Here is a 46,248-nt window from a genome sequence, read left to right as displayed (position 1 = left end):
AAAAGCGGAATGTACACACGGTACATGAACATTCTGAAGCTGTTCTCAACGCCGTATCGCCAACGCGCAGCAGATCGTAAACAGGTTCTTAGAACATAAACCCACTTGCCGGCGTCTTAATTTGAAGCGAAGCGGACGCCGCGCTGAATCATTTTCCGCGCCGCCACTCATAGCCAAGGCGCGCGGTGCAAAGGTGAGCCATGAATTGGTTGGATGAAGTCAAATGGGACGACAAGGGCCTGGTGGCCGCCATCGCCCAGGACGCCGCCAGCGGCCGGGTGCTGATGGTGGCATGGATGAACCGCGACAGCCTGGCCTTGACCGCGGAAACCGGCGTCGCTCATTACTGGAGCCGCTCGCGCGGCAAGCTGTGGAAGAAGGGCGAGGACTCCGGCCATCTGCAAACCGTCAAGGAGCTGAGGCTGGATTGCGACGGCGACGTGGTGGTGATGCAGATCGAGCAGGCTGGCGGCATTGCCTGCCACACTGGCCGTGAAAGCTGTTTCTACCGACGTTTCGACTCTGCGCGGCAGGATTGGGTAGTTGTCGACGCGGTGTTGAAGGACCCGGATGCGATCTATCGCAAGGATTGACTTGCGCGCGGTCAACGCCGCGCGGCGGCCGGCCGTTAGAATGGCAGCCGGCAAGCCGATTGTTATCGTTTTGCCATCGGAACGACATATACTTGCCGGGGTTGCGGCGTAAAGGAATAGCGACATGAGCCAGGATGTGCTGAAAACCATCGCGGACACGCTGGAAGCGCGGCGCGAAGCCAGTTCCCAGTCTTCCTATGTGGCGTCCCTGTTTCACAAGGGCGAGGACGCCATTTTGAAGAAAGTGGCGGAGGAGGCGGCAGAGACGCTGATGGCCTCCAAGGACAAGGACAAGCTGCACTTGGTGCGCGAGGTGGCCGATCTGTGGTTCCACAGCATGGTGTTGCTGACCTATCATGGCCTGCGGCCCGAGGACGTGCTGATGGAGTTGAAGCGGCGCGAGGGTATTTCCGGCCTGGATGAAAAGGCCTCCCGCGCCCCCACCCCTTAAGATTTAGCGAGAGCCGACAACAATGACAGATTGCATCTTCTGCAAAATCGTGGCCGGGCAGATTCCGGCCAATAAAATCTACGAAGACGACGATGTGCTGGCCTTCCACGACATTCGTCCGATCGCTCCCGTGCATTTCATGCTGATTCCCAAGCAACACGTGGACTCGCTGGCCCATTGCGGTCCCGAGCACGAGGCGGTGCTGGGCAAGATGCTGACGCTGGCGCCCAAATTGGCGCGCGAACAGGGTCTGGAGGCTGGTTTCAAGACCGGCATCAACACCGGCCGCGGCGGCGGGCAGGAAGTGTTTCACCTGCACGTGCATGTATTCGGCCACAAAAACTGATTGGCCGATCAGGCCGGAGCGGACGGCCGGGCGGCCTCCGCGCATTCATTCGATTTGATAAGGAAGTGAATCATGGGTTCTTTCAGCATCTGGCACTGGCTGGTGGTATTGCTGATCGTGGTGCTGGTGTTCGGCACCAAGAAACTGCGTAATATCGGCGAAGATCTGGGCGGCGCCGTTAAAGGCTTCAAGGAAGGCATGAACGGCGAGAACGACAAGGCCGCCAAGGATAAGCCGGCCGAAACCGGCCGTATCATTGACGGCGACGCCGACAAGAAATAAGGCGCGGTTCAAGCGTGTTTGAAATCAGCTTTGGCGAAATCCTGTTGATAGGCGTGGTGGCCCTGGTGGTGCTGGGGCCGGAGCGCCTGCCCACGGTGGCGCGCACTCTGGGCGCGTTGGTGGGCCGCGCCCAGCGCTTTGTGGCCACGGTGAAGGCCGATATCCAGCAGCAGGCCAACTTGACCGGTCTGAACGAATTGCGGCAGGACATCGAGGACGCCGCGCAGTCGTTCAAAGGCCAGCTCGATTCCGAAGTTCGGGGCGTGCGCGAGGCGATGGAGCAGAACGGCGCCGAACTGCGCGCGCTGGCGGACGAGGCGCGCGCGCCGGTGGAAGAGGCGGCCAACGTCATCCACGGCGGCCTGCAGCCGGATCTGCTGGAGCCTCTTCCGGTCGAGCCAGCGGCGCAGGCCGAGACGGCGCCGGTCAAGGACGAGAACCAACTGGATCTGTTCGACGACTTGCCGCCGTCGCCGCCCCAGCCGGTGGAGCCGCCATCGCTACGCTGAGGCCGGCCGCACCCGGCCGGGCGGAGCTGGTTCCCGCTTCGGCCGTTCCTGAATCCATTGGAAATCCCGCGCATGAATGAACAACCCTTGCTCGCGCATCTGCTTGAGTTGCGCACCCGTCTGGTGCGGGCGCTGCTCGGTATCGCGTTGGTGTTTCTCGGCCTGTTCCATTGGTCCGGGGATATCTACCACCTGTTGGCCAAACCATTGCTGGACGCGCTGCCTGCGGGGGCGAACATGATCGCCACCGATGTCACCGCGCCGTTCTTCGTACCGGTCAAGGTGACCATGCTGGTGGCTTTCCTGATCTCGCTGCCCAATACCCTGTATCAGATCTGGGCCTTTGTCGCGCCCGGGCTCTACCACCATGAGAAACGGTTGGTGCTGCCCTTGGTAGTGGCCAGCCTGCTGCTCTTCCTTATCGGCATGGCTTTCGCCTATTTCCTGGTGTTCCCCGTGGTGTTCGGCTTCATGTCGGCGGTAACGCCGGTCGGGGTCAGCATGATGACCGACATCGATAAATACCTGTCCTTCGTGCTGGGCATGTTCATGGCCTTCGGCGTCACCTTCGAGGTGCCGGTGGTGGTGATCCTGCTGGTGCGCATGGGCGTGGTGTCGGTGGAAAAACTGCGTCAGGGCCGGCCTTATGTCATCGTCGGCGCCTTCGTGGTGGCCGCCGTTGTCACGCCGCCGGACGTGCTGTCGCAAACCCTGCTAGCGGTGCCGCTGTGGTTGCTGTACGAAGCGGGCATTCTGATGGCGGTATTCCTGGGCCGCAAGAAGGAGCGTCCATTGCTGGAGGATGGTTCATGAATCGAAACGCCTGGCATTACGGCGCGTCGGCGTCGCTGATCGCGCTGATTCTGCTGTGCCTGGCCTGGGAGCTGTGGCTGGCGCCGCTGCGTCCAGGCGGCTCGCTGCTGGCGCTTAAGGCGGCGGTGCTGCTGCTGCCGCTGCGCGGCATCCTGGGGCGGCGCTTGTATACCTATCAATGGGCCAGCATGTTCATCCTGGCCTATTTCACCGAGGGCGTGATGCGCGGTTGGGCGGATCGCGGCCTGTCGCAGCAACTTGCATGGGGCGAAATCTTCTTGAGCGGACTATTCTTCGTCTGTGTATTGGGCTTTGCCAGAACTTTCAAGTTGTCGCGTCAACCGCAGTAGACTCCGCGCGCAGCGAAAAGGAAGCCGTCAGCTCATGCTGGCGGCTTTTTTTGTGCCCGCGGCTCATGCGGGACGCAGACTGTGAAACTTGCCGGAGTCATGCGAGTAAAACCGCAAACGGCTTGGTTTACAATCGCGGCGAAACCGCGGGCTTGATCGGCGGAAATCCAAAAAATACAGTTTGGTTGGGGAGTGTGTAAATGCGGAATATGACGATTGCGGCCCGGATTACCCTGGGTTTCGCCTTGTTGTTGGTGGCGCTGGCGGTGACCAGCTTGCTGGCTTTCATCGGCTTGGGGAGTATTTCCAGCCGGGTGGAGGATGTCAGCACCCATGAGTTGGCCTTTTACCGCGACGTGGTGGGTTTGCAGCAGCACATGGGCAATCTGCGGCGCTTCGAGAAAGACTATTTCATCAATATGGGTGACGCGGCCAAGCGCGCCGAGTACAGCGAGAAATGGAATAAAACAATAGAGAGCGCGCATGCGGCGATCAAGAACGCCGGCACGCACCCGCTGAACGGCGACGCCACTCAGCAACTGACGGCGCTGGACGGGCTGCTCAACAGCTATGCGGACGGTTTCAAGGCAGTGGCGGCGAAGGTGGACAAGCAGGAGCTTGCCGGCACCAGCGACGCCAACAAGGCGTTTGGCCAGTACAAGAGCAGTATTCACCAGATGGAAGAGGTCTCGGCCAAGCTGGCCAAGGGCGGTTCCGACGCAGTGGCGCAGCTGCGCAGCCAGATCGACGCCTCCGCGGACGCGGTGCGCAGCCAGTTGCTGGCCACGGTGGTGATCGGCCTGCTGGCTAGCCTGGTGGTGTCTTGGTACATCATCCGCTCCATCCGCGTGCCCTTGCTGCAGATGCGGGACTCCGCGCAGCAGTTGGCGCAAACCTGCGATCTGAACTTGAAGCTGCCGGACTTTGGCCGTAACGAGCTGGGCAGTGTCGGGGAGTCGCTGGCTTCCTTGGTCGGCACCGTGCGCCGCTTGGTGCAGGAAGCGCAGGGGCACGCCACCCAATTGGCCAACGCTTCCGGACAAATGGCCGACGTCAGTTCCCAGGTGTCCGGGGCCGCGGCCAATCAGGCGGAGTCCGCCGCCAGCGGCGCGGCGGCGATTGAGCAGATGTCGGTCAGTATCAATCTGGTGGCGGACAACACCCGTGATGTGGAAGATCAGGCGCGCCAGACCATGGCGCAGGCGGATAGAGGCAACGGCCTGGCGGAGAAAGCCGCCAGCGAGATTCAGCGGATCGCCAGCGGCATTACGGAAACTTCCACCGTGATGGACCAATTGAATCAGCGCTCCAGCGATATTGGCGACATTGTGCGGGTGATCCGCGACATCGCCGATCAAACCAATCTCTTGGCCTTGAACGCGGCGATCGAGGCCGCGCGCGCCGGCGAGATGGGCCGCGGCTTCGCCGTGGTGGCCGATGAAGTGCGCAAGCTGGCCGAACGCACCAGCCAGGCCACGACGGAAATATCCACCCATATCGAGGGCGTGCAGACCGATACTCAGCGTGCTTATCAGAGCATGCAGCAGGCGAATGCCCGCATCGAGAGCGGCGTCAGCAGCACCTCCAGCGTGGCCGAATCGTTGCGTGAAATTCATCAGCTGTCGCAGCATTCGGTTGAGCGCATCTCCGACATCGCCAACGCGATCAAGGAGCAGAGCCACGCCAGTCAACTGGTGGCGGGCAATGTAGAGCAGATGGCGCAGATGAACGAAAGCACCGCCAAAGCCTCCGGTCAGGCCAGCCGGCTATCGCAGGAGTTGCAGCAGTTGTCGGTGGATTTGGACTCCAATCTCAGGCGTTTTCGCACCTGAGAGCCTGTTCAACGTCTCGCGAGCAAGAGGGAGACAAGGCGAAAACCAGTGAATAAAGCGGAATGTGCACGTGGTACATGAGCATTTTGGGCTGGTTTTCAACGCCTATCGCCGAAGCGCAGCAGACTTTGAACAAGTGCTGAGGGAAGAGGCTTCATCTCAGCCGGCGATGCCCAAAGCGTCCAGGCTGTTGCGGCGCAGGGCCTGGCGCAGTTGCGGTTCCGGCAGCCCGCGCAGTTCGGCCAGCAAGGCGCTGAAGGCGGCCAGATGGGCCGGCTCGTTGGGCCGGCCCTGGGCGAACTCGGGGCGGATGTCCGGCGCATCGGTCTCCAGCACCAGGCCCGACAGCGGCAAGGTGGCCGCCAGCCGGCGGATGCGCTGCGAGCCGGAGTAGGTCATCGCGCCGCCGAAGCCCAGCTTCATGCCCTGGCGCAGCATCGCTTCCGCCTGTTGCGGGCTGCCGTTGAAAGCGTGGGCGATGCCTAGCTCGACGCGCTGCTCGCGCAGATGTTTGAGCACGCGGTCCACCGAGCGGCGCACATGCAGCACCACGGGCAGCGCGTATTTGCGCGCCAGTTTCAGCTGTTCGACGAACAAGGCTTCCTGCCGCGCCGGGTCCAGTTCCGGCAGATAGAAATCCAGACCGATTTCCCCCACCGCTTCCGGTCGCTGTTCGCGCAGCGCGCGCTCCAGCTCTCCCAGATGCTCGTCCAGATGCCGTTCCAGGTAGATGGGATGCAGGCCGAAGCCTATCCAGCAACCGTGGTCGCGGCGCAGGGCGGCGGCGGCGGCGAAGGTGTCGGCGCGCACCGCGGGCACCAGGATCTGGCCCACGCCGGCGGCGCGCGCGCGTTCCAGCACGGCGGACAGCATCGGGGCCAGCTCCGGCGCGTCCAGATGGCAGTGGGTGTCGATCAGCGCGTCGGACGCGGGCGGGGAGAGAAAACGGTGCATGGCGGAGTCGTCGCTGGTTCAGCCGGCTTCCGGCTGCAATTGCTGCAGCAAGTATAGCCGTTGGTAGATGCCGCCCATGGTCATCAATTCCTCGTGGCTTCCGGTTTCGGCGATCTGGCCGTGGTTGAGCACGATGATGCGGTCGGCGTCGCGTATGGTGGAAAGCCGGTGGGCGATGGAGATCAGCGTGATCTGGCCGCGAAGCCGTTCCAGCGCTCTTTGCACCAGCTGCTCGGTTTCGCTGTCGATATGCGAGGTGGCCTCGTCCAGCAGCAGGATGCGCGGCCGGCCCGCCAGCGCGCGGGCGATGGCGATCAACTGCTTCTGTCCGCTGGACAGCCGCGAGCCGCTCTCGCCCATATCGGTGTCGTAGCCCTGTTCCAAGGCCAGGATCAAGTCATGCACCCCGGCGGCGCGTGCGGCGTCCTCGATTTGCTGCTGGGACAGCGGCCGGCCCATGGCGATGTTGTCGCGCGCGCTGGCGGCCAGCAGGAAGGGCTCCTGAGGCACCAGGCCGACGCCGTCGCGGAAGGCCGCGTCGTCGAAAGTGGCCAGCGCTTGGTCGTCTATCAGGATCTCGCCGCTTTGCGGCGCGTAGAAGCGCAGCAGCAGCGACAAGAGCGTGGACTTGCCGCTGCCGGTGTGGCCGACGATGCCGATGAAGCCGCCGGCCGGAATCTCCAGCGAAAGATCAAGCAGCACCGGCCGTTCGGGCTGGTAGCCGAAACTCACCTGGCGGAAGCTGACGGCGCCCCGGCCAATGCGGCCCCCGCCTTGGCCGGCCGTTGCGGCCGGCTCCTGCAGCAGCGCGTCCACCCGCGCCGCCGCCACCACCGCTTGCTGCAGCTGGCTGAACTGCATGGTGATCTGGATCAGCGGGTCCACCATGCGGCCGATATAGCTGATGAAGGCGTAGAGCACGCCTATCTGCAGCGCACCCAGCGGCCGTTGGCTGAAGCTGTAGATCACCCCGGCCAGCAGCAGCACTTTCAGCAAGTCCAGCGCCGGCCGCAGCAGCCAGGCGTTGGCGCTCAGTTCCGCGATCCGCGCCCGGTAGTAATTGTGGTTGGCCTGATCGAAACGCTCGGCGAAGCGGCCGGTGGCGTTGGAGGCTTGCAGCACGCTCATGCCGGAGATGGATTCCGCCATCTGAGCGTTGATGTCGCTGCGCAGCGCGCGGGCTCGCGTCACCGACGGCGCGCTCCAGCGCTGATACAGCCAGACGATGGCCAGCATCGCCGGCAGCAGCATCGCCGCCAGCAGCATCAGCTGCCAATCCAGCCAGGCCATCGCCGCCATCACGCCGATCACCACGATGCTGCTGTCCAGCATCACGAACAGCACCTGCACGTACAACGCCTTTACCGACTCGGTGTCGTTGGTGACGCGGCTGACCAGTTGGCCGGTGATCGCTTTGTCGAAAAAAGCCATCGGCAGCCGGATCACATGGCGGTAAACCTGCTCGCGCAGTCTTTGCACCGAGCGCATCGCCACGCCGGACAGGCGCACCAGTTGCAGATAACGCAGGCTGGAGGCGACGTAGCCGGCCATCAGACAGGCGAGCAGCAGCAGGCCCATTTCCAGCCACTGCGGCGTGCGCGGCAGAAGGTAGCGGTCGATGAATACCTTGCCCAGCAGCGGCGACAGCGCTTCCATCAGCGCGGCGGCGATCAGCCACAGCGTGCCCCACAGCACATGGCGGTTTTCCGGAGCGGCGGATTGGCGCAGCAGGGCCACCGCCCGGCGCCGATTGATCGCGGATTGATCAGATTTCATCCAGGCTGGCCTCCAGTTGTTGGTAGCGCCACTGGCTGGCGTACCAGCCGTTCAGTTGCAGCAGCGCCTCGTGGCTGCCGGCTTCGGCGATGCCGCCGTGCTGCAGCACGATGATGTGGTCGGCGTCGGCCACCGCCGATAGCCGGTGGCTGGCGATGATCACGCTGCGGCCGCGGCGCGCTTCGCGCAGATGGTGCAGGATCTGGGTTTCGGTCTGGGTGTCCACCGCGGACAAGGCGTCGTCCAGCAGCAGCAGCGGCGCGTCGGCCAGCAGCGCGCGGGCGATGGCCAGGCGCTGGCGCTGGCCGCCGGACAAGGCCACGCCTTTTTCGCCCACCGGGGTGGCGTAGCCCTGAGCCAGACGCAGGATATCGTCGTGAACCGCCGCCAGCCGCGCTACGCGTTCGATGTCGCGCTCGGAGGCGTCCGGGCGCGTCAGCGCGATATTGTCGGCCACCGAGGCGGAGAACAGGAAGGACTCCTGCGGCACCCAGCTAATCGTCGCGCGCAAGGCGTCCATCTTGTATTCCTCCAGCGGCACGCCGTTCCAACTGATGCTGCCGGTCGGCAGCGGATATTGGCGCAGCAGCAGGCGCAACAGCGTGGATTTTCCGCTGCCGGTAGGGCCGACGATGCCCAGGGTCTGGCCACGGCTCAGGCGCAGTTCGATCGCGCGCAGCGCCGGCGTCGCCTGTCCCGGGTAAGTGAAGTCCAGATTGTGCCAGCGCAGTTCGCCAGCCGGCTCCGTCGTGTTGGAGCCGCTGTCGTCCACGGACTCGGGCGCGCTCAGCACGGGCTCCAGCCGGTTCCAGCCGGCGCGGCCGCGCTCCAGCAGGGACAACACCCAGCCGGCGGCGAACATCGGCCAGATCAACTGGCCCAGATACATGCTGAAGCTGGTCAGCGCGCCTATGGTCAGTTGTTGTTGCCAGACCAGATAGCCGCCCACGCCTAGCGTGGCCGCCGCCGCGGTGCTCAGGGTCAGCCCCACCACCGGTTCGAACGCTGCCTCCCAACGTTGCGCCTCCAGGCTGTTGTCGGCCGCGGAAGCGGCCAGGCCGGCCAGTTCGCCGCTGTTGCGTTCCTCCAAGCCCAGGGTGCGCAGCGTGCGCACTCCGCTCAGCGTCTCTTGAACGTGGTCGTTGAGCCTGCTGAAGCTTTGCAGCGAGCCGGCCCAAGCCTGGTGCACGCGGCGGGTGATGCGCCAGAAGGCGAAGGCCATTAGCGGGAAGGGCAGCAGCGCGGCGGCGGCCAGCCGCCAGTCTATGCCCAAGGTCATCATCGCCAGCACCATTACCAAGGTCAGGCTGCCGTCGAAGCCCGCCAGCATGGCTTCCCCGGCAGCCATTTCCACCGCGTCGATGTCGTTGGTGGCGCGCGCCATCAGGTCGCCGGTGCGTTGGTGATGGTAGAAGCCCGGTCCCTGACGGCTTAGCCGCTGATACAGCCGGGTGCGCAACTCCACGCCCAACTGGTAGGCGGCGGCGAACAATTGCAGCCGCCAGCCGGCGCGCAGCAAATAGATCACCACGCCGAACAGCAGCAGCCAGCCCAGCTCGCGCAGCAGCTGCGAGCCGCCAAGCTCGCCCTTGGCCAGCAGGTCGACGATTTGGCCGATCTGGCGCGGAATCAGCACGGTGAGCACCGCCACGGCGGCCAGCATCAACGCCGCGCGCAGGTAGTAGGGCCAATGGCGGAGGACGAAGCCGCGCAGCAGCGCGGGCAGGCTGGCGCCGGGGGCGAGATCGGACGGGCGTGACATGGCGGAGGCGGGCTATCCGGATTGGGTATCGAGTCGAACATTCTATGCCGAATCCGATAGCGGTGTCAGAACCTGTTCAAAGTCTGACGCGCTGCGGCGGTACGGTATTGCAAAGGATTTCGAAATGCTCATATACCACGGGTACATTCCGCTTTTCCGGCTGTTTTCGTCTTGTTCCGCTCATAAGCGGAATCCTTTGAACAGGCTCAGGCCGGGCGGACCCGGCCTGGCGATTGCACAACTGGGCTTAATTCGTTTGCGCCGCGGGCGTCAGCCGCGGCCTGCGCACTTTGTGATAGAGGACGACCAGCAACAGCAGGAAGGGCAGGCCGAAGACCAGGGTCAGCCGGAAGACCTCGGTAAAGACGGTGGTGACCATGATCGCCAGCATCAGCACCAGCCCGGTCAGCGTGCTGTAGGGAAACAGGCGCATCTTGAATGGCAGATCCAGCCCGCCGGCCTGATCGTGATGACGGCGGAAGCGAAGATGCGTGTAGAAGATCATCAGCCAGGTGAACATGGCGCCGAACATCGACAAGGAAATCATCAGCGTGAACGCCTGTTGCGGAAACAGCACGTACAGCACCGCCGCCAGCGCGATGCCGCTGGTGGACAGCAGAAGCGCGTTGACCGGAATGCCGCGCGGGTTCAGTTTGCCCAGCCCTACAGGCGCGTCGCCGGCGCGCGACAGGCTGAACATCATGCGGGTGGTGATGTAGAGCTGGCTGTTCATCGCCGACAGAGCGGCCACCACCACCACGAAGTTGAGGATGCCGGCTGCGTAGGGGATATTAAGCACCTGCATCACGGTGACGAAGGGGCTGTTGCCGGAGCCGATGCGGCCCCAGGGCACGATGGCGATGATCAGGCTCAGCGACAGCAGGTAGAACACCACGAGCCGCGCGATCGTGGCGCGGAAAGCCTGGCGCACCGCCTGCTCCGGATTTTCGGCCTCGCCAGCGGCCACCGCGATCATTTCCACGCTCAGATAGCTGAAGATGGAAATGACCACCGCCACCCACATCCCCCAGACACCGTTGGGGAAAAAGCCGCCGTCGGCGCTGAAGTTGTGCGCGCCGTAAGCAGGGTTGCCGCTGCCCCACACTACGTAGCAGCCCATCAGGATGAAGGCGAGGATGGCGAAGATCTTGATGGAGGAGAACCAGTACTCCACGGTGCCGAAGGCCTTGACGCTGGCGGCGTTGACGCCGATCAGCGCGCTGGAGAACAGCAGAATCCAGATCCAGGGCGGGGTGTCTGGAAACCAGTAGCGCATGTATTCGGCCACGGCGGTGATTTCGGTTCCCACCGCCAGCACCACGCAGGCCCAGTAGCTGTAGCGCACCAGGAAACCAGCCAAGGGGCTGACGTAGTGCTCGGCGTAGGCGCCGAAGGAGCCGGAGGTGGCGTGCGCCACCGTCATCTCCGCCAGACAGCCCATCAGCAACAAGGTAATCAGGCCTCCGATGGCGTAGCTGAGCACCACGCTGGGTCCGGCGAAGCCGATGGCGAACTTGCTGCCGAGGAACAGGCCGGTGCCGATGGCGCCGCCGATGGCGATCATGCTCATCTGTCCGGCGGTGAGCCGGCGTTGCAAGCCTTGTTCTCTGTCTTTGATGTCCTGGAAGCTGCTCATGATGTTTCTCCTCTGTAGATGGCGCTATTTGCGGGATCTAACGTCCCTTGCGCTGTTGAGCCGCCGGCCGCGTGAGATCGCGGGCGGCGGCTCTAGGGAGGCGCGACGGTTTGGGACGTCGCGCCGTGCCGGGTTCAGGTTACCTCGCCGCGGCGATGAAACTCCGGGCGGTCCCAACTGCCGCTGTCCAGTATCTCGCGCAGAATTTCCACCGCGTCCCAGATGTCGGCATGGCTCAGGTAAAGCGGGGTGACGCCGAAGCGCAGCACTTCCGGCTCACGGTAGTCGCCAATGACGCCGTTGGCGATCAGCGCCTGCATCACCGCGAAGCCCTGCGGGTGGCGGAAGCTGACGTGGCTGCCGCGGCGCGCGTGCTCGCGAGGGGTGATCAGGGTCAGCGGATGCCCGCCGCAACGTTGTTCCACCAACTCGATGAACAGATCGGTCAGGGCCAGGGACTTGGCGCGCAGCTGCTGGCTGTCCACCTCTCGCGCCACGTCCAGGCCGCACTCCAGCAACGCCAGCGACACGATGGGCTGGGTGCCGCACAGGAAGCGGCGGATGCCCTGGGCCGGCGCGTAGTCGGCGGCCATCTCGAAGGGTTTGGCATGGCCCCACCAGCCGGACAAGGGTTGCCAGAAAGCGTTTTGATGGCGCGGGGCCACCCAGATGAAGGCCGGCGAGCCCGGGCCGCCGTTCAGGTATTTGTAAGTGCAGCCCACGGCGAAGTCGGCGTCCGCGCCCTTCAGGTCAACTTGCAACGCGCCGGCCGCGTGGGCCAGGTCCCAGATCGCCAGCGCGCCGTGTTGATGAGCGCTACGGGTCACCGCGGCCATATCGTAGAGATAGCCGGTGCGGTAATTGACGTGGGACAGCAGCAGCACCGCCACCTTGTCGTCCAGCGCCTGTTCCAGCGGCAGCGCCTCGTCGATCAGGCGCAGTTCATAGCCCTGCTGCAGGAATTCGATCATGCCCTGGATCATGTAGAGATCGGTGGGGAAGTTGTCGCGCTCGGACAGGATCACCTTGCGTTCCGGGTGGGCTTGCCGCTGGATGCGCAAGGCCGCCGCCAGCGCCTTGAACAGGTTGAGCGAGGTGGTGTCGGTGATCACGGTTTCGCCGGGGCCGGCGCCCAGTAGCGGCGCCAGTTTGTCGCCCAAGCGCGTCGGCATTTCGAACCAGCCGGCGGTGTTCCAGCTGCGAATCAGATCATGACCCCATTCGCGGGTGATCACCTGCTGGCTGCGCTCCAGCGCGCCCTTGGGGAGCACGCCCAGCGAGTTGCCGTCCAGGTAGATGGTGTTGGCCGGAAGGTCGAACCGTTGGCGGAAGCCGGCCAGCGGGTCTTGCTGATCGGCGATGAGACAAGCTTCGCGAGTGTGTTTCATGGCGGGTCCTACACGAGAGGGGTGGAAACGGACAAGGGTCGCAGCACGGCGCGCACCGGGCTGGCGTCCAGGTTCATCAACTTCAGCGGCAGCGCGATCAGCTCGTAATCGCCCTCCGGCGCGTGGTCCAACAGCAATTGTTCCAGGATGGCCATGCGTTGACGCGCGGTGGCGTGATGGGCGTCCATGGTTTTGCTGTCCATCGGGTCCAGCGAGGCGGTATCGACGCCGATCAGGCGCACGCCCTGGCCGCCCAGCCAATCTATGGCGGCGGCCTCCACGCCGGGGAAGTCCGCGTCCCAGGACTCCAGCGGGTAGCGCGTATAGCTGCGGATCAACAGGCGCGGCGGCAGCGGCCCGGTTTGGATGGCGAGCCGGGACTGGATCTGCTCCAGCCGGATCAGAGGGCCGGGAGACAGGCAGTGAATCACCCTGCAGGGCCCCAAGTAGGCGTCCAGCGCGACTTGGCCGATGCCTTGGCCGGCGGCCTGGAAGTGGGCCGGCGCATCGGCGTGCGCGCCGCTGTGCGGAGACAGGGTCAGTCGCGCCACGTTGACCGGACAGTGGGCGTCCAGCTGCCAGGCCGGGCTGGCGTCGAAAGCGGTGTCGCCGGGCCAGACCGGCAGGCCGGCGCGCAGCGGGGGGCTGATGTCAAGCAACATGGAGCGGCTCCAGAGAGGCGAAAAGCTTGGAATCATGCTATCACCAAGGCCTCCGCCAGAAATTGCAAGTTGCTCTTGCTGATGGCATGCTTTTCGCAGGAACTGCAGCGAAACGGATAGATAACGATGGGAAATTGCAAATGCAGCTTGATGCGATAGATTGCCGGATTCTTTCCGCATTGCAGCACAACGCCAGGCTCAGCAATCAGGACCTGGCCGATCAGGTGGCCCTGTCTCCGTCCGCCTGCCTGCGGCGAGTGCGCACGCTGGAAAGCCAGGGCCTGATACGCGGTTATCACGCGCAGTTGGACCCGGCCCTGCTCGGCTACGAGCTGGAGGCCATCGTGCACGTGACCTTGGACCGGGCGCGCGAGGATTGGCACGAAGATTTCATGAACCGCATCCAGCAGTTCGAGGAAATTGCCGCCGCTTACATCGTCGCCGGTCCCAGCAACTATGTACTGCACGTCCGTTGTCGCAATCTGGCGGCCTTTAGCGGTTTCATCGTGGAGCGGCTGAACCGCATTCCCGGCATGCGCGACATCTGTTCCTACATCGTGATGCGCACGCTCAAGGATCGGCGCTGGGAGGTGCCGTTGGACGGCAAGTAGCGGCGGAGGTCATTCCGCGGCGAGTATGGGTGTCGCGTGAGGTGGAGTGTGAATAATCACGTTGTTAATGATAATCATTAGCATTAACTTCGGCGCTCCTATCCCAAGTACCCCACCCATATCATGAAATACCGGAGTCTTTCCGCCTGCCTATTGCTGTCGGCGGCTTACCCGCAAACCCTGCTGGCCGCCGAGCCCGCGCCGCAACTGGAAACCGTTCACGTCAGCGCCGAGCGCAAACGCGCGCTTTTGCATGGCGAGGAGCTGGATGCGGCGCAATTGCGCCGCGCGCGCGGCACTGGCAACGCCGACATCTTTTCCGCCCTGCCCAGCGTGCAGGTCAACAATATCCGCAACGAAGCCGGCGCCATCGACCTGGGCATCCGCGGCCTGCAGGGCGAAGGGCGGGTGCCGGTATTGATAGACGGCAGCCTGCAATCCACCCATACCGCCCGCGGCTACCAGGGCACCAGCGACCGTACCTATATCGATTCCGACTTGATCAGCAAGGTCAGCGTGGAGGAGGGGGCCAGCAACGGCGCCTTCTCCAGCGGCGCGATTGGCGGCCTGGTGCAGATGCGTACCTTGGGCGTCGAGGACGTACTGCGTCCGGGCAAGGATTTCGGCGTACTGTTGAAAGGCAGCCTGTACAACAATAACAAGATGCCCGCAGTGCCTGGAGACGAGCGCGACCAAGTGTATTACCAATTGAACAACGGCCTCAGCCCGCGAGTGTTCAACAACGGTTCGGCCACGCTGGCGTTGGCTTATCGGCAGCCTGGCCTCGACGCTCTGCTGGCTTACAGCAAGCGGCGCACCGGCAATTACTTCGCCGGCGTCCATGGCTATGAGGGCTACCCGGAAGCGGTGGTGTCGCGCGGTCAGGAAGTGGTGAACACCAGTTACGAGAGCGACTCTCTGTTGGCCAAGCTGGGCTTCGCGCTGGACGACGCGCAGCGCTTGAAGTTGATCTTCCGCCGCCACCGTCAGCAAGCCGGCGAACTGCTGGCCGCTTACTGGTACAAGAATTCCAACGATAAGAATTTCCAAGAGCTGCCGCCAGGCGTGGAGTCGATGCCGCAATGGGCGCTGGGCAGCGCCGTGGTGCATGCCTATAGCGCCAACTACAGCTATACGCCCAGCGACAACAAGCTGATCGACCTGAACTTGGGCCTGTGGGCCACCGAGGCGGATCTGGATCAGCACAACGGCCTATGGGCCGGCCGCCCCGGCGCCTCCTACGGCGATCAGTACATGCATGCCTACAACAACAAGCGTCACGGTTTCAATGTGCTCAACCGATCAGAACTGGATGTCCTGCCCTTGAGCCTGAGCTACGGCCTGGCCTTCCAGCAGGAGCGCACCCAGCCCACCAGCCGCTACACCGAGCAGCCGAGGACGCTGGAAGCGTCGCGCAACGGGGTGCGCAATGAGCGCAGCCTGTTCGCCAACGCCGTCCTGTCCTATCGCTGGGCCAGCTTCTCTCTGGGCACGAATCTGCATGGTTCGACCACGCGCGACTATTCGACCAATCTGGAAGCGGATTACGCGCCCAAGCTGGACCTGACTGGCCAGGTGGACGTTCATCTGGCCAAGTGGCTGGATGTTTACGCCAAAGGCGGCCGCGCCTACCGCACCCCCAGCCTGTACGAAACAACCACCTCGTCCGAGGTCTTCAGCTACAACCCTTACAACCCCTTGCGGCCGGAGCGTTCGCTGAACCTGGAACTGGGCCTTAAGGCGAGTTTCCAGAACGTGTTCCGCGATCAGGAGCGCATCGGCTTCAAGGCCGCCTATTTCGACAACAAGGTAGCGGACTATATTTCCAGCGCCTGGCTGGACAGGACGCCGGGCATGCCGTCGTGGCAGGGCAATCTGACCTTCCTCAACTACGACAAGGTGGAGCTGCGCGGCTATGAATTCGGCTTGGACTACCATAGCCCGTCCTTCTTCGTGGAAGCCGCCGCCACTCGCTACCTGGACCCGGAAGTGTGTTCGGTGAACCAGGCGACCCGGCGCGACGCCGCGGTGTGCAATCCGAACGGCTTCGCCTGGAGTCTGATCCCGACCCGCATCCCGCCCAAGAGCGTATACGTGATTTCCGCCGGCAAGCATTTGTTGAACGGCGATCTGACCGTGGGCGGACGCTGGCGCTACCATTCGGGCAAGACCAATCCGGCGGACTGGCTCAAGGGCACTGGCGCGCAACCGGTGTTGGAACTGGCGTCCGAACGCTTGGTGGACCTGTTCATCGAGTACCGCCTGAACAAGCAAGTCAACGTGAATTTCAATGTGGATAACCTGACCAACCGCTATGCGGTGGATCCCGGCTCCGTGATCAGCATGCCGATCCCGGGGCGGACCATACGGATGGGGATGGAGGCGCGCTTCTGAGAGCCTGCTCAAAGCCTGCTGCGCTTCGTGGAGGGTTGCACGGTGAGTACAAGCTCAAAATGCTCATGTACCCTTCGTACACTCCGCTTTTTCGCTCGTTTTCGTCTAGTCTCGCTCTTGCTCGCGTGGCTTTGAACAGGCTTAGGGAAACCGGCCGCGCGTTTTTTGCCGTGGCCGGCGGGAATCTGCGCGCCGGCCGGCGGTCTGTAGACTTTATGAGCCGTATGGACGCGGCCGCTCGATTCAGGGGGATAAGCATGAGCATCAAAGTGAAGCTGGCGCTGGGCGCGGCGGTGTTGGCCTTGGGGGCGTGGTTCTACGCGACGCCGTATCTGACGGTGCGCGGGATGCAGCAGGCGCTGGACGCGCGCGACGCGGCCAAGTTGTCCGGTTATGTGGACTACCCCGCCTTGCGCAATAGTCTGAAAGAGGCGGTTGCGCCCAAGTCGGTGCTGGAGTTGAACCAGTCCAAGGATAAGAATCCTTTGGCGGCGATGGGCGCGGCCATTGCCGACGCGGTGATCGCCCCGGTGGTGGACGCCATGGTGACGCCGGAAAGCCTGGCCTTGATGATGCGGGGGATCAAGCCCAAGCCGGGTCTGCCGCAAGGCGGCGCCGATGAGCCGGCGACCGGCGGCGGCGCATCGGAAGATCGGCGCGCCGGCGTGGACACGGCCATGGGCTATGAAGACATTGACCGCTTCGTGGTGACGGTGAAACAGAAGGAGAAACCCGAACAGTCCTTGGGCTTGATTTTCAAGCGCGATGGCTGGTTCGGCTGGAAATTGTCGGCGGTGCGGCTGCCCGAATAAGAAGCTGCTGACGATCCGCCACATGTTGGCTTGTGGTGTTGAAACCCGCATTGGAAATGCTCATGCGCGATCGGCGCATTCCGCTTGCTCAGCGGGTTTCGTCTTGTCTCGTCTCAGTCCGCGCTAAGTAGAGAAGACAACAAAAAACCCGCATAGCTTGCGCTGTGCGGGGTTTTTGGGGTTTCGGCTTGCCAAATCGCTGGTGCCCAGAGTCGGACTCGAACCGACACACCTTGCGGCGGGGGATTTTGAATCCCCTGCGTCTACCAATTTCGCCATCCGGGCGTCTTCGGCATTCCGAGAACACGAATGATAGCGATAGCAAATCGCTTTGTAAATCCTTTTTTCCCAGGCGCTGGGCGACGGCTCAATCCTGCTTCAGTTTGAGCGCAAGGTCATAGAGCTGTTTGCGGTTGCCGTCGCAGATCTGCGCGGCCAGGGAGGCGGCCTGTTTGGTGGGCAATTCCGCCGCCAGCAGCTTGAGCACGCGCACGGTTTCTTCCGGCACGGCGTCATCGGTTTCGTCGCGCGCCGGGGCTGCGTCCAGGATCAATACAATCTCGCCGCGCTGCTGGTTGGAATCGGACTCCACCCACTCCAACATTTCCTGGGCGGGGAGATTGCGGAAGGTCTCGAAGGTTTTGGTCAGCTCGCGCGCCAGCAGTACGCGGCGTTCCGCACCCAGCTCCGCCACGATGTCTCGCAGGGCGTCGACGATGCGGTGAGGCGCTTCATAGCACACGGTCAGATGTTGCGCGGATTGCCATTGGCGCAGCGTTTTGCGGCGCTCGCCGCTCTTGGGCGGCAAGAAACCGTGAAACAGGAAGGACTGCGCGGTCAATCCGCTGGCGGACAAGGCGGCGATCACCGCGCTGGAGCCGGGCACCGGCCGCACCGGCAAGCCGGCGGCGCGAACCGCTTCCGCCAGCCGCGCGCCGGGGTCCGACACCGCCGGCGTGCCGGCATCCGATACCTGCACCACGATTTGGTCTTCGGACAGCCAGCGCACCACTTGTTCGGCCATGCCGCGCTCATTGTGCTCGCGCAGGCTGACCAGGCGTTTAGCGTGGATGCCGTAGGCGGACAGCAGTTGTCCGGTGACGCGCGTGTCCTCGGCGCAGACCACGTCGGCGGCGCTGAAAGCCGCCAAGGCGCGGGCGCTGATGTCCGCCAGATTTCCAATGGGCGTGGCCACCACATATAATGTGCCGCGACAGAAACTTTCCCTGGCTGATTCAAGCAGATGAGCGAACGAAGTATGCAAAGACTGACTCCGCTGTTGGTTGGCGTCTTGATGACTTGGTTGACGCCGACAATGGCGCAAACCCCGGACTATATCATCCAAAGCAACACCGCGCCGCTCAAGTTGCTGGGCCAGCCGGCGCCGAAGCCGCTTGTTCCGAAGGCCGCGCCGCGCGATGCCAGCGCGACGGCGACGAAACCGCAGCCGGTCAACGGCCGCCTGCGCGTCGGCCTGCTGCTGCCCACCGGCTCAGCCACTTTGGGCGAAGCCGCCGCGGTGGTGCGCAGCGGAGTGGAGGCGGCGGCGAGCGTGGATCAGAACGCCGAGCTGGTGCCCATAGACGCGTCCGAGGACACCGCGGTGGCCAGCTACCGTCAGGCGCTGGCTGGCGGGGTCAATGTGGTGATAGGCCCGCTGTCGCGCGGCGCCATCGCCGCGGTGGCGCCGCTGGTGTCGGTGCCCACGCTGGCCTTGAATTCGATAGGCCGTGAAGTGCCGGCCAACCCCAAACTGTTCTCCTTGTCGCTGATCGTCGAAGGCGAGGCGCGCCAAGTAGCGCGTCTGATGTATGCGGACGGCAGGGCCAACCCCTTGCTGTTGTTCGGCGCGGACAACCTGTCCCAGCGGTTGCGCCAGGCTTTCATCGACGAGTGGAGAGCTTTGAGCCGCGGCAAGTCGCCCATGACCTTGGAAGCCAAGCAGGACAGTCTGCCGGCGATACTGCAGGCGGCGGCCGGCGCGGACGCGGTGTTCATGGCGCTGGACGCCCAGGAGGCCGGCATCGTCAAGGCCGCGCTGGCGCCGGAACTGCCGGTGTACGGCACCTCACAGCTCAACGGCCGCGGCAGCGTGGCGGCGTTGGCCGGAGTGAGGGTGATAGACATGCCCTGGTTCCTGATGCCGGAGCACCCGGCGGTGAAACGCTATCCGCGGCCGGCGACGGCGTTGACGATGCAGACTGAGCGTTTGTATGCCCTGGGCGTGGACGCCTGGCGGCTGGCGGTGCTGCTGGCGGGCGCCAGGCAGCCGGCGGGGCTGAGGCTGGACGGCGTCACCGGCGACCTGAGGCTGGGGCGCGACCGTCTGTTCGAGCGTCAGTTGCCGATGGCGGTGCTAAGCGTGGAGCAACCGTAGTGAATCTTCAGGGCCGGCTTGCCGAGGATAGGGCGCTGGCCTGGCTGCTGAAACGGGGCCTGACGCTGGTGGAGCGCAACTGGTCCTGTCGCGGCGGCGAAATCGATCTGATCATGCGCGATGGGCGCTACTGGGTGTTCATCGAAGTGCGTCATCGCGCCAGCGCGGCCTTTGGCGGCGCGGCCGCCAGTATAGGCGCGGTCAAGCAAAGGAAACTCATGCTGGCCGCCGAGGTCTATCTGTCCCAAAAGGGAATAGACGCGCCATGCCGTTTTGACGCGGTGTTGACCGTGGGCGAGGCGGAGCCGCAATGGCTGCAGAATATTTTCATGTAGTGCTATGGGCCGATAGGCCCTAAAAGATAAGGATGTCCCATGGATTTGATTGACCGCGTCAGCGGGCATTTCCTGGAAAGCATCGCCGTCAAGCAAGAGGCGATGGAGCTGTTGTCGCCGGCGATAGCCGCGGCGGCGGAACAGATGGTGGCTTGCCTGATGAACGAAGGCAAGATTCTGGCTTGCGGCAATGGCGGTTCGGCGGCGGACGCGCAAAACTTCGCCGCGGAAATGGTGGGGCGCTTCGAGAAGGAGCGGCCGGGATTGGCGGCGATTTCGCTGGCCACGGACAGTTCCGCCTTGACCGCTATCGGCAACGATTACGATTTCGACATGGTGTTTTCCAAGCAAGTGCGCGCGCTGGGACATACCAATGATTTGCTGCTGGCGATTTCGGCGTCCGGCAATTCCGCCAATGTGATCGAGGCCATCTACGCGGCGCACGAGCGCGGCATGAGCGTGATCGCCTTGACCGGCATGGATGGCGGCAAGGTGGCCGAGATCCTGTCGCCGGAAGACATTCAGTTGATTGTGCCGGCGTTGCGCCGTTGCCGGATTCAGGAAGTGCACACCCTGGTGGTCCACGCCTTGTGCGACACCATTGATTACATGCTGTTGGGAGGTGAATGATGAAGCGTCGCGTATTCGCGGTATTGCTGGCTGCTGGTTTCAGCAGCGCCTTGAGCGGTTGTTTCGGCGTAGTGGCGGCGGGCGCCGCCGGCGGCGCGCTGGTGGCCACCGACCGTCGCACTAGCGGCGCCTATGTGGACGATCAGGGCATCGAACTGAAAGCCGCCGACCAGATCGGCAAACTGTTGCCGTCCGCCCACGTCAACACCACCAGCTTCAACCGCGCGGTGTTGCTGACCGGCGAAGTGCCCAGCGAGCAGGCGCGCCAGCAAGCGGAACTGACAGCGCGCGGCATCCCCAATGTGCGCCGTGTGTTCAATTACACGGTAGTGGCGCCTTCGTCCGGCTTTTCCGAGCGCAGCAGCGATACCTGGGTGACCAGCAAGGCGCGCACCCGGCTGCTGGACGGCAAAGGCTACAACCCCAACAACGTCAAGGTAGTGACCGAGCGCGGCGTGGTCTACATGCTGGGCATGGTGACCCAGGCCGAAGGCGCTGCGGCGGCGAAGGTGGTCAGCGAGACTTCCGGTGTGCAAAAAGTGGTGACCCTGTTCGAATACATCAACGACATCGCGCAGTGACGCGGATGTCCCGCGAGGACCAGCCCGGCTTAGGCCGGGCTTTTTCATTGTCAGGCGGGGCGGGGGCGAGGAATCGCCTATTTTTTTAGGAAAAATCCTATGTCCGCTTGCCGGCGGTTCTGCTGGAATTTGCCTTGCTGCCGAACCCTGTGGGTTTCGGCGTATTTCTGACGCCTGGCATCCGCCAGGCGTACCGGCAACGCAGTTGGAAAGATGGGCGAGGACGCGGCTTTATGAACCAGGCGGGCAAGATATCGGCGGAGACACGGGAGCGCATTATCGCGGCGGCTACGGAACTATACGAGAAGTCCGGTCGCAAGCAGCACCCCGCCGTGGACCAGGTCCGCCAACTGGCGGGCGTGGACATGGACTCGGCCAGCGTGGTGCTCAAAGACTGGCGGCGAGTGCAGCCGGCGACGGCGGCGGCCTTGGACGGGGAGGTGCCGGAAGGCGTCAGCCAGGCGGGGCTGGCCGCGTTGGAAGCGATCTGGACGCAAGCCAAGGCGCTGGCCAACGACAGCTTGAGCGCCGCCCAGGCGGCCTGGGAGCGGGAGCGGGCCGAACTGGACCATCTGCGCGCCGAGCTTGCCGACGCCTTCGAACGTCAGGCAGCCGAGCTGGACGCCACGCGCCGTCAGCTGTCGGCTTCCTTGGCCTTGACCGCGCAGCAGGCGCAAGACCTGGCGGTGGCGCAGCCGCAGGCGGAAGCGTTCCGCGAGCGCATGGACAAGGCCGAGGCCCGCGTCGGCGAACTGGAGCGGGAGTTGTCCGAGGCGAAAAGCCAGTTGTTGAAGGCTCAGAGCGAGTTGCGCCTGAGCGCCGCGGACAGCCAAGCGGCGGAAACCGCGCTGGCCAAGCTACGCGGCGAATTGCTGCAAGCCGGCGCCAGCGCCGCGATGAAGGCGGAAGTGGCTCGGATCAAAACGCCTCCCAAACCGATGGCCGCGCCGGAGCCCGGCGACGAGGAGCCCTCCTTGACGGCCGCCTATACGCCGCAGCCGGCCGCCGAGGACATTCTGAAGTTTCGTTGATGCGTAGCGCGGCCGCGGTCAGTGTTGGGGAATCAGCACGTCGGCGCACAGCACGTGCATGATTTCGTCGATTTCTATCGCCATCGAGATGGTTACGCAGGAACGGGTGTCTGTCATCGACAGATACGGCTCGCTCATATACAGCACGCCGGGTTGGTCCACCGCATGTTGAAAGTAGCTGCGCCGAGACCAGACCGCGCCGGTGGTATCCAGCAGCGGCGCGAACTTGGGGTTGGCGGCGGCTTGCGGCTGGCGGCTGTTGAGGTTGCGGCCGATTTGGCGTCCGGCGCTGTCCAGCAGGAAGCAGCGCACCACGTCCGGCAGCGCCAGCATCGGCTTGGCGGCCAAGTCGAATGGCGTGCCTTGCATGAGCGAGATGGCGCTTTGAACAAAAGATTGTCGCGCCAGCTCGATCTGGCGCCGGGTCAGTTTGCGTTTCAGCAGTTCGCGCGCCATCAGCTCATCCCAGCGCTCATCGATGCGCGGGGTGATGATGTGGTCCTGATCCGGCTGGTCGCTGGGGTGGGCGACGAAATAGCCTTGCACCAAATCGCAGCCCGATTCCAGCGCGATCAGAACATCCTGATCGGTTTCTATCCCTTCTTCCACCACCAAGGCACCAATTTCGTGCATCAGCCGCACCAGCTTGGCCAGCAGATTGCGGGTGCGTGGCTGATGGACGGCGGCGCGCAGCAGGTGTCGGTCGAATTTGACCAGGTCCGGCTCTAGCTGGCAGACCCGGTCCAGATTGGAGTGGCCGACGCCGAAGTCGTCGATGGCGATTAGAAACCCGCTGCTTTTCAGTACATTGACGCCTTCAATCAGCGCCTCGTCCACTTCCAGCACATGTTCCAGCACTTCCAGCACCACCTGGCTGGGGTCCAGCCCGGCGGCCTTGATGCTGTTGGCCAAGGCCATCGCGCGTTCTGGCCGCGACAAGGACGCGGCGTCGATATTGAGAAACAGCCAGCAAGGGTGGTCGCTCTGCATCTGGCTGAAACGGACGGCATGGGCTTCGCTCGCGGCCAGATCCAACTGGTGGCGGCGTTCGGGAGAGACGACGGAGTAAAAGGCCTCCGCCGGCGTCAGCGGCGAGGTGTCCTGTCTGGCGCGCAGCAAGGCTTCCATTCCTATCGTGCGGCGATGGGCCAGGCTGTAGATAGGCTGGAAGTGACTGCCGAGTTTCAAGCCGGCATGCTCGAATTCTTTCATGGAATAGCTGCCCTCCGTGGCGCGGACTCTATGGCCAGTATTGTTTTTTTGCCTGAAGCAATTGGCATTCCAGTTTAGTGCATCGCCATTAAAAATAAAAAACGGGCCAAGAGGCCCGTTTGGATAAAGATGTTAAAAACCTTATTACTGTTGGATGCCCGCCACCAACCACTTGCCGTTGGTGCTGTCGTCCTTGATGTAGTGCCAGTATTCGGTGAACGGCTCGGCCGGCGCGTTTACGGCTTCGCTGACCATGCCGGAGAAGCGCACGCTGGCGATATAGCGGTTGCCTTCGGTGCTGGCTTCGGACAGCTGGCAGTCCAACTGCGGGAAGTCGGCCACGTCGGTATTGCCGGCGATGTCCTCGCGCAAGGCGTTGAACAGGTCCGGCGTCATGTACTTGCGCACTTCTTCCAGGCTTTCCGTGCTGTTCAAGCTTTGCAGGTGCAGGAAGGTGGCCTTGGCCTGACGCAGGAAGTTCGGGGTTTCCGTGCCGTCCGGCAGGCGGGCCGGGGCGTCGTAGGCCGCAGCCGCGCCGAAGGCCGGCTGCGCGCCGCCCAGGCCGGAGCCGATTTTCGGGATGGAGTCGAAACGCGCCGGCTCCTGATAGCCGCCCATGTTCTGCGGCATGCCTGCCGGCTGCGCCGAGCCCATGGCCGGACGCGCCGCTCCGGCCTTGCGGCGGAAGAACATATAGCCGCCTACCAGCACCAGGCCCAGCAGGGCCAGCGTGCCCCAGGGCATGCCGCCGCTCTTCTGCGGCTGCTGGCCTTGGGCTTGCGCCGCGAGGGCCGGATCTGCGTTGCCGTTAGCCGTGGCGGGAGCTTGCTGTTGGCCGCCTTTGTCGCTCATGGCGGAGCCCAGCATATAACCGGCTGCCGCGCCGGCTGCGCCGGCGGCTACGGCGGTGCCGATGCCGGGGCCGGACTTGGGTTGAGCTTGAGCCGGCGCAGGCGCTTGCGCGGGCGGAGCCACCGGGCGTGCCGGCGCTTGTTGTTGGTAAGAACGGGTGGGGGCCGAGCGCTGCATGCCGGCGCTCTTGCCTTTACCTAGGCGGGCCGCTTCCGCGAACGGGGCGGCCAACATGGAAACCATGGTGAAGGCGAGCATGATCGTCTTCGCGCGGGTGGTCATATTTGCTTTTTTCCTGAGTGGTTGGTATCGCCCCGGTATGACTGGGGCGCAAAAAATTAGTTCGGGGTCAATGGCTGAATTTCAATGACTTGCGCATGGTTTTTTTCCACGCGGAAGCGCACGTTCCACTGGTGCAGCGCCACGCCGTAAATCCGTTCCGGGTCGTCCTGGTAGGCCGGGCGCGGATCCTGGGCCAGCACCTGTTCCACCAGCGCGGCGAAATCGTCCGGCAGGCTGGCTTCGGTGGCCAGTTGCGCGTGAGCTGCGGCGTCCCAGCCCACGCTCAATTGCGGCGGCGGGCCATCGACGAAGCCGCCGCGGGCGTCGGCCCTGGCTTCGACGAAGGGTATATAGGGTTTGATGTCCAGCACCGGGGTGCCGTCCAGCAGGTCGGCGCCCTCCAGCGTCAGCACTACCTTGGGCTGGGTGTCCACGCGCAACAGCCGCACCAGTGACAGGCCTAGCGGATTGGGGCGATGGGTGGCGCGGCTGGCGAATACGCCGACCTTGGCGTTGCCGCCCAGCCGCGGCGGCCGCACCAGCGGCTGCCAGCCGCGGTCGGCGGTTTGATGAAACACGAAGCTGATCCAGACGTGGGAAAACGCGTCCAGACCGCGCACCATGTCCGGGTGGTCGTAGGGCGGCAGCAGCTCCAGCGTGATGCGGGCGGCGTTGACCAGCGAGGGCTGGCGCGGGATCCCGAATTTCTCGCGGTAGGGCGAATGGATCACGCCTATCGTTTCAAAGGTGTAACTCATGGCCGGATTGTAGCATCCGACCATGCGCCAAGCGCTTGTCGCTAGCCGACGAAGTGCTTGTTGTAGCGGCTGCTCAGCCGGCCCATGGGCAGCAGCATGAAGAAGTCCGCGCAGTTGAAGTCCGGGTCCCAGGCCGGCTCGCCGCAGATATAGGCGCCGGCGCGCAGATAGCCCTTGATCAGCGCCGGCATCGGCGCGGAGGGGGCGTCGTCGCAGACTCGGTCCAGAGGCAGCGGCAGGTGGGGGAACACCCGCCATTCCGCCGGCGACAGGTGCTTGGCTTCCAGTTGACGGTACAGACTGACCGCCTGGTGGCCGCCGTCGCTCAGCGACACGCTGGCGCAGCCGGCCAGGTATTGACCGCCGTGCAGTTGAACGTAGTCGGCCAGGCCGGACCAGAGCAGGGCGATCACCGCTCCGGAGCGGAAATCGCGGTGCACGCAGGAGCGGCCCACTTCGATCAGGCCGGCGCGCAGGTGGGCCAGCCGGGTCAGATCGAACTCGTGCTCGGAATACAGGCTGGGCGCGCGGCGCGCCATAGCCGGGGACAGCATGCGGTAAGTGCCCACCACCAGGCCGCTGGCGGCGTCTTCCACGATCAGGTGGTCGCACAACTCGTCGTACTCGTCGCAATCGATGCCTAGATCGCGCGAGCCGAGCTCCGCGCCCATTTCTCCGGCAAACACATCGAAGCGCAGCTTCTGCGCGCGGCGGATATCCTGCGCTTCACTGGCCACGCGCACGCTCAGGCGCGGTTTGGCGCTCACGGCAAGCTGTTCATTTAGCAGCATGTTTTGCTCCCTTTTGTGGTGAGCCCCATGCTAGGCAGCTTGTTTGACGCGGCGATGTCTTTAATATGACTATCGGGTGACCGGCGCTTGACGCCGCGGTTACCAGCTGGATTTATTGAAATCAACGACTTACGCTGGTTAAGGATTTGGCGTAGAATAGGCCGTTTTTCCGTTCGATTTGCTCTTTCCGACAAAGCCATGATTTATCCGACAAACTTCGACGTGATAGTGGTGGGCGGCGGCCATGCCGGCACCGAGGCCGCTTTGGCGGCCGCGCGCATGGGCTGCAACACCCTTCTTTTGACGCACAACATCGAGACGCTGGGTCAGATGTCGTGCAATCCGTCGATCGGCGGCATCGGCAAGGGCCATCTGGTCAAGGAAGTGGATGCCCTGGGCGGCGCAATGGCGCTGGCCACCGATATCGGCGGCATCCAGTTCCGCACGCTGAACGCCTCCAAGGGCCCGGCGGTGCGCGCCACCCGCGCGCAGGCCGACCGCATTCTGTACAAGGCTGCGATCCGCGAGATGCTGGAGAACCAGCCCAATCTGACCTTGTTCCAGCAGCCTGTGGACGATCTTCTGGTTGAAGGCGACTGCGTCGCCGGCGCCATCACCGCCATTGGCATCACTTTCCGCGCCAAGACCGTGGTGTTGACCGCCGGCACCTTTCTGTCCGGCAAGATCCATGTGGGCATGGAAAACTATACCGGCGGCCGCGCCGGCGATCAGGCCGCGTCCACGCTGGGCGCGCGCTTGCGCGAACTCAACCTGCCGGTCGGGCGCCTGAAAACCGGCACGCCGCCGCGCATCGACGGCCGCAGTGTCGACTTCTCCGTAATGGAAGAGCAGCCGGGCGACACGCCGGAGCCGGTATTCTCCTACCGCGGCAGCCGCGCGCTGCACCCCAAGCAGCTGCCGTGCTGGATCACCCACACTAATGAACGCACCCACGAGATCATCCGCTCCGGTTTCGACCGCAGCCCGATGTTCACTGGAGTGATAGAAGGCGTGGGCCCGCGTTACTGCCCGTCTATCGAAGACAAGATCAACCGTTTCGCGGACAAGGATAGCCACCAGGTGTTCCTGGAGCCGGAAGGCCTGACCACGCACGAGTTCTACCCCAACGGGATTTCCACCAGCCTGCCCTTCGACATCCAACTGGCGGCGGTGCGTTCGATCCGCGGAATGGAAAACGCCCACATTCTGCGGCCCGGCTATGCGATCGAATACGATTATTTCGATCCGCGCGGTTTGAAGGCCTCTCTGGAAACCAAGGCGATCCAGGGTCTGTTCTTCGCCGGTCAGATCAACGGCACCACCGGCTATGAAGAGGCCGCCGCTCAGGGCCTGCTGGCCGGCATGAACGCCGCCTTGTTCGCCCGGGACCAGGCTAGCTGGTGCCCGCGTCGCGACGAGGCCTATCTGGGCGTGCTGGTGGATGACTTGATCACCAAGGGCGTGGCCGAGCCCTATCGCATGTTCACCAGCCGCGCCGAATTCCGCTTGCAGTTGCGCGAAGACAACGCCGACCTGCGCCTGACCGAGATCGCCCGCCAGCACGGCCTGATCGGCGATGCCCAATGGGACAGCTTCTGCCGCAAGCGCGACGCGGTGGAGGCGGAGAAGGCGCGGTTGAAAGCCACCTGGCTGCACCCGTCTCGGCTGAGCGACGCCGCCGCGCTGCAAGCGCTGCTGGGCAAGGCGATTGAACGCGAGTACAGCCTGTACGATTTGCTGAAACGCCCCAACGTTGCCTATGCCGATTTGATGACCTTGCCGGAGGCCGGCGGCGCGGTGGCTGACGAGGCGGTTGCCGAGCAGGTGGAAATTCAGGTCAAATACCAAGGCTATATCAACCGCCAGAACGAAGAACTGGCGCGCCGCGACAACCTTGAGGACGTGCGCCTGCCGGCCGATATCGACTATGGTCTGGTCAAGGGCCTGTCCAAGGAAGTGCAGCAGAAACTGAACCAGCAACGCCCGGAGACCCTGGGGCAGGCTTCACGCATCCAGGGCATCACCCCGGCGGCGGTTGCTCTTTTGATGGTCCACTTGAAACGCGGCTTTGCCGACGCAACGAAAACCGCATGACACATACCACAGAACTACAACAAGGCCTGTCGCAGCTGAAACTGGAACTGAGCGACGCGCAAATCGATTTGCTGGACCGCTACCTGGCGCTGCTAGCCAAGTGGAACCAGACTTACAACCTGACCGCTGTGCGCGAGGAAAAGCGCATGGTCAGCTACCATCTGCTGGATAGCCTGAGCCTGGTGCCGCATCTGGACGGCGGCAGCCGTTTGCTGGATGTGGGCTCCGGCGGCGGCATGCCCGGCATTCCGGCGGCGATCGCCCGCCCGGACTTGCAGGTGGTGCTGTTGGATTCCAATCATAAGAAAACCACCTTCCTGCGCCAGGTGGTGGTGGAGCTGGGCCTGCCCAATGTACAGGTGATGACCGAGCGGGTAGAGGCTTACCAGCCGGAGCAGAAGTTCGACCGCATCACCAGCCGGGCGTTTTCCGAACTGGCCGAGTTCGTCAAGCTGACCCGCCACCTGTTGGCGGAGCAGGGTCAATATGTCGCAATGAAGGGTGTCTATCCTTACGAGGAAATCGCCTTGTTGCCGCAGGGTACGGCGGTTTCCGAAGTATTGCCGGTGACAGTGCCGGGCCTGGATGCCGAACGGCACCTGGTGAGAATGCGCCTGGAAGGGGTGGGTGCGCAATGAATTCAAGGGTGATCGCGGTCGCCAACCAGAAGGGCGGGGTCGGCAAGACCACGACTGTGGTGAATCTGGCGGCGGGCCTGGCCGACTTGGGCCGGCGCGTGCTGATTGTCGATCTCGACCCGCAGGGCAATGCCACCATGGGTAGCGGCATCGCCAAGCAATCCCTGAAGTTGTCCGGCTACGACGTGCTGCTGGGGGAGGCCTCGGTTGAAGAGGCGCGCCAGCCGGCGAAGGAGGGCGGCTACGACGTGCTGCCCGCCAACCGCGATCTGGGCGGCGCGGAACTGGAGCTGGTCAATGAACTGGCGCGCGAGGCGCGGCTGAAGAACGCGCTGCAGGCGGTGGAGGAACAGTACGACTACGTGCTGATAGACTGCCCGCCGTCGTTGAACCTGCTGACATTGAACGGACTGGTGGCGGCGCACAGCGTGCTGATCCCGATGGTGTGCGAATACTATGCGCTGGAAGGCCTGTCGGACTTGGTGGCGACCTTGCGCAAGGTGCGGGTGGCGGTGAATCCCAAGATCGAGATCATGGGGTTGCTGCGAACCATGTTCGACGCGCGCAATAATTTGTCGCAGCAGGTGTCCGAGCAACTGGCCCGCCATTTCGGCGCCAAGGTGTTCGACACCGTGATCCCGCGCAATGTGCGGCTGGCGGAAGCGCCCAGCCACGGCTTGCCCGGCCTGGTTTACGATCGCGCCTCGCGCGGCGCTCAGGCTTATCTCGCGCTGGCGCAAGAGCTGGCGGACCGGCTCGAGCCCGCAACCACAACTCCCTCCGTCTAAGCAATATGGCCAAATTAAAAGGATTGGGGCGCGGCTTGGACGCGCTCCTGTCCACTGCCGAGACAGTGGACGACAGACTCACCTCCCTGCCCATAGACAGCATCCGTCCCGGCAAATACCAGCCGCGCAGCTTCATGGACGAAGCCGCGCTGGATGAGTTGGCCGCTTCGATTCGCGCTCAGGGCGTGATTCAGCCGCTGGTAGTGCGAGAGATCGGCTTCGGCGATTACGAATTGATCGCCGGCGAACGGCGCTGGCGCGCTTCGCGCAAGGCCGGTTTGACCGAAGTGCCGGCGGTCATCAAGAGCGTGCCGGACGAGGCGGCGCTGGCGATGGCGCTGATCGAGAATATCCAGCGCCAGGAGTTGGACCCCATAGAAGAGGCACAGGGGCTCAAGCGCCTGATCGACGAGTTCGGCCTGACCCACGAGGCCGCGGCCGACGCGGTGGGTCGTTCGCGCAGCGCGGTCAGCAATCTGCTGCGCCTGTTGGCCTTGCCGGAACCGGTGCAGACCATGTTGCATCAGGGGCGGCTGGAGATGGGCCATGCTCGCGCTTTGCTGGCGTTGCCGGTGGTGGAGCAACTGGGCCTGGCGCAGGAGGTGGGCGACAAAGGCCTGTCCGTGCGCGAGGTGGAGCGCAGGGTACAGCAGAAAGCTGTGGAAAAAACCACAGTCGCACCGCAGCAAAAACGTACAGACCCGGATGTGACAAGGTTGGCTGAACAAGTGTCGGAACGCATAGGGGCCCGGGTCAGCATTCGTCACGCAAACCGCGGCAATGGCAGGCTGGTCATAGAATATGCGACGCTGGACGAGCTGGAAGGCTTGCTGGAAAAGCTGCAGGAAAGTTCAGAAAAATGAGGATGTTGCGCCGCAGCATACCAATGACACGCAAGTTGACGCAAATCAAGCAGGAAGCCTATAATTCGGCGGTTTTTTTGCTGGGTCAACATGGTTAATCCGGAAGTTAAGCGTATACTGCGCCTGCAGTGCACTCTGGTGGGTGTCGCACTGTTGATTGGAGTGGTTGCAGGGGGAGGAAACCTGGCCATTCCGGTTTCTGTCTTGCTTGGCGGATTGTCGGCCTTGGTGCCGGCCCTGGTGTACGCCAGGATCGCCTACGCCAAGCGCCATGTCGCCCCCGCGGAACTGATGAAAGCGCATTTCAGGGCCGAGGCGGTCAAATACGTCCTCACCATCCTGATATTTGGCGCGACTTTGGTATTTTTCAAGGATTTATCGATAGTCGGTCTTTTTGGCGGATTTTTTGCCGCCATATCCGGCTACTGGTTCGGGCTTTTAATCAAAAATTGAGAAAATGAGCGATGGCAAGCAACGCAACTGACTACATCAAGCACCACCTCACCTTCTGGAATTCGGATCCTTCCGCCGGCTTCTGGAGCCTGCACCTTGATACCTTTTCCATTTCCTTGGTTCTCGCTTTCATCTTCGCCGGCGTGTTCGCCGTCGTGGCGCGCCAGGCCAAGCTGGAGAATCCGGGCCGGCTGCAGTTGTTTGTGGAAAGCATCGTCGAGATGGTGGACAAGCAGGTGCGCGACGTATTCCACGGCCAGAGCAAGGTGATCGCTCCGTTGGCGCTGACCATTTTCTGCTGGATCTTCCTGATGAACTTCATGGACCTGCTGCCGGTGGATCTGCTGCCGTCGCTGGCCCAGTGGGTGGGTTACACCTTCTTCGGCGCCGAGCCGCATCATGTCTATTTCCGCGTTGTGCCGTCCGCCGATGTGAACGCCACTTTCGCGATGTCCTTGTCCGTGATGTTCTGCATCATTGGTTTCTCCATCAGCGCCAAGGGCGTTGGCGGCTACACCAAGGAGCTGTTCACCGCGCCGTTCCATGCCGAAGGCACCGTGGGCAAGATCTTGCTGGCCCCGGCCAACTTCCTGCTGCAGATGGTTGAACTGCTGGCCAAGCCGATTTCGTTGTCTCTGCGTTTGTTCGGCAATATGTACGCCGGCGAAATGATCTTCATCCTGATCGCGCTGCTGCCGTGGGGCTTGCAGTGGATCCTGGGCGCGCCGTGGGCGATCTTCCACATCCTGATCATCACCCTGCAGGCCTTTGTGTTCATGATGCTGACCATCGTGTACCTGAGCCTGGCGGTGGAAGCGCACTAATACCGGTTTCTTTGTTTTACCTTTGTTTCTTTAGCTTTTTTACCAACCATCCTTGATTAAGTCTTAGGAGATACACAATGGAAGCACTCGTTTCTCAGATCCAGTCCATGACCGTACTGGCCGCTGCCCTGATCATTGGCCTGGGCGCCATCGGTACTGCTCTGGGTTTTGCCATCCTGGGTGGCAAATTCCTCGAGTCCTCCGCCCGTCAACCGGAAATGATTCCGGTTCTGCAAACCAAACTGTTCATTCTGGCCGGTCTGCTGGACGCCATCTCCATGATCGGTGTTGGTATCGCCATGCTGTACACCTTCAATAACCCGTTCCTGTCCGCCGCCCTGGCCGCTCTGAAAGCCGGCGCTTAATTTTTAAGCGGAATTGGTTGTTGCAGTAATACTACTGGAGGAAAACAAGCGTGGAATTTAACGTAACACTACTGGGTCAGGCGATCACGTTCGCCATCCTGGTATGGTTCACCATGAAGTTTGTTTGGCCTCCGCTTACCAACATGATGGATGAGCGCGCCAAGCGCATCGCAGACGGCCTGGCCGCCGGCGAGCGTGGCAAGCAAGATCTGGAAGCCGCTGAAAAGCGCGTTGCGGACGAACTCCGCAAGGCTAAACAGCAAGCGACCGAAATCGTGATGGCCGCTGAAAAGCGCGCCAGCCAGATCGTGGACGAGGCCAAGGATGCCGCACGCGTTGAAGGCGCGCGCATTGTGGCCGACGCCAAGTCTGAGATCGATCAGGAAGTCCTGCGCGCCAAGGAAGTCCTGCGCGCGCAAGTGGCCGACCTGGCGGTTGCGGGTGCAGAGAAGATCCTGCGCAAAGAGATCGACTCGGCCAAGCACGCTGATCTGCTTGCCTCCATCAAAGCGGAGTTTTAATTAACTCATGGCAGAACTCATTACCGTAGCTAGGCCCTATGCCGAAGCGGTATACAGCCTCGCCACCGAGCAGCACGCCACCCAGCAATGGTCGGAATCGCTGTCGTGGCTGGCTGCCATGGTGAAGAACCCGGATTTGGAAGCCGTCATCACCAATCCGAAACATACCGCACAAGAGCTTGAGGCGCTGATGCTGGACGTTCTGGGCACGCGCGGCAATGAAGACGTAAAACGTTTTCTGGCCGCGCTGATCGAGAACAGCCGTTTGACGCTGCTGCCGCAAATCGCCGAACAGTTTGAAGTGTTCAAGGCGCAAGCGGAAGGCGTTGTGGATGCCGTGGTGGAAACGGCGTTTGCATTGAACGATGCGCAGAAGGCCGAACTGACCGACACGCTTTCCAAGAAGTACGGCAAATCCGTACGGATTGATGTGCGTGACAACCCTGACCTGATCGGCGGGGTTCGTGTGTTGGTAGGCGACGATGTCATCGACGCTTCCGTGCGCGGCAAACTGCAAGCCATGGCAGTAAGCCTCAAGAATTAGGAGAGATCATGCAGTTGAACCCCTCTGAAATCAGCGATCTGATCAAGGCGAAGATTCAGAACCTGGCCGAAGGCGCAGAAACCCGTACCAAAGGTACCGTGATTTCCGTGACCGACGGTATCGTTCGTATCCATGGCCTGGCAGACGTGATGCAGGGTGAAATGCTCGAATTCCCGGGCAACACCTTCGGCCTCGCGATGAACTTGGAGCGCGACTCTGTCGGCGCCGTGGTTCTGGGCGAGTACGAGCACATCTCGGAAGGCGACGAAGTTACTTGTACCGGTCGCATTCTGGAAGTTCCGGTGGGTCCGGAACTGATTGGCCGCGTGGTCAACGCCCTGGGTCAGCCTATCGACGGCAAGGGCCCGATTAACGCCAAGCTGTCCAGCCCGATCGAAAAGATCGCGCCGGGCGTGATTGCGCGTCAATCGGTATCCCAGCCGATGCAAACCGGCCTGAAAGCCATCGACTCGATGGTTCCGGTTGGCCGCGGTCAGCGCGAGCTGATCATCGGCGACCGCCAGACCGGCAAGACCGCGGTGGCGCTGGATGCGATCATCAACCAAAAAGGCACCGGCGTAGTGTGCATCTACGTGGCGATTGGCCAAAAAGCCTCCTCCATCGCCAACGTGGTGCGCAAGCTGGAAGAGCACGGCGCGCTGGGCCACACCATCGTGGTGGCCGCGACCGCTTCCGAAGCCGCCGCGCTGCAGTTCATCGCCCCGTACTCCGGTTGCGCGATGGGCGAATACTTCCGCGACATCGGCGAAGACGCGCTGATCGTATACGACGACCTGTCCAAGCAGGCTGTCGCCTACCGTCAGATTTCGCTGCTGCTGCGTCGTCCGCCGGGCCGCGAAGCCTACCCCGGCGACGTGTTCTATCTGCACTCCCGTCTGCTGGAACGCGCTTCCCGCATCAATGAAGACGAAGTGGCCAAGCTGACCAACGGCGAAGTGAAAGGCAAGACCGGTTCCCTGACCGCGCTGCCCATCATCGAAACCCAGGCCGGCGACGTTTCCGCCTTCGTGCCGACCAACGTGATTTCGATCACCGACGGTCAGATCTTCCTGGAAACCGACCTCTTCAACGCAGGTATCCGTCCGGCCATCAACGCCGGTATCTCGGTATCCCGCGTTGGCGGCGCCGCGCAGACCAAGGTGATCAAGAAGCTGGGCGGCGGTATCCGTCTGGCCCTGGCCCAGTACCGTGAACTGGCTGCGTTCTCGCAGTTCGCTTCCGATCTGGACGAGGCTACCCGCAAGCAACTGCAACATGGCGAAGTGGTAACCGAGCTGATGAAGCAGAAGCAGTTCATGCCGCTGGCCACCGCCGAAATGGCGTTGACCCTGTGGGCGGTGAACAAGGGCAGCTACGAAGACGTTCCGGTGAAGAAGGCCCTGGCTTTCGAAGCGGCGTTCCTCGCCTATGTGCGCGCGAACCATCACGATGTGTTGGCCGCGGTGAACGCTTCCGGCGACTTGTCCGGCGACAACGAGAAAATCCTGGCCAAGGCGATGGAATCGTTCAAGGCTGGCTTCAGCTACAACTGAGTCTTTTCGGTTAACGCAAACAGTTACTAGGAAAGGTTCAGGATATGGCAGTCGGCAAAGAGATTCTCACCAAGATCCGAAGCGTGCAAAACACGCAGAAGATCACTCGCGCAATGCAAATGGTGGCGACCTCCAAGATGCGCAAAACGCAAGAGCGTATGCGCGCTGCCCGTCCTTACGCCGAGAAGGTGCGCACAGTCATGGCGCACCTTGCTCAGGCGAACACGGATCTTGAGCACCCGCTGTTGCAAAGCCGCGACGTAGTCAAACGCGCCGGCATCATCCTGATGACCTCCGACAAGGGCCTGTGCGGCGGCTTGAACGTGAATACGCTCAAGCGCTTCTTCGCCCAAGTCAAGGATCTGCAGGAGCAGGGCATCGAAGTCGATGTCTGCTGCTTGGGCCAGAAAGGCCTGGCGGCATGCCAGCGCGCGCGCCTCAACGTCGTGGCCAGCGCAACCCAGCTCGGCGATGTGCCGAAGATGGAAAAACTGATTGGCCCGCTTACGGTGCTGTTCAAGCAGTACGCCGAAGGCGAACTGGACGCGCTCTACATCGTTTACTCCCGTTTCATCAATACGATGAAGCAGGAGCCGGCGACTGAACAGCTGCTGCCGCTGACTTCGGAACACATGGTGGTGGAGCACTCGCACTCGTGGGATTACCTGTACGAGCCGAATGCGCTTTCCGTGATGGAGTTCCTGGTCAAACGCTACATCGAGTCCGTGGTGTTCGAGGCGATGGCCGAGAACATGGCCTCCGAGCAAGCTGCCCGCATGGTGGCGATGAAATCCGCCACGGATAACGCCGGTAACACGATCAAGCAACTGCGCCTGGTGTACAACAAGGCTCGTCAGGCTGCGATCACTACCGAGTTGTCTGAAATCGTGGCAGGCGCCGCAGCGGTGTAAGCCGTCGCAGACTGAAAAAGTTTAATGTTTAGGAACCGATAATGAGCCAAGGTAAAATCGTACAAATCATTGGCGCGGTGATCGACGTGGAATTCCCGCGCGACGCCATGCCAAAGGTTTATGATGCCCTGAAGCTGGTTGATGCCGACCTGACGCTCGAAGTCCAGCAGCAGCTGGGCGACGGCGTGGCGCGCACCATCGCCATGGGTAGCTCTGACGGCCTGAAGCGTGGCATGAGCGTAGTCAACACCGGCGCACCGATTTCGGTGCCGGTGGGCAGCGCCACCCTGGGCCGCATCATGGATGTCTTGGGCAACCCGGTGGACGAAGCCGGCGCGGTAGCGACCGATGTTCGCCGCGCCATCCACCAGCCCGCTCCGAAGTTTGACGAGCTCTCCCCCGCCACCGACCTGCTGGAAACCGGCATCAAGGTGATCGACCTGCTGTGCCCGTTCGCCAAGGGCGGCAAAGTGGGCCTGTTCGGCGGCGCCGGCGTGGGCAAGACCGTCAACATGATGGAACTGATCAACAACATCGCCAAGGCACACTCCGGTTTGTCCGTGTTTGCCGGCGTTGGTGAGCGCACTCGTGAAGGTAACGACTTCTATCACGAGATGAAGGACTCCAACGTTCTGGACAAAGTGGCGATGGTGTACGGCCAGATGAACGAGCCGCCGGGCAACCGTCTGCGCGTAGCGCTGACCGGTCTGACCATGGCCGAGCATTTCCGCGACGAGAAGGACGAAAGCGGCAAAGGCCGCGACGTGCTGTTCTTCGTGGACAACATCTACCGCTACACCCTGGCCGGTACCGAAGTATCCGCGCTGCTGGGCCGTATGCCTTCCGCCGTGGGCTATCAGCCGACGCTGGCGGAAGAAATGGGCCGTCTGCAGGAGCGTATTACTTCTACCCGCGATGGCTCGATTACGTCCATCCAGGCCGTATACGTACCTGCGGATGACTTGACCGACCCGTCTCCGGCGACCACCTTCGCCCACTTGGACGCTACCGTGGTTCTGTCGCGCGACATCGCTTCGCTGGGTATCTACCCGGCGGTGGATCCGCTCGACTCCACTTCGCGCCAGCTGGATCCGCTGGTGGTGGGCGACGAGCACTACACGGTTGCCCGTGGCGTGCAGTCCACCCTGCAGCGTTACAAGGAACTGCGCGACATCATCGCGATTCTGGGTATGGACGAATTGTCCGAGGAAGACAAACTGGTCGTGGCTCGCGCCCGTAAGATCCAGCGCTTCCTGTCCCAGCCGTTCCACGTGGCTGAAGTATTTACCGGCTCGCCGGGCAAATACGTGCCGCTGCGCGAAACCATCAAGGGTTTCAAGGCCATTCTCGCTGGCGAGTACGACCATCTGCCGGAACAAGCGTTCTACATGGTTGGCTCCATTGAAGAAGCTGCCGAGAAAGCCAAGACCCTTAACTAAGGAGAGGGCTGATGTCCAAGATGCGTGTGGAAGTGGTCAGCACCGAGCAAATGATCTTCTCCGGCGAAGCTGAATTCGTGGTTGCGCCGGCTACCGAAGGCGAGATCGGTGTGTATCCCCAACACGTGCCGCTCCTGACCCGTATCAAGCCCGGCGTGCTGCGTCTGAAAGTGCCGGGCAGCAGCGAAGAAGTTCTGGTGGCAGTGTCTGGCGGCATGATGGAAGTGCAGCCCAGCCTGATCACCGTGCTGGCGGATACGGCGATTCGCGGCGAGGATCTCGACGAGGCCCGCGCCAATGAGGCAAAACGCGCTGCGGAGGATTCCCTCAAGCACGCCACCGACGACCTTTCCACCGCGAAGGCGCACGCTGCTCTGGCAGTGGCCATCGCGGAGTTGAAGGCGCTGGATTTCCTCAAGAAGCGCGCCCACTGATAAGAGATGTAATCGTGTATAGTAGGCTGCCACGCAAGTGGCAGCCTTTTTCCGTTTTCGACTCGTGAAAAACCATGGATAGTCTCAGCATCGTCATTCTCGCTGCCGGCAAAGGCAAGCGCATGTATTCCTCCAAACCCAAAGTGCTGCACCCCATCGGCGGGGAGCCGATGTTGGCGCGGGTGATCCGCACCGCGCGCGCGCTGAAGCCGGCGCGCCTGATCGTGGTGTACGGCCACGGCGGGGAACAGGTGCGAGCGGCCATCCCGGACGCGGACTTGATCTGGGCGGAGCAGGCCGAACAACTGGGCACCGGCCACGCGCTGAAGATGGCTTTGCCGCATCTGCCGGCGGACGGCAAGACCATGGTGCTGTACGGCGACGTGCCGCTGACCAAGGCGGATACGCTGCGCCGCTTGTCCGATGCCGCCGGCGCGGGTATGGCGGTGCTGACCGACGTGCTGGACGACGCCAGCGGCTACGGCCGCATGGTGCGCGGCGCGGACGGCAAGCTCCAAGCCATCGTCGAGCACAAGGACTGCACGCCGGAGCAATTGGCTATCCGTGAAATCAACACCGGCATGATGGCGCTGCCCAACGCGCGGCTGGCCGGCTGGCTCGCCGCGCTCAACAATGGCAACGCGCAGGGCGAATATTATCTGACCGACGTGCTGGCTCTGGCGGTGGCGGACGGCGTGAGCGTGGACAGCGCCAGCGTCGACGCCAGCTGGGAGGCGGCAGGCGTCAACAACAAGGTGCAATTGGCCGAGCTGGAGCGCATTCTGCAGCGCAACCAGGCGCACGCTTTGCTGGAGGCCGGCGTCACGCTGGCGGACCCGGCGCGCATCGATATCCGCGGCGAGCTCACCCACGGCATGGATGTCAGCATCGACATCGGCTGTGTGTTCGAAGGCGTGGTGGAGTTGGGCGACCAGGTGGAAATCGGCGCGCATTGCGTGTTGAAGAACGTCAAAGTAGCCGCCGGCACCAAGATCGCGCCGTTCTCGCATCTGGAAGACGCGGTGGTGGGCGAGGGGTGCCGGATCGGGCCTTACGCCCGGCTGCGCCCCGGTGCCCAACTGGCCGGCCACGTGCATATCGGCAACTTCGTCGAAGTAAAGAAGAGCGTGATCGGCGAAGGCTCCAAGGTCAATCACCTGAGCTATATCGGCGATGCCGAGATTGGCGGCAAAGTGAATGTGGGCGCCGGCTCGGTAACCTGCAATTACGACGGCGTCAATAAATTCAAGACCGTGATTGGCGACAACGTCTTCGTCGGCTCCGGCACCCTGATGGTGGCGCCGGTGACGCTGGAATCCTACAGCACCATAGGCGCCGGCTCGGTGATCAGCCGAACCGCGCCGGCCGGAGAGCTGACAGTGGCGCGCGCGCGTCAGGTCACGGTGCCGGGCTGGAAGCGGCCTCAGAAAAAGACCGACTGATTCCATTTTCCGGCCAAGCGGCGCCCATTCTCCTGATTTGGAGGATGGGCGCCGTTTTTCATGGCGGCATTCTTGCGACAGCCCCTTGCCGCTGCGCGACGGTTCCGCGCGAAAGGCTTGTCAGCGCCGAAGGTGCGCTGCTATGATCTCGAAACTTTCGAAACGAAACTTGTGATGACCAAACGAAATACTCAGCAACGCCGTCACGCCATTGCCGCCCTGGTGCAGGAACGCGGCGAAGTCAGCGTGGACGAGCTGACCAAGCGTTTCTCAACCTCCGAAGTGACCATACGCAAAGACCTAGCCCTGCTGGAAACCGGCGGGCTGCTGCTGCGCCGTTACGGCGGCGCGGTATCCTTGCCGTCGGAGATGGTGGTCGAGGAAGACGCGGAGCAGGTTTCAAAACGAAAGATCGCCATCGCCCGCGCCGCGGCGGAACGGCTGCGCGACCATAACCGCGTGATCATAGACAGCGGCACCACCACCAGCGCGATGATTCCGCTATTGGGCAATAAGCGCGGCCTGGTGGTGATGACCAACTCCCTGAACGTGGCCGGCGCGCTGCGCGAGCTGGAGAACGAACCCACGCTGCTGATGACCGGCGGCACCTGGGACCCGCATTCCGAATCCTTCCAGGGTCAGGTGGCGGAACAGGTCTTGCGTTCCTATGATTTTGATCAGCTGTTCATCGGCGCCGATGGCATCGATCTTGAACGCGGCACCACCACCTTCAACGAACTAGTGGGCCTGTCGCGCGTGATGGCCGAAGTGGCGCGCGAAGTCATCGTGATGGTGGAGTCGGAAAAGATAGGCCGGCGCATCCCCAATCTGGAATTGCCGTGGGAGCGCATTCATACCCTGGTAACCGACGACGCCTTGTCGATGGAAGCCAGAACCCAAATTCAGGCGAAGGGCATTGCGCTGATCTGCGCGTCCTCGCCCACTGATAGTTCAAGGAGAAAGTAATGTGCGGCATTGTCGGCGCCATCGCGGCGCGTAATGTGGTTCCGGTACTGGTGGACGGCCTGAAGCGGCTGGAATATCGCGGCTACGACTCCGCCGGCGTGGCGGTATTGGCCGGGGACGCCATCCGTCGCGTGCGCCGCGTCGGCCGCGTCGCGGAGATGGAAAACGCCGCGGCGGAAGAAAGCCTGCAAGGGCAGGTGGGCATCGGCCACACCCGCTGGGCCACCCACGGCGGCGTTACCGAGCCCAACGCCCACCCGCACGTGTCCTTCGGCAAGATCGCCGTGGTGCACAACGGCATCATCGAAAACCACGAAGAGCAGCGCGAGCGCCTGAAAGGCCTGGGCTACGCCTTTGAATCGCAGACGGACACCGAAGTCATCGCCCACCTGGTGCATCACTACTACCAGGCCGGCGACAGCCTGTTCGACGCCGTCAAGCGCGCCAGCCGCGAACTGACCGGCGCTTACGCCATCGGTGTGATCGCCGTGGACCGCCCGGACGAACTGGTGTGCGCGCGCATGGGCTGCCCGTTGTTGGTGGGCCTGGGAGACGGGGAAAACTTCATCGCTTCCGATGTTTCCGCCATCGTGTCCGCCACCCGCCGCGTAATTTTCCTGGAAGAGGGCGATATTGGCCGGCTGACCCGCGACGGCGTAGAGCTGCTGGACAAGGACGACCAGCCGGCGCAGCGTCCGGTGCATGTGTCCGACGTATCGCTGGCCTCGCTGGAACTGGGCCCGTACAGCCACTTCATGCAGAAGGAAATCCACGAACAGCCGAAGGCGCTGTCCGACACCATAGACGCGGTGCAGGACTACGGCTTCAATCCCGAGCTGTTCGGCGAGCGCGCCGGAGAGGTGCTGCCGCAGCTGGAAGGCGTCAAGATCCTGGCCTGCGGCACCAGCTACTACGCCGGCCTGACCGCCAAATACTGGATCGAAACCATCGCCGGCGTGCAGTGCGATGTGGAAATCGCCAGTGAATACCGCTACCGCGATGCCTGGGCCAACCCTAATTACCTGGTGACCACCATCTCCCAATCCGGCGAGACGCTGGACACCATGGAAGCGCTGAAATACGCCAAGGAACTGGGCCACAGCTACGCGCTGTCAATCTGCAATGTGCGCGAATCCGCGATCCCGCGCGCCAGCGAACTGGTGTTCTTCACCCGCGCCGGCGCGGAGATTGGCGTGGCCTCCACCAAGGCATTCACCACCCAATTGGTGGGCTTGTTTGCGCTGGCGGTGACGCTGGGCAAGGTGCGCGGCAAAGTCAGCGCGGCCGACGAGGCGCGCTACCTGGACGAACTGCGCCACCTGCCGGGCAGCGTGCAGCACGCGCTGAACTTGGAGCCGCAGATCAAGGCCTGGGCCGACAAGTTCGCCGCCAAGGACAACGCGCTGTTCCTGGGCCGCGGCCTGCATTTCCCGATTGCGCTGGAAGGCGCGCTCAAGCTGAAGGAAATCTCCTACATCCACGCCGAAGCCTACCCGGCCGGCGAGCTCAAGCACGGCCCGCTGGCGCTGGTGGACGAGGATATGCCGGTGGTGGTGATCGCCCCCAACGACGCGCTGCTGGAAAAAGTGAAATCCAATATGCAGGAAGTGCGCGCGCGCGGCGGAGAGTTGTTCGTGTTCGCCGATCTGGACAGCCATTTCAGCGAATCCGACGGCGTGCACGTGATCCGCACCCCGCGCCATGTCGGCGTGCTCAGCCCGGTGGTGCACGCCATCCCGGTGCAGATGCTGGCCTACCACGTGGCGCTGGCGCGCGGCACCGACGTTGATAAGCCACGGAACCTGGCCAAGAGCGTGACGGTGGAGTAAGGCGGGGTTTGGCCCATGACTAGAGCGAATAAAGTCCGTCGGATCCGAATAAAGTTCGTCGGAGCCTGACAACAGAGAAGGGGCCGCTGGCCCTTTCTTCTTTGTATGTTGCGCGAATTCTTCAGATGCTCGCTTTTCGACTGAGGTGATCAGTTACAGCCAGATGTTCGACGTCCGCTTCTGTATGGATTGCAGTCGTAAAGAATCTAGAGAAGCAGGGGCGATTCACCCAGCCGTTTAAAGCAACCCATTTTGGTTTCTACCAGCCGCTCCAACGTTTCCAGATCGCCCGGCCTAGTCGCTTGGTGGCCCGCAGAATTTCGTTCCGAGCCAGCACCCCCAGCGAATTGCCTTTCCACGGTCTCGCATTCTTGCGGGTCGGGATGCACCCGATCGCGCCCCGTGCGGCAATCGCCTCATGGCACGTCTTGGTATCGAAAGCACCATCGCCGCTCACGCAGCCTATCGGCTCGTCGGCCGGAATTTGCGTCAATAGCGAAGGCAACATTTGCGCATCGCCCTGGCGGTTATCCGTCACCTCGATGGCGCGGATCTGTAGGGTTTCCGCATCGATGCCCAGATGCACTTTGCGCCATTGCCGGCGATATTCCGCGCCATGCTTCTTGGTTTTCCACTCGCCTTCGCCCAACATCTTGATGCCTGTGCTATCCACCAGCAGATGCAGCGCGCCTGAGCTTTTCTGGTAGGGAATCTTGACCTGCAGCGTCTGCTGCCGCCTGGATAGCGTGCTGTAGTCGGGAACGCCCCAGCCCAAGCCCGCCAGCTTGAGCAGACTTTGGATGAAACCGATGGTTTGCCGCAACGCGAGTCCAAACAGGTTTTTGATGGTCAGGCAGAATTGAATGGCGGCATCGCTATAGGTCTGCGTCCGTCCGCGTTTGCCCTGAGGAGCCACCTGCCATGACATAGACGGACAGAGAGCCGCGTTGGATCAGGGCTTGGTTGTAGGCGTTCCAGTTGGTTGTTCGGTAGCGTTTTGGAGCAGGCTTGGTCATGCCACTATCTTACCAAGCTGCGGCGGGGGAGGATTTGTGCAACAACGCCGTCATGTCATCAAAAGTCCCTTGTTGATAAATATTAATATGCCATTAAAATGTGAAAATATAAATGCTATTTGTATCGTTGTGGCGGCTGGGCGGACTCGTGGATATGGCCGGATGGGGTTGTGCCTGTTCCGCTCTACGACCGTCCGCTGTGGTAAGCGAGTGATCCGGCAATAACAAGGAGGAGGATTTTGTGAGCTTTTTCGACGACTTTATAAGCGTTGTGAGAGACGTTGGCACATCGGCCACGCGCATCGTCACGGATACAGCCATCGATCTGGCCAATGTCACAACCGGTTTCCAGTTTGATGATGAAATGCGAAGCGCCAAAAAAGCGATGAGCGACGCTGGGGTTTACAGTGCGGCGGATGCGATCCAGAAAAACCATTATGGTTTTTTGAAGGACCTGGAGACTGAGGCCAAGAACAAGAATGAAAAACTGACGGAGTTATACCGACAGGGTGACGAGCTGGTCTTCCATGTGAATAGCCGGACCAGCCAATTTTCGGCCCTAGTCGACGATCTGGATATTCTCGGGCGGGAGTGGAGTGAGTACGAGGCGCTGTGCAAGAAACTGGTTGTCTATCCCGAGTGGGTCAACTACCTCCAGAGCAGCGGTATCAAGATCATTTCTTTATCGGAGATCGACAATTATAAGAACAACTGGCAGGAGGCGGCGAAATGGATGGTGGTGACTTCGCTCGTCAATGACGGTGCGACTGCGGTTGCTGGCCTGAGCGGCATGGCGGCGGCGGCCCGAGCGGCTCAACTGGTGAAAGCTACGAAGGTTGTGCAGGCGGCCAAGTTCACAAAGTTCGCCAGTGTGGCGGGCAAGGCGTCGCTGGTTTTGACGATCGCTTCGGTTGGGTTGGATATCGGCTTGTCCGTGCTTGAGCTCGAGGATAGAAAAGACCGTCTCGAATCGTATCTGCGTGATGTCGACGAGGAAATCGGGCGCGCAGGTAAGGAGATCGACGGACTGAAAGCCAAGCTCGGCCAGGTCAACGAGTTAATCCAGAGGCTGATTGCTACCGCTGGCCTATCGAACGAGCAAGGCTGGGCCGAGTGGTATCAGGCTGAGTTAACGCGTATTCGTGCGATCAACAACAAGCTGGTCACCCTTGCGGGCGCCATCGAGCGGGCTGAGAAGTTGATCGAGGCAAACCGTGATTACAACCGCGAGCGATTGTTCCAGTTGGTGCTTGCTTCCGAGCCCTCGCTCCCCAAGGAAGCGGTACAGGCTGTGATTGAGCGTGTTCTGCAGCGGCCGCCCGTTACGGCCGCACATTGAGTTCGGTGTGCCCTAATTTTTTCCGGAGATATTAAGCTATGTCGATTCTTTCCGCTCTCGGTAAGGGCCTTTTCACTGCAGCCAGGATCGCCGATGCAGGCCTGAGCCTTTATCAGGTTACGGACGAAGCCTGGACGATGATCGACCCTGACTCTCGCTACCCAGAGTTGCGGGATTTGATGGAGCAGTTGTTGAAGGTCGGTAAGGAGTACGACGAAAAGCTCGACAGCCTAATCGTCAAGTCCAATAGCCTGACCAACCTTTCCAATGGCTTGTACACGCTGAATGGTACGGTGCAGTTGATGGATGACAAGGGTGTGGAAATCTTTGAGCGCTACGACAAGTTGGCCCAGCATCGGGAGTCGTTCGATCTGAAATTCCCGACCTTGCGCAACTGGTTCAATGAGGCATGGATTCGCAAACACAATCTGGACCCGCAACAATACAAACATATTGCCACCCGGGATAATCCATCGACCCTCGATATTGTCTTGAATGCAGGGTTCATCACCTTCGGCGCGATAACTACGGGACTCCGGATCAAGTCTTTGGTGTCCATGGGGCTTGATGCCTACAGACGTCATACTGGTACTGTGCCGACGCGTCCGAGAGCTAATGCGATTGTGGCACCGACCGGACGCATCGCACGGCTGCAATACCGCTGGACGATGTTCCGGATCAGAAACCCGCGGCTTTACGCCGGGATGCAAGCAGGGGCACTGGCATGCTCTTTGGGACTGAACCTGTTCCTGATCATCGACAAGGCGAGGAGAGTGGCGAAGCAAACCGACTACTTGCGCGAGCAAGTTGACCTCATGAAGGACAATATCCGCTACCTGGAAATTTTCGTGCGTGGCGCCAAAAACCAAGATGAGCTCAAGGCCCTGCTGAAGCATTACGATCTTACGGATGATCAGAAGAACTTCGAAGAGCTGCAACTCGGTGTCGACGGTCTGTTGACCGACTACAACAAGAATCTGGCCGATTGCTTGAAGTTTGTCGATGACACCTTTGATCAATTTGAAGCAGATGCCGTCTACATTACCGACGAGGACAAGGACGAACTGGAGGCGGTCCGCCGCGATCGCGTGCAATGCAGCAAGCAGTTCGAGGCGATCCAGGCAGATACGAATGGCGAAACCCGGAAGGAGAAAATAGTCAAGTTCAGTGACTTCACAAGGGACTCGCTAGTGAGGCGCTTTGACGAGTGGATTAGAGCATTGGATATGATCCTTGAGATAGAGAAAATCCGCTCGCTGATCGCCCAGGAGGCACAATTCCTCGTTGAGGACCTGATTGATGTTCCGGAGCAAAAGAGGCCGGACAAGATCAGCCGTCAGGCAGCGCGCACCCTGTTGTCGATAGAGGCAGCTTTCCCGAAACGCAAGGTTTTCCTGAATGAAAAGGATGTGCAGTTGCTCCTTGAGCATTTTGTGGCAGAGCTCATGAAACAGTCTCAAGTGGCATAAATCCTGCCGAAGGAAAAAGCCCTCTGTGTATTTGTGCAGTGGGCTTTTTTGGGTGCGCCCAGCATGGGCAGACTTTACTTGCATTTCCTTAAAAACTAAAATTTAATAAAATCAATGAGTTAATTGGTGGTTATTCGACAGACTTTATTTCGTCAGATCACCCACGGGCTTTGATCAGTAAGAATAAAGTCTGTAACGAGGTAATGGAGCCTTTCACGACGATGACGTGATCAGCTCTTTGCCAATAATGCTAAACAAAGAGGCCCGGAAGGGCCTCTTTTCGCTTGTGCTTCCTTGTCGAAAGGGGCGGTGTAGATGGGCTGCTATTCAGCCTTAGCTGACATTCAAATCCAAGATGAACTGTGGCCTTTTACCTATTGGTAAGCGGCCTAAACTTGGGAAAGTTCAGTTCTTATTTAGACCCGCTAACAAAACCTGTCGATAAATCGCAGACAGATCAATGAGAAAGCCAGCTTGAGTAAGGCGTAATGCGTATCCAGCCGCCGTTCGAAGCGGATGCGCAATTTCCCGAAGCCAGCTAGCCAAGAATGGGTTCGTTCTACCACCCAGCGGTGGCGACCTAGTCTCTCGCTGCTTTCCACCCCGCGACGCGCGATTCGCACCAAGATTCCGCGTCGGTTCAGGTGTTCACGGCAACGGCGGTAGTCATAGCCTTTGTCTGCATGCAGCTTGTAAGGCTTTTGCCTGGGCCGCCCTGGCAAACCAGGAACGGCAGGAAT

At 61.9% G+C, this 46,248-nt stretch carries 46 protein-coding genes, 1 tRNA gene and 1 pseudogene; 34 read left to right on the top strand and 14 right to left on the bottom strand.

What is annotated here, in order from left to right; genetic code table 11:
- The first annotated feature begins 200 nt into the window (after nt 1-200).
- The 8 genes from hisI (at nt 201) to BR71_RS17690 (ending at nt 5,176) form a co-directional block, all read left to right on the top strand.
- Nucleotides 201-593, top strand: coding sequence for a phosphoribosyl-AMP cyclohydrolase (gene hisI / locus BR71_RS17725; RefSeq protein WP_019103913.1), 393 nt, complete (start codon nt 201-203; stop codon nt 591-593).
- Nucleotides 594-717: 124 nt separating this feature from the next.
- The gene (locus tag BR71_RS17720) at nt 718-1,044 is read left to right on the top strand and encodes a phosphoribosyl-ATP diphosphatase (RefSeq protein WP_043589545.1); all 327 of its coding nucleotides are present in this window, start codon (nt 718-720) and stop codon (nt 1,042-1,044) included.
- Between the two features lie 22 nt (nt 1,045-1,066).
- On the top strand, nt 1,067-1,390 hold the full coding sequence (locus BR71_RS17715) for a histidine triad nucleotide-binding protein (RefSeq protein ID WP_019100820.1): 324 nt from the start codon (nt 1,067-1,069) through the stop codon (nt 1,388-1,390).
- Between the two features lie 72 nt (nt 1,391-1,462).
- The gene (gene tatA / locus BR71_RS17710; protein ID WP_043589548.1) at nt 1,463-1,672 is read left to right on the top strand and encodes a Sec-independent protein translocase subunit TatA; all 210 of its coding nucleotides are present in this window, start codon (nt 1,463-1,465) and stop codon (nt 1,670-1,672) included.
- A gap of 14 nt (nt 1,673-1,686) precedes the next feature.
- On the top strand, nt 1,687-2,181 hold the full coding sequence (gene tatB, locus BR71_RS23085; protein ID WP_052370776.1) for a Sec-independent protein translocase protein TatB: 495 nt from the start codon (nt 1,687-1,689) through the stop codon (nt 2,179-2,181).
- Nucleotides 2,182-2,253: 72 nt separating this feature from the next.
- A complete protein-coding gene (tatC, locus tag BR71_RS17700) occupies nt 2,254-2,994 on the top strand; it encodes a twin-arginine translocase subunit TatC (RefSeq protein ID WP_043589550.1) in 741 nt (246 codons plus the stop codon).
- Nucleotides 2,991-3,344: a DUF2069 domain-containing protein gene (locus BR71_RS17695; protein ID WP_043640648.1), complete on the top strand. Its 354-nt coding sequence runs from the start codon at nt 2,991-2,993 to the stop codon at nt 3,342-3,344. The genes tatC and BR71_RS17695 overlap by 4 nt, the downstream gene beginning before the upstream one ends.
- Nucleotides 3,345-3,544: 200 nt before the next feature.
- Entirely contained in the window at nt 3,545-5,176 is a 1,632-nt protein-coding gene (locus BR71_RS17690; RefSeq protein WP_052370774.1) for a methyl-accepting chemotaxis protein, read from the top strand.
- Between the two features lie 159 nt (nt 5,177-5,335).
- Here BR71_RS17690 and BR71_RS17685 read toward each other — a convergent pair whose 3' ends face one another.
- The 6 genes from BR71_RS17685 to kynB form a co-directional block, all read right to left on the bottom strand.
- Nucleotides 5,336-6,130, bottom strand: coding sequence for a TatD family hydrolase (locus BR71_RS17685; protein WP_043640645.1), 795 nt, complete (start codon nt 6,128-6,130; stop codon nt 5,336-5,338).
- Nucleotides 6,131-6,148: 18 nt separating this feature from the next.
- Nucleotides 6,149-7,906 carry an ABC transporter ATP-binding protein gene (locus tag BR71_RS17680; RefSeq protein ID WP_043640642.1) on the bottom strand — a complete coding sequence of 586 codons (1,758 nt, stop codon included), beginning with the start codon at nt 7,904-7,906 and terminating at the stop codon, nt 6,149-6,151.
- Complete coding sequence (locus BR71_RS17675; RefSeq protein WP_043640639.1) at nt 7,896-9,668, bottom strand: ABC transporter transmembrane domain-containing protein; 1,773 nt, start codon at nt 9,666-9,668, stop codon at nt 7,896-7,898. Before BR71_RS17675 ends, BR71_RS17680 begins: the two co-directional genes overlap by 11 nt.
- Nucleotides 9,669-9,915: 247 nt before the next feature.
- Nucleotides 9,916-11,304 carry an amino acid permease gene (locus BR71_RS17670; RefSeq protein ID WP_043640636.1) on the bottom strand — a complete coding sequence of 463 codons (1,389 nt, stop codon included), beginning with the start codon at nt 11,302-11,304 and terminating at the stop codon, nt 9,916-9,918.
- Nucleotides 11,305-11,438: 134 nt separating this feature from the next.
- Entirely contained in the window at nt 11,439-12,692 is a 1,254-nt protein-coding gene (gene kynU, locus BR71_RS17665; protein ID WP_043640632.1) for a kynureninase, read from the bottom strand.
- Nucleotides 12,693-12,700: 8 nt separating this feature from the next.
- Complete coding sequence (gene kynB, locus BR71_RS17660) at nt 12,701-13,354, bottom strand: arylformamidase (RefSeq protein WP_043640630.1); 654 nt, start codon at nt 13,352-13,354, stop codon at nt 12,701-12,703.
- 140 nt (nt 13,355-13,494) lie between these two features.
- Here kynB and BR71_RS17655 point away from each other — a divergent pair, with 140 nt between their 5' ends.
- From BR71_RS17655 to BR71_RS23080, 3 genes are all read left to right on the top strand, one after another.
- Nucleotides 13,495-13,965: an Lrp/AsnC family transcriptional regulator gene (locus BR71_RS17655; RefSeq protein ID WP_043640627.1), complete on the top strand. Its 471-nt coding sequence runs from the start codon at nt 13,495-13,497 to the stop codon at nt 13,963-13,965.
- Nucleotides 13,966-14,088: 123 nt separating this feature from the next.
- Complete coding sequence (locus BR71_RS17650; RefSeq protein WP_043640624.1) at nt 14,089-16,359, top strand: TonB-dependent receptor domain-containing protein; 2,271 nt, start codon at nt 14,089-14,091, stop codon at nt 16,357-16,359.
- 257 nt (nt 16,360-16,616) lie between these two features.
- A complete protein-coding gene (locus BR71_RS23080) occupies nt 16,617-17,171 on the top strand; it encodes a DUF2939 domain-containing protein (protein ID WP_052370769.1) in 555 nt (184 codons plus the stop codon).
- Between the two features lie 200 nt (nt 17,172-17,371).
- On the opposite strand, the gene BR71_RS17640 is transcribed toward BR71_RS23080, so the two are convergent.
- Both BR71_RS17640 and rsmI read right to left on the bottom strand, forming a co-directional pair.
- A tRNA-Leu gene (locus BR71_RS17640) sits at nt 17,372-17,456 on the bottom strand.
- 82 nt (nt 17,457-17,538) lie between these two features.
- Nucleotides 17,539-18,435, bottom strand: coding sequence for a 16S rRNA (cytidine(1402)-2'-O)-methyltransferase (gene rsmI, locus BR71_RS17635; RefSeq protein WP_208854898.1), 897 nt, complete (start codon nt 18,433-18,435; stop codon nt 17,539-17,541).
- Here rsmI and BR71_RS17630 point away from each other — a divergent pair.
- The 5 genes from BR71_RS17630 (at nt 18,430) to BR71_RS17610 (ending at nt 22,125) form a co-directional block, all read left to right on the top strand.
- Entirely contained in the window at nt 18,430-19,548 is a 1,119-nt protein-coding gene (locus tag BR71_RS17630; RefSeq protein WP_043640619.1) for a penicillin-binding protein activator, read from the top strand. The genes rsmI and BR71_RS17630 overlap by 6 nt on opposite strands.
- Nucleotides 19,548-19,883, top strand: a complete 336-nt coding sequence (locus BR71_RS17625) for a YraN family protein (protein ID WP_043640616.1) — start codon at nt 19,548-19,550, stop codon at nt 19,881-19,883. Before BR71_RS17630 ends, BR71_RS17625 begins: the two co-directional genes overlap by 1 nt.
- 39 nt (nt 19,884-19,922) lie before the next feature.
- The gene (locus BR71_RS17620; RefSeq protein WP_043640614.1) at nt 19,923-20,513 is read left to right on the top strand and encodes a phosphoheptose isomerase; all 591 of its coding nucleotides are present in this window, start codon (nt 19,923-19,925) and stop codon (nt 20,511-20,513) included.
- A complete protein-coding gene (locus tag BR71_RS17615; protein ID WP_019102460.1) occupies nt 20,513-21,094 on the top strand; it encodes a BON domain-containing protein in 582 nt (193 codons plus the stop codon). Before BR71_RS17620 ends, BR71_RS17615 begins: the two co-directional genes overlap by 1 nt.
- A 134-nt stretch (nt 21,095-21,228) precedes the next feature.
- A complete protein-coding gene (locus BR71_RS17610) occupies nt 21,229-22,125 on the top strand; it encodes a DNA-binding protein (RefSeq protein WP_156039025.1) in 897 nt (298 codons plus the stop codon).
- 18 nt (nt 22,126-22,143) lie between these two features.
- On the opposite strand, the gene BR71_RS17605 is transcribed toward BR71_RS17610, so the two are convergent.
- The 4 genes from BR71_RS17605 to BR71_RS17590 all read right to left on the bottom strand — a co-directional run bounded on the left by BR71_RS17605 (nt 22,144) and on the right by BR71_RS17590 (nt 26,020).
- On the bottom strand, nt 22,144-23,337 hold the full coding sequence (locus tag BR71_RS17605) for a sensor domain-containing phosphodiesterase (RefSeq protein WP_043640611.1): 1,194 nt from the start codon (nt 23,335-23,337) through the stop codon (nt 22,144-22,146).
- A 144-nt stretch (nt 23,338-23,481) separates the two neighbouring features.
- On the bottom strand, nt 23,482-24,471 hold the full coding sequence (locus BR71_RS17600; protein WP_043640608.1) for a Tim44 domain-containing protein: 990 nt from the start codon (nt 24,469-24,471) through the stop codon (nt 23,482-23,484).
- Between the two features lie 56 nt (nt 24,472-24,527).
- Nucleotides 24,528-25,229, bottom strand: coding sequence for a tRNA (N6-threonylcarbamoyladenosine(37)-N6)-methyltransferase TrmO (gene tsaA, locus BR71_RS17595; RefSeq protein WP_043640607.1), 702 nt, complete (start codon nt 25,227-25,229; stop codon nt 24,528-24,530).
- 41 nt (nt 25,230-25,270) lie between these two features.
- A complete protein-coding gene (locus BR71_RS17590; protein ID WP_043640605.1) occupies nt 25,271-26,020 on the bottom strand; it encodes a GNAT family N-acetyltransferase in 750 nt (249 codons plus the stop codon).
- Between the two features lie 198 nt (nt 26,021-26,218).
- On the opposite strand from BR71_RS17590, the gene mnmG reads away from it, so the two are divergent.
- From mnmG to glmS, 16 genes are all read left to right on the top strand, one after another.
- Nucleotides 26,219-28,114 carry a tRNA uridine-5-carboxymethylaminomethyl(34) synthesis enzyme MnmG gene (gene mnmG / locus BR71_RS17585; protein ID WP_043640603.1) on the top strand — a complete coding sequence of 632 codons (1,896 nt, stop codon included), beginning with the start codon at nt 26,219-26,221 and terminating at the stop codon, nt 28,112-28,114.
- On the top strand, nt 28,111-28,752 hold the full coding sequence (gene rsmG / locus BR71_RS17580) for a 16S rRNA (guanine(527)-N(7))-methyltransferase RsmG (protein ID WP_043640600.1): 642 nt from the start codon (nt 28,111-28,113) through the stop codon (nt 28,750-28,752). Before mnmG ends, rsmG begins: the two co-directional genes overlap by 4 nt.
- Entirely contained in the window at nt 28,749-29,540 is a 792-nt protein-coding gene (locus tag BR71_RS17575) for a ParA family protein (RefSeq protein ID WP_043589578.1), read from the top strand. Before rsmG ends, BR71_RS17575 begins: the two co-directional genes overlap by 4 nt.
- A gap of 5 nt (nt 29,541-29,545) precedes the next feature.
- Nucleotides 29,546-30,403 carry a ParB/RepB/Spo0J family partition protein gene (locus tag BR71_RS17570; RefSeq protein ID WP_043640598.1) on the top strand — a complete coding sequence of 286 codons (858 nt, stop codon included), beginning with the start codon at nt 29,546-29,548 and terminating at the stop codon, nt 30,401-30,403.
- A gap of 90 nt (nt 30,404-30,493) precedes the next feature.
- Nucleotides 30,494-30,856, top strand: coding sequence for an ATP synthase subunit I (locus tag BR71_RS17565; RefSeq protein ID WP_043640596.1), 363 nt, complete (start codon nt 30,494-30,496; stop codon nt 30,854-30,856).
- An 11-nt stretch (nt 30,857-30,867) separates the two neighbouring features.
- Nucleotides 30,868-31,680, top strand: a complete 813-nt coding sequence (atpB, locus tag BR71_RS17560) for a F0F1 ATP synthase subunit A (RefSeq protein WP_043640594.1) — start codon at nt 30,868-30,870, stop codon at nt 31,678-31,680.
- Between the two features lie 77 nt (nt 31,681-31,757).
- Nucleotides 31,758-32,045, top strand: coding sequence for a F0F1 ATP synthase subunit C (gene atpE, locus BR71_RS17555; protein ID WP_019101091.1), 288 nt, complete (start codon nt 31,758-31,760; stop codon nt 32,043-32,045).
- A gap of 50 nt (nt 32,046-32,095) precedes the next feature.
- Entirely contained in the window at nt 32,096-32,566 is a 471-nt protein-coding gene (locus tag BR71_RS17550) for a F0F1 ATP synthase subunit B (protein WP_043640591.1), read from the top strand.
- 7 nt (nt 32,567-32,573) lie between these two features.
- Nucleotides 32,574-33,110, top strand: a complete 537-nt coding sequence (locus BR71_RS17545; protein ID WP_043640588.1) for a F0F1 ATP synthase subunit delta — start codon at nt 32,574-32,576, stop codon at nt 33,108-33,110.
- Nucleotides 33,111-33,118: 8 nt separating this feature from the next.
- A complete protein-coding gene (gene atpA / locus BR71_RS17540) occupies nt 33,119-34,663 on the top strand; it encodes a F0F1 ATP synthase subunit alpha (protein WP_019100514.1) in 1,545 nt (514 codons plus the stop codon).
- A gap of 44 nt (nt 34,664-34,707) precedes the next feature.
- Complete coding sequence (atpG, locus tag BR71_RS17535) at nt 34,708-35,574, top strand: F0F1 ATP synthase subunit gamma (RefSeq protein WP_043640585.1); 867 nt, start codon at nt 34,708-34,710, stop codon at nt 35,572-35,574.
- Nucleotides 35,575-35,615: 41 nt separating this feature from the next.
- Complete coding sequence (atpD, locus tag BR71_RS17530) at nt 35,616-37,013, top strand: F0F1 ATP synthase subunit beta (RefSeq protein WP_019103741.1); 1,398 nt, start codon at nt 35,616-35,618, stop codon at nt 37,011-37,013.
- Between the two features lie 11 nt (nt 37,014-37,024).
- Nucleotides 37,025-37,447, top strand: coding sequence for a F0F1 ATP synthase subunit epsilon (locus tag BR71_RS17525; protein WP_043640582.1), 423 nt, complete (start codon nt 37,025-37,027; stop codon nt 37,445-37,447).
- 74 nt (nt 37,448-37,521) lie between these two features.
- Entirely contained in the window at nt 37,522-38,889 is a 1,368-nt protein-coding gene (gene glmU / locus BR71_RS17520; RefSeq protein WP_043640579.1) for a bifunctional UDP-N-acetylglucosamine diphosphorylase/glucosamine-1-phosphate N-acetyltransferase GlmU, read from the top strand.
- A 174-nt stretch (nt 38,890-39,063) separates the two neighbouring features.
- Nucleotides 39,064-39,855: a DeoR/GlpR family DNA-binding transcription regulator gene (locus tag BR71_RS17515; protein ID WP_043640570.1), complete on the top strand. Its 792-nt coding sequence runs from the start codon at nt 39,064-39,066 to the stop codon at nt 39,853-39,855.
- Entirely contained in the window at nt 39,855-41,684 is a 1,830-nt protein-coding gene (gene glmS, locus BR71_RS17510) for a glutamine--fructose-6-phosphate transaminase (isomerizing) (protein WP_043640567.1), read from the top strand. The genes BR71_RS17515 and glmS overlap by 1 nt, the downstream gene beginning before the upstream one ends.
- Before the next feature lie 224 nt (nt 41,685-41,908).
- Here glmS and BR71_RS17505 read toward each other — a convergent pair.
- Nucleotides 41,909-42,700, bottom strand: a pseudogene (locus BR71_RS17505) (IS5 family transposase); the annotation flags it as partial.
- A 241-nt stretch (nt 42,701-42,941) separates the two neighbouring features.
- Between BR71_RS17505 and BR71_RS17500 the strand changes: the two are divergent.
- On the top strand, nt 42,942-44,039 hold the full coding sequence (locus BR71_RS17500; RefSeq protein WP_043640564.1) for a hypothetical protein: 1,098 nt from the start codon (nt 42,942-42,944) through the stop codon (nt 44,037-44,039).
- Between the two features lie 38 nt (nt 44,040-44,077).
- Complete coding sequence (locus BR71_RS17495) at nt 44,078-45,508, top strand: hypothetical protein (RefSeq protein ID WP_043640561.1); 1,431 nt, start codon at nt 44,078-44,080, stop codon at nt 45,506-45,508.
- Between the two features lie 425 nt (nt 45,509-45,933).
- Here BR71_RS17495 and BR71_RS23750 read toward each other — a convergent pair.
- Nucleotides 45,934-46,248, bottom strand: a 315-nt coding sequence (locus tag BR71_RS23750; RefSeq protein WP_156039024.1) for a transposase, incomplete at its 5' end; no start/stop codon positions are given.

The sequence above is a fragment of the Chromobacterium haemolyticum DSM 19808 genome (genome assembly GCF_000711885.1).
Classification (GTDB): domain Bacteria; phylum Pseudomonadota; class Gammaproteobacteria; order Burkholderiales; family Chromobacteriaceae; genus Chromobacterium; species Chromobacterium haemolyticum.
The sequence above is the reverse complement of the archived record's forward strand: the minus strand, read 5'-3'. Positions and strand labels throughout refer to the sequence as shown.

Excerpts from the sequence above, each read along its gene's own strand:
- BR71_RS17565 (WP_043640596.1), top strand. The coding sequence starts at position 30,494 with ATGGTTAATCCGGAAGTTAAGCGTATACTGCGCCTGCAGTGCACTCTG.
- BR71_RS17650 (WP_043640624.1), top strand. The coding sequence starts at position 14,089 with ATGAAATACCGGAGTCTTTCCGCCTGCCTATTGCTGTCGGCGGCTTAC.
- atpD (WP_019103741.1), top strand. The coding sequence starts at position 35,616 with ATGAGCCAAGGTAAAATCGTACAAATCATTGGCGCGGTGATCGACGTG.
- atpB (WP_043640594.1), top strand. The coding sequence starts at position 30,868 with ATGGCAAGCAACGCAACTGACTACATCAAGCACCACCTCACCTTCTGG.
- BR71_RS17525 (WP_043640582.1), top strand. The coding sequence starts at position 37,025 with ATGTCCAAGATGCGTGTGGAAGTGGTCAGCACCGAGCAAATGATCTTC.
- BR71_RS17680 (WP_043640642.1), bottom strand. The coding sequence starts at position 7,906 with ATGAAATCTGATCAATCCGCGATCAATCGGCGCCGGGCGGTGGCCCTG.
- BR71_RS17495 (WP_043640561.1), top strand. The coding sequence starts at position 44,078 with ATGTCGATTCTTTCCGCTCTCGGTAAGGGCCTTTTCACTGCAGCCAGG.
- tsaA (WP_043640607.1), bottom strand. The coding sequence starts at position 25,229 with ATGAGTTACACCTTTGAAACGATAGGCGTGATCCATTCGCCCTACCGC.
- BR71_RS17715 (WP_019100820.1), top strand. The coding sequence starts at position 1,067 with ATGACAGATTGCATCTTCTGCAAAATCGTGGCCGGGCAGATTCCGGCC.
- BR71_RS17630 (WP_043640619.1), top strand. The coding sequence starts at position 18,430 with ATGCAAAGACTGACTCCGCTGTTGGTTGGCGTCTTGATGACTTGGTTG.
- BR71_RS17670 (WP_043640636.1), bottom strand. The coding sequence starts at position 11,304 with ATGAGCAGCTTCCAGGACATCAAAGACAGAGAACAAGGCTTGCAACGC.
- hisI (WP_019103913.1), top strand. The coding sequence starts at position 201 with ATGAATTGGTTGGATGAAGTCAAATGGGACGACAAGGGCCTGGTGGCC.
- BR71_RS17615 (WP_019102460.1), top strand. The coding sequence starts at position 20,513 with ATGAAGCGTCGCGTATTCGCGGTATTGCTGGCTGCTGGTTTCAGCAGC.
- atpE (WP_019101091.1), top strand. The coding sequence starts at position 31,758 with ATGGAAGCACTCGTTTCTCAGATCCAGTCCATGACCGTACTGGCCGCT.
- glmS (WP_043640567.1), top strand. The coding sequence starts at position 39,855 with ATGTGCGGCATTGTCGGCGCCATCGCGGCGCGTAATGTGGTTCCGGTA.
- BR71_RS17515 (WP_043640570.1), top strand. The coding sequence starts at position 39,064 with ATGACCAAACGAAATACTCAGCAACGCCGTCACGCCATTGCCGCCCTG.
- BR71_RS17575 (WP_043589578.1), top strand. The coding sequence starts at position 28,749 with ATGAATTCAAGGGTGATCGCGGTCGCCAACCAGAAGGGCGGGGTCGGC.
- glmU (WP_043640579.1), top strand. The coding sequence starts at position 37,522 with ATGGATAGTCTCAGCATCGTCATTCTCGCTGCCGGCAAAGGCAAGCGC.
- BR71_RS17695 (WP_043640648.1), top strand. The coding sequence starts at position 2,991 with ATGAATCGAAACGCCTGGCATTACGGCGCGTCGGCGTCGCTGATCGCG.
- BR71_RS17655 (WP_043640627.1), top strand. The coding sequence starts at position 13,495 with ATGCAGCTTGATGCGATAGATTGCCGGATTCTTTCCGCATTGCAGCAC.
- BR71_RS17570 (WP_043640598.1), top strand. The coding sequence starts at position 29,546 with ATGGCCAAATTAAAAGGATTGGGGCGCGGCTTGGACGCGCTCCTGTCC.
- BR71_RS17685 (WP_043640645.1), bottom strand. The coding sequence starts at position 6,130 with ATGCACCGTTTTCTCTCCCCGCCCGCGTCCGACGCGCTGATCGACACC.
- atpA (WP_019100514.1), top strand. The coding sequence starts at position 33,119 with ATGCAGTTGAACCCCTCTGAAATCAGCGATCTGATCAAGGCGAAGATT.
- BR71_RS17590 (WP_043640605.1), bottom strand. The coding sequence starts at position 26,020 with ATGCTGCTAAATGAACAGCTTGCCGTGAGCGCCAAACCGCGCCTGAGC.
- rsmG (WP_043640600.1), top strand. The coding sequence starts at position 28,111 with ATGACACATACCACAGAACTACAACAAGGCCTGTCGCAGCTGAAACTG.
- tatC (WP_043589550.1), top strand. The coding sequence starts at position 2,254 with ATGAATGAACAACCCTTGCTCGCGCATCTGCTTGAGTTGCGCACCCGT.
- BR71_RS17620 (WP_043640614.1), top strand. The coding sequence starts at position 19,923 with ATGGATTTGATTGACCGCGTCAGCGGGCATTTCCTGGAAAGCATCGCC.
- atpG (WP_043640585.1), top strand. The coding sequence starts at position 34,708 with ATGGCAGTCGGCAAAGAGATTCTCACCAAGATCCGAAGCGTGCAAAAC.
- BR71_RS17545 (WP_043640588.1), top strand. The coding sequence starts at position 32,574 with ATGGCAGAACTCATTACCGTAGCTAGGCCCTATGCCGAAGCGGTATAC.
- BR71_RS17690 (WP_052370774.1), top strand. The coding sequence starts at position 3,545 with ATGCGGAATATGACGATTGCGGCCCGGATTACCCTGGGTTTCGCCTTG.
- kynU (WP_043640632.1), bottom strand. The coding sequence starts at position 12,692 with ATGAAACACACTCGCGAAGCTTGTCTCATCGCCGATCAGCAAGACCCG.
- BR71_RS17720 (WP_043589545.1), top strand. The coding sequence starts at position 718 with ATGAGCCAGGATGTGCTGAAAACCATCGCGGACACGCTGGAAGCGCGG.
- BR71_RS23080 (WP_052370769.1), top strand. The coding sequence starts at position 16,617 with ATGAGCATCAAAGTGAAGCTGGCGCTGGGCGCGGCGGTGTTGGCCTTG.
- tatA (WP_043589548.1), top strand. The coding sequence starts at position 1,463 with ATGGGTTCTTTCAGCATCTGGCACTGGCTGGTGGTATTGCTGATCGTG.
- mnmG (WP_043640603.1), top strand. The coding sequence starts at position 26,219 with ATGATTTATCCGACAAACTTCGACGTGATAGTGGTGGGCGGCGGCCAT.
- kynB (WP_043640630.1), bottom strand. The coding sequence starts at position 13,354 with ATGTTGCTTGACATCAGCCCCCCGCTGCGCGCCGGCCTGCCGGTCTGG.
- BR71_RS17600 (WP_043640608.1), bottom strand. The coding sequence starts at position 24,471 with ATGACCACCCGCGCGAAGACGATCATGCTCGCCTTCACCATGGTTTCC.
- BR71_RS17675 (WP_043640639.1), bottom strand. The coding sequence starts at position 9,668 with ATGTCACGCCCGTCCGATCTCGCCCCCGGCGCCAGCCTGCCCGCGCTG.
- BR71_RS17605 (WP_043640611.1), bottom strand. The coding sequence starts at position 23,337 with ATGAAAGAATTCGAGCATGCCGGCTTGAAACTCGGCAGTCACTTCCAG.